The sequence below is a fragment of the Plantactinospora mayteni genome, assembly GCF_016862935.1.
Lineage (GTDB): Bacteria > Actinomycetota > Actinomycetes > Mycobacteriales > Micromonosporaceae > Plantactinospora > Plantactinospora mayteni.
Window position 1 is genome coordinate 1 of sequence record NZ_BONX01000041.1, and the last position, 57,390, is coordinate 57,390.

A 57,390-nucleotide genomic window follows, 5' to 3' on the forward strand; every position below is an offset into this window, starting at 1 on the left:
CCGCAGGTGTCGCACCGGAAGACTCTGATATCCAGCCCGAGGCGGTGCTTGGCTCTCGTTCCGCACTGCGAGCAGGTCATCGTGGTGTAGGCGGGCGGTACCAGCACCACCTTCCGGCCCGCCCGCCGGCCGCGCTCGACCAGTTCCCGCTTCGCCGCACCGATCGCCGCGTCAGCAGCCTTGCGCGCCATCCGAGATTTGGCCAGGAACTTCGGCTTGAAGTCCTCCACGGCGATCGTGGCGTGGTTGTCGACGACCTTCTTCGCCCAGACGCGGGCGTCGTGGGTGTTCTGCCGGGCCGCCTTCTTCGCCTTCTTCGCCGCCTGGCGCTTCGCTCGCAGGTAGCCGTTCGACGGCGGGGCGCCCTTCACCCTGCGGCGGCGGGCCATCCGGCGCTGGAGTTTGGCCAGTTCGGCGGCACACCGTGTGCGGTGGCCGAGGTGCGGCAGGTCGTAGGCGGCGTCCGTCGTGGTCGCGGTCGTCGTGACACCCCAGTCGACGCCGATCGCCCCCTCGACGTCAGGCGCGGACGCGGTCTCCCGGCGGACGACGAAGGAGGCATACCAGTGGCCGAGGCAGTCCTGGTAGACGCGGACGCTGGTCGGGTCGGACGGCAGCTCGCGGGACCAGACGACCGGAACGCTGACGCCGCCGGGCAGCCGCAGCCGACGGTTGCGGATCGAGAACCCACGCGTGGTGTATTCGAGGCTGGGCAGCGTGTCCTTCAGTCGTTTGACCCTCGGCCGGCCCCGTCCCTTCTCCCTGAAGGAGTGCTGGAGGGCCAAAGCGTAGCTACGCAGCGTTTGCTGCTGGGCGACCTGGGATCCGTCACGGAGCCACGACGAGCGGGCCCGTGCCTCGGTCAGCAACTTCGACAGCTTGCAGAAGGTGGGCTTACGCCCGGTCTTGTACTGGTGGACGGCCTCGTTCCACAGCCAACGGCACCGCCCCCACTCGACCAGCAGCGCGGCCCGCGCGGTCGCGCCGGGGCGCAACCGGTAGGTGTACCGCACCATCTCGTCCACACCAGCAAGCATCCCAGCCGCATCCGACAGTTCCGCCCACCCGGAGGAGTCGACGCCATGCCGACAACCAACACCACGCCTGACCGTTCTTTCCTCCCCATGGCTCAAGCCAGCGGTTTCTCGGGCGGTTCTTGATGAGCATCCGCTGCCTGCGGCCCGGTTGCCCAGGCTCCTACCTGCCCGACGGCTACTGCGACGAGTGCGGCCGGCGGGCACCGGCCGGGTCGACGGCGGGGCCCGAGAGCGCCGGCCCGACGGCTACCGGCCAGGCCGGGACGACTACCGGCCAGGTGGGGGCGTCTGCCGGTACCGGCCGGGCCGTGGCGCCGAGCGGGGCGGGGCGGGCGTCGGTGCCGACCGGTACCGGCCGGGCCTCGGTGCCGGCCGCCGCCGCTGGCGCCTCCACGGGTACCGGGGTCGGCCGACCGCCGTCCGGGCACGGTGCGGTGCCGGTGCAGGCCGGGGCGCCGACCGGCCAGGCTGCGGTCTCCACCGGTCACCCGGCGGGGCCGGCGTCGACGGGGCAGGGACCGGTGTCGACGGGCCGGGGCCCGGGGTCGACCGGTACCGGCCGGGGCTCGGCGCCGACCGGGCTCGGCACCATGCCGAGCCGGGCCACCTCGAACTCCGGCTCCCGGGCCTCCAGCCGGTCCCGCAGCGCGTCCCGAGGTGGTCTCGGTGCCGGCCTGGTCGAGATCGCCCGGGTGCCGCTGCGCGACCCGGCGACGGCGGTGATGGCCGAGCCGAAGGTCGCCGAGTCGCGGCGGTTCTGCGTGAGCTGCGAGAAGCCGGTGGGTCGGGGCCGGGACGACCGGCCGGGTCGGGCCGAGGGCTTCTGCCCGCACTGCGGCAGCCAGTTCTCCTTCCTGCCCCGGCTCGGCCCGGGCGACGTGATCAACCGACGGTACGAGATCCTCGGCGCGCTCGCCTACGGCGGACTCGGTTGGATCTATCTCGCCCGGGACCGCAACGTCAGTGACACGGTCAGCGACCGCTGGGTGGTGCTGAAGGGACTGATCAACACCTCGGACGAGGACGCGATGGCCTCGGCCGTCGCGGAGCGCCGCTTCCTGGTCGAGCTGGACCACCCCAACATCGTCAAGATCCACGACTTCGTGGAGCACCCCGACCCGCGCACCGGCACCCCGGTCGGCTACATCGTGATGGAGTACGTCGGCGGCCAGTCGCTCCGGGACATGCTGCTGGCCCGGCGCCGGGACACCGGCCAGCGCGCCCTGCCGCTGCCCGAGGTGATCGCCTACGGGGTCGAGATCCTGCCGGCCCTGGACTACCTGCACGACCGCAACCTGCTCTTCTGCGACTTCAAGCCGGACAACGTCATCCACGCCGAGGAGCAGCTCAAACTCATCGACCTCGGCGCCGTACGGCACATCGACGACACTGCCAGCGCGATCTTCGGTACCCCCGGTTACCAGGCACCCGAGGTCGGCACGCTCGGCCCCTCGGTCGCCTCCGACATCTACACCGTCGGCCGGGCGCTGGCGGTACTCAGCCTCGACTTCCGGGGCTTCTCGACCACGTACGCCAACCGGCTGCCGGAGCCGGCCGCCGCGCCGCTGTTCGGCGCCGAGATGTCGTACCACCGGCTGCTGCGCCGGGCCACCCACCCCGATCCGGACCGGCGCTTCCAGAGCGCCGGGGAGATGAGCGAGCAACTGCTCGGGGTGCTCCGCGAGGTGCTCTCCGCCGCCGACGGGGTGCCCCGGCCGGCGGTGTCCCGGCAGTTCACGCCGGAGCGGCGGGCCTTCGGCACCGAGGCCGGCGAGGTCGGCCGGGCGGTGGCGGGGCGGGCCTGGGGCGCCGGCGGTGGCGTCCCGCCCGGTGCGATCGCCCCGCCGCCGCCGGTGGTCGCCGCCGCGCTGCCGCTGCCACAGGTCGACGTACTCGACCCGGGCGCCGGATTCCTCGCCTCGCTCGGCGCGACCGACCCGGCGGAGCTGGTCCGCCAGCTCACCGCGGCACCGGTCCGCAGTGTGGAGGTGGCGCTGCGGCTGGCCGGGGCCCGGATCGAGGGCGGAGACCTGGCCGGAGCGGCTGCGGACCTCGATCGGCTGGCCGCGGCCGACCCGTTCGACTGGCGGGTGGACTGGTACCGGGGTCTGGCGGCGTTGACCGCGAACCGTCCCGGCGAGGCCCGGGTCGCCTTCGACGCGGTGTACGACGTCCTGCCGGGTGAGCCGGCGGCCCGGTTGGCGCTGGCGGTGAGCGCGGAGTGCACCGGCGACCGGGAGCTGGCGACCCGGCTGTACGACCGGGTGTGGCGGGTCGACCACGGCTACCTGAGCGCCGCGTTCGGGCTGGCCCGGATCCGGTTCCTGGTCGGCGACCGGGCGGGTGCGCTCGCCGTGCTGGACCAGGTACCGGACAGTTCGAGTCAGCACGTGGCCGCACAGGTGGCGGCCGTCCGGGCCAGTCTGCCCGGGCTGGCGGCGGGTACCACCGGACCGGACGACCTGCTGCGGGCCTCCGCCCGGCTGGAGCGGCTCGGCCTGGACGTCGAGCGGCAGACCCGGCTCACCATCGAGGTGCTGGAGGTGGCCCTGGCCTGGGTACGCAGCCGGTCGGCGGCCGGCTCCGGAGCCCGGGTACTGGGGCACGAGCTGTCCGAGCGCGGGCTGCGGCTCGGGCTGGAACGGGCGTACCGGACGCTGGCCCAGCTCTCCCGCGACCCGGAGCTGCGGATCGCGCTGGTCGACCATGCGAACGCGGTCCGACCGAGGACGCTGGTGTGACCGCCGTCGGAGCCGGCGCTGCCGGCAGCATGCCGAAACCCTGTCCCGAGCATGGCGCACCCGACGACCCCGCACACCGGTACTGCGAGGTCTGCGGCCGGGAGTTGGCCCGGGTACCGCTGGGCGAGGCGACCGGGTCGTCCGGCTGGACAGGCCCGGCCGCGCCGGCTGGCCCACCCCGGTCGGCCACCGCACCTCCGACCGGCCGGGCCGAGGTACCCCGCTCGGCCGAGTTGCCGGAGTCGACCGAGCTGCTGCGGCTGGCCGAACTCTCCGGGCCGACCGCGCTGTCCCGGCTGGAGGCGCTGGCCGGTCCGAGCGGATCGTCGCGGCCCACCGGGTCGAGTTCCACCGGATCGTCGAGTCCGACCGGCTCCTCCGCGCCGCCGGGACCGTCCGGTGTGGCCGGCTGGGGTGGGGCGGCGCCGTCGGGCCAGCCGGGGGAGTGGGGCGGGTCCGTACCGCCGGTCGCGCCACCCGGTGCGGCCGGTTGGGCTCCGCCCGCGCAGCCTGGCGCACCGGCCGGGCCCGGAAACTGGGCCGGCTATCCGCCGCCGGCCGCGCCCGCCGGCTGGACGAGTCCGCCCGCACCACCCGCCCCGCCGGGCTGGACCGGCCCGCCCACGTCGCCCGGCCCGGCCGCAGGCTGGCAATCCGCGTCGGCCACCGGCGCCGTCGCGCCGCCCATGCCACCCGCTCCGGCGGCTCCTCCGGGGACCATGCCGCCCGGTCCGGCCGCTCCTCCGGGCACCGGGCCACCCGTCCCGGGCGGCCCGGGCACCCCGCCCATCCAGAACGGTCCGGCCGGCCCCACCACCTCGCCAATCCCGAGCGGTCCGGCCGGCCAAGCAGCGGTCCCGACCGGCCTCACCAGCGCGCCGCCCGGTCCGGTCGCCGCCGGCACGTCGGCGGTTCCGGCCGGGCCGGTCGTCCCGGCCGCGCCCTGGCTCTCGTCGCGGGCGGTCGGTCAACCCTGCCCGGGCTGTGGTAGCCCGCCGTCCGGCAACTCCGGTCACTGTGACCACTGTGGACGGCGTTCGTCGGTGGGCCGGGACCGTGCCGACCTGGATCTCGGAGCCGTCGCCGCCGTCACCGACCGGGCCCGGCGGCGGCGCAACGAGGACGCGGTCACGGTCGGCCGGCTGGGCCAGACCATCGCGGCGGTGGTCTGTGACGGGGTGTCGACCTCGCTCCGCGCCGACCTCGCGGCGCACGCGGCGGCGGAGGCGGCCCTGGCCGCGATCCTCGCCGCCCTCGGCAACGGCGCCGCCGCACCCGACGCCGTGCTGGCCTCCGGTCCGGCCGCGGCCTTGGCGGCCCGGGCAACCGCCGTCGAGGACGACGGGCAGGTCCCGCCGAGCTGCACCTTCGTCGCCGCTGTCGTCACCGCCGGCTCGGTCACGGTCGGTTGGATCGGTGACAGCCGTGCCTACTGGCTCGGCCCGGACGGCGCGGTGCACGAGGCGGTCTGCCTGACCGTGGACGACTCGGTGGTCGGCCAGATCCGGGCCGGCCGGCCGGTGCCGCCCGGCGCCGAGCAGGACCCGACCTCCAAGGCGCTGATCCGGTGGCTCGGCGCGGACTCCAGCGACGCCGAGCCGCAGGTGGTGACGTTCCAGCCCGGTCGGCCGGGCCGGCTGGTGATCTGCTCGGACGGGCTCTCGCACTACCTGCCGAACGCGGGGGCGTTGGCGGCGCGGGTACCGGGACCGTCCGGTGCCACGCCGATCGCGATCGCCCAGGACCTGACCAGGTTCGCGGTGGAGGCCGGTGGACATGACAACATCGCCGTCGCGGTGCTGCCGTTTCCGCCCACCGGAGGATCGGCGGGAGCGGGCGCGTGACCGGAGTACCGCAGTTCGTCGCCGAGGTGGACCACAACGAGTACCTGCCGGCCGGTGGCCAGGTGGTGGACGCGATCCTGACGGTGACCGCGTCCGGGCCGGACCTGCGTGACCCGTGGACCGTTCCGACGGCGGCGCAGGTGATCATGATCGACACCTCGGGTTCGATGGCGATGCCGGCGACGAAGCTCGCCGAGGCGAAACGGGCCACGGCGGTCGCGATCGACACCCTGCGCGACGGTGTGGCCTTCGCGGTGGTCTCCGGTACCGCCGTCGCCCGGATGGTCTACCCGCCACAACCGGGCATGGTGCCGGCGAACCCGCATACCAGGGCGGCGGCGAAGACGGCGGTGGCCGGGCTGCGGGCAGACGGCGGAACCGCCATCGGCCGCTGGCTGGACCTGGCCAACTGGCTCTTCGCGAGCTGTCCCACCGAGGTACGACACGCGATCCTGCTCACCGACGGGCGCAACGAGCACGAGAAACCCGAAGACCTGCGCCGGATGCTGGCCGTCTGCGAGGGACGGTTCGTCTGCGACAGCCGGGGCATCGGCACCGGCTGGGTGGCCAGCGAGTTGCGTACCATCGCATCGGCCCTGCTCGGTACGGCCGACGGGCTGGAGCACCCGGCGCAGTTGCCGGCCGCGTTCCAGGCGATGACGGCGGCGGCGATGGGCAAGCGGGTGGCGGACGTCGCGCTGCGGATCTGGAGTCCGGCCGGCTCGACGGTACGCATGGTCAAGCAGGTCTTTCCGCACGTGGCGGACCTCACCGCACGCCGCTCGGCGGTCAGCGCCCGGATCGGCGACTATCCGGCCGGCGCGTGGGGAGCGGAGACGCGCGAATACCACGTGTCGGTGACCCTCGAACCCGACGCGGTCGGCGAGGAGGTGTTGGCCGCCCGGGTCAGCCTGGTCAGCGCCGGTCAGGTGCTGACCGAGCGGCTGATCCTGGCCCGGTGGACCGACGACACCGCGCTCTCCACCCGGATCAGCCCGCAGGTGGCGCACTACACCGGGCAGGCCGAACTCGCCGCCGCGATCCAGGAGGGGCTGCGGGCCCGGGGGGCCGGCGACGTGGACACCGCGACCGCGCGGCTGGGCCGGGCCGTGCAGTTGGCCGCCGAGTCCGGACACGACGAGACCGCGATACTGCTCGGTCGGGTCGTCGACGTCATCGACGCGCCGACCGGCACGGTGCGGCTCAAACGGCAGGTGGCCGCGCTGGACGCCGAGCTGACCGACGTGCGATCGGTGAAGACGGTGCGGGTGAAGAAGGAGCAGGGGTGAGGCCGTGACGGCAGCCACCTGCTCCCGGGGACACGAGTCGTCCACGGTGGACTACTGCGACGTGTGCGGCGTACCGATGTCGCGTGCCGGCGCCGGTCCGGCTCCCGACGGCGCCGGGGGACCGTACCCGGCACCGGAGGTCGGCGTACCGGCCGGGTCGGCGGGCGGTGCAGCGGGACCCGCGCCGGAGTCCGCTCCCGTCGCGTCGTGCCCGGTCTGCGGTACCCCGAAGGTGGGGCGGTTCTGCGAGGAGGACGGCTACGACTTCCTGCTGGCTCCGCCGGTCAACCCGGCCTCGGGCGGTACCGCCCCGGCGGCCGGCGTCGGCTCGGCAGGTACCGATCCGGACCCGTCCCGCCCGGACCCGTCCGCGGCCGTACCAGCCGAACCAAACGAACCAGCCGAACCAGGCGAGAGCGGGCCGGCCGGGGCCGACCACGGAGCATTCGCCTCCGGGCAGGGCATCACCTGGCAACTCGTGGTGGCCGCCGACCCTGCATACTTCGAGGTCGTCCGATCCTTCGGCGGTACGGACTCCGGCAGCCTGACCTTCCCGCGCTTCGTCGTGCCCCGCCGGTTCACCCTGGAACCCCGGCAGTTGCTGATCGGACGCCGCAGCCGTTCCCGGGGCGTACACCCGGACATCGACCTGGCCGGCCCGCCCGACGATCCCGGGGTCTCCCACCTGCACGCGCTGCTGCTCCCGCAGCCGGACGGCTGGGCCGTGGTGGACCTGGAGTCCGCCAACGGCACCTACCTCAACGATCCGTCGACGCCGCCGATCGTCGCCAACACGCCGATGCCGCTCGGCGACGGCGATCGGGTCTACCTCGGCGCCTGGACCCGGTTGACGATCCGGACCGACCGCTGACCGGCGGTACCGTCCCCCCGGCCGGCCAGCGTCCGGAGCCAGCACGCCGACCGCCGACCCGCTACCGCCCGCCGCCACGGCCGTACGCCGATCAGGCCGTTGCCTCCTCCTGGTGGCGACGCCAGGTGCGGATCCAGCTCTGTGCGGTGTGTCGCGGAACCCCGTAGTGGTCGGCCACGGCGATGACGGTGCCGGCCTGCCCGAACACCTGCGCGAGGTCGTCCGGGGACCGCCGGTAGGAACGGCTCGCCGTCGGATTCGGGGCGGTGGCCGGGCTCGCGCCGCGCCGCCCGCCGGCCGTCCGGGTGGTGGTGTCCGGGGTGCCGCGCTTCGCCGCCCGGCCGTTCGCACGCTTGGCGGCGGTCGTACCGGTAGCCGCCGAAGCCTCTCCTGCGATGGTCGCCTTCCGGGCGGTGGTCGCCTTTCGGGTGGTGGTCGCGGCGGGCCCGGTGACGGCCCGCCTCGCGCTGCCGCCCCGCGCCGTACCCACGGCCCTGCCCTCGGTGGTGCCGGTGCGCTTCGTAGTGCCGGCGGACCTTGCCGTGCCGGCGCGCTTCGCGGCGTCGGTGCTCCTGGCCGTGCCCGGGCGCTTCGCGGTGTTGGCGCTCTTGGTCGGACCGGTGCGCTTCGTGCTGCTGCCGGTCTCGGCGCTGCCGGTGCGCTTCGCGGCGCCAGTGCTCCCGGTACCGCCGGTGCGCTTCCCGGCGCTGGTGGTCTGGGCGGTGCCGGGGCTCTTCTTGGCCGTGCTGGGGCTCTTCTTGGCGGTGCCGGTGCGCTTCGCGGTTGCCGTGGTCCTGCTCGCGCGGCTCCTGGCGGGCGCCTCCTTCGCCGTGGCACCCCGGCTCGACGGGGCCTTGCTGGCGCTGCTCCGGGTTGGTGCGGCCTTCCGAGCGGCGCTCTTCGTGCCCGCCGTGCGGCGAACGGCAGCCGGCTCGGCGTCCGTGTCGGGTGCTGGCGCTGGCGCGGGTGCGCTGACCGGGGTCTCCGGTGCCGCTGCCGGCGTATCCGCCAGCGCCGGCTCGACCACGACCGCTGTGGCCACGGGCTCCACAGTAGACAACTCTGGCTCCGGCTCGGACACCTCGGCCGACGAAGACGCGTCAGGCGACGAAGACGCGTCGGGCGGGGAGGCGGTCGGCGCCGCGTCGATCGGGGTGACCGCCGCACCGGCGCCGGAGTCGGAGGGTGCCAGCGGGGTCGGGGCGACCGGTGCCGTGCCGGCCGGCAGTACGGCGCGGAGCAACTGTTCGACGTCGACCGTGGGCAGTTCGGCGGGAGTGAGTCCGCCACCTTCGCCCGCCCGAACCACCAACTCGGTGATCCTGGTGGCGTTCCCGGTGACCTCGACCCGCAGCGTCGTGGTCGCCCGTGTCCGGTCGTCCGGGGAAATCGTAATTGTGTAGGCACTCACCGGGACCCAGCCTCCAATAACTACGGACTCGCCACCGTCGCGCTCCCGGCCCCGTCAACGGTCACGTCGGTACGACTCATACGATGTCGGCGGTCAAGCTACCTCCCGGTTGGCCGGTTGGCCAAGTCCGGCCGGGGCGGAGTGCTGCCACGATCCGTCCCGGGAAGGTCTCGGCAATCGACGTATCCGGTTGGCCTATCTAGGATAAGCCGTCAACGTTCCCACCATCGGCACTATCTTTCCGTCGTAGTCAGCCGTTCTCGGCGCGGCCCGCCCCGACCATTCCGACAACCCTGGAATGCACCGCATCGTCCGATGCGGACAGTGCTCCGCTCCGACGACCGCGACAACCCGTCCGGTGACCGGCAGCGCGGCGCCGGGCGCCAGCCCCACGAGGACTGGTCGAGAGGAGCAGCTCCATGCCATCAGCAGGTCCCGTGAGAATTCTCGGGGCGTACGCGGTCGGCCTGGCCCTGGTCGCGGCACCGTTACCGGCCCGCGCCGCCCCGGCCGCGCCGCCACCCGGCATCGTCGTACAGGACGGCATGACCCAGCCGGTCTTCTCGCTGGAGGAGGCGATCGAGGAGCGGGTGTGGGTGGAGACCCCGCTCGACACCGATCACGACGGCCGGCGTGACCGGGTGGTGGCGGACATCTCCCGGCCCCGCGAGACCAGCACCGAGGGCCTGCGGGTGCCGGTGATCCTGGAGCACTCGCCATACCGGAAGGGCACCTGGGGGGACGTACCCTATCCGAGCGTCCTCGTCGACGACCTGCCGCAGAACTCGTCGGCCGGGTCGTCCGCGCGGCGGGCGGAGCAACCGGCCATCCTGCGGGCGAAGGCGAACCTGCCCGGCCAGCTCGACGACTACTACGTACCGCGCGGCTACGCGGTGGTGCTGGGGCAGAGCGTCGGCACCGGTGACTCCGACGGCTGCCCGACCAGCGGTGACTCGGCCGAGACGCTGGGCACCAAGGCGATCATCGACTGGCTCAACGGGCGGGCCCGGGCGTACGACGCCAGCGGCGCACCGGTGCGGGCCGGCTGGACCACCGGGGCGGTCGGGATGACCGGTGCCTCCTACAACGGGACCCTGCCGAACATGGTGGCGACCACCGGCGTCGAGGGGCTCAAGACGATCGTCCCGGTCGCCGCGATCAGCAACTGGTACGACTACTACCGGGCGAACGGCCTGGTGGTGGCGCCCGGCGGATACCAGGGCGAGGACGCGGACATCCTCACCATGTACACCGCCGGGCAGGCCCGTTCCGAGGGGACTTGTGCCGACGAGATCGCCGAGATCACCGAGGAACAGGACCGGGTCACCGGCGACTACACCCGGTTCTGGAAGGAGCGCGACTACCTGCCCGGGGCGCGCAAGGTCCGGGCCAGCGTGTTCGTCGTACACGGGCTCAACGACTGGAACGTGAAGACCGGGCAGTTCGCCGACTGGTGGGAGCAGCTCGACCGGTACGGTGTGCCGCGCAAGCTGTGGCTGCACCAGGGTGGCCACGGTGGACCGGGCAACGCCGCCACGGTCACGCTGCCGGACGGGCGGTCGTGGACCTACAAGCAGACCGAGAACCGCTGGTTCGACTACTGGCTGTGGGGCGTCAAGAACGACATCATGGCCGAGCCGAGGGCGGTGTTGCAGCGGGAGGACCGGGTCTACACCACCTACCGGGACTGGCCGGACCCGGCCACCCGGGAGGTGTCGGTGGGGCTCTCGGCGACCGACCCGACCGCGCCAGGCCGGCTGGTCGGGCATGGTGGGCAGGGCCGGGCGGCACAGAGCCTGGTCGACTCGGGACGGACCATCACCCCGGCCGAACTGGTGGCCGGACCGGACACCGCCAACCCGAACCGGCTCGTCTACACCTCCCCGGCGCTGGGCCGGGACGTGCGGATCTCGGGGCGGCCGGAGTTGCGGGTACGGCTCTCCGTCGACAACCGGACGGCCGCGAACCTGACCGGCTACCTCGTCGACTACGGTCCGGTCGGCGCGACCGACGCGCCGGTGGTGGTGACCCGGGGCTGGCTGGACCCGCAGAACCGGACCAGCGAGGCGCACGGCCAGCCGGTACGGCCGGGGCGGCTGGCCGACTACCGCTGGACGATGGAGCCGAAGGACTACGTGTTCCGGGCGGGGCACCGGTTCGGTCTGGTGATCTTCTCCAGTGACCAGGACTACACCCTGCTGCCGCTGCCCGGCACCCGGCTGACGGTGCTGCCGAAGTCGAGCACCCTGACCCTGCCGGTGGTGGGCGGCCGGACCGCGCTCGGCTTCTGAGCGGGTACCGCCCGATCGGGCCACGGGCCCGGACGCCGACGGCGTCCGGGCCCGTGGGTGCCGGGGCGGACGTGTCCCGGCGGGGTCGGAACGGGTCAGAACTTCACGTCGACCAAATCGACCACGAAGACGAGCGTGGCGCCCGGCTTGATCCGGTTGCCGACACCCTGGTTGCCGTAGCCGAGCTGCGGCGGAATCACCAGCTTGCGCCGACCGCCGACACGCATCCCGAGTACGCCCCGGTCCCAACCCTCGATGACCTTGCCGCCACCCACGGGGAAGCTGAACGGCGAGCCGCGGTTCCACGATGAGTCGAACTCGTCGCCGGTGTCGAACGAGACCCCGACGTAGTGCACCACGGCCCATTGGCCCGGCTGGACCTCCTGGCCCGTGCCGATCGTTATGTCCTCGATGACAAGGTCGGCCGGCGGCGGACCGTCGACCAGACCCACGGTGGGCTTTTCCATCCAGGTACCTTAACGCCGGGCCGGGACCGTGATCACTTCCGCCCGGCGGAGTGTCGCGGCAGGTGAGCGCCGCGGCGCCCACATGGCACGGATCCCTCCATCCTGTCCGGACGGGAACGGTGGCGTGCCTCGATGTCCGTGGGCACGCCAACCTGCCTCGGGTCGGTACGCTGTCGGCTCGGAAACCGGTGCGGACACCAGGCTGGCCAGTACGAGTCGCCGGGGCCGGGCCGGGACGGCGAACACGAACTGGCGGAGTGTGACGGTGACACAACCGGACTGGGCGCCCGACGACATCGACATCGATCGACCCAGTGCCTCGCGGATCTACGACGTGTGGCTCGGCGGATCGCACAACTTCGAGGTCGATCGGGAGATCGCCCGGAAGACCGAACTGGCCTGGCCGGACGCGGTCCGGTACGCCCGGGCCAACCGGGCCTTCCTGGGCCGGGCGGTGCGGTTCCTCGCGGCCCAGGGCATCCGGCAGTTCCTGGACATCGGCTCCGGCATCCCGACCGCCAACAACGTGCACGAGGTCGCCAGGCGGGTCGACCCGCAGGCCCGGGTGGTCTATGTGGACATCGATCCGGTCGCGGTGGCGCACAGCCGGGCCATCCTGGCCGGTGACGACCGTACCGCCGTGATCCAGGCGGACCTGCGGCAGCCGCGGGACATCCTCGAACAGGTCCGCGACGGCGGACTGCTCGACCTGACCCAACCGACCGCGTTGCTGCTGGTCGCGTTGCTGCACTTCGTACCCGACTCCGACGACCCGCACGGGGCGATCGCCCGGTTGACCGGGGGGATGCCGTCGGGCAGTTGCCTGGTGGTGACCCAGGGCGCGCACGGGGCCAGCGACGAGTCGGACGAGGAGATCAGGGAACTCTACCGGCGTACCCCGACGCCGTTGACCGCCCGGGACCGGGCCGAGACCGAGCGGTTCTTCACCGGCTTCGAGCTGGTGGATCCGGGGTTGGTGAACCTGCCGGACTGGCGCCCGGATCCGATCGAGACGGTCGACGACCGCTACCGGGGCGCCCTCGTCTACGCCGGAGTGGGACGCAAGCGGTGACCCAGCCGGGCCAGGGGCCTGGGCCGACGTCCGCCGCCCTCGACGAGTTCGCCCAGCACTGGGCCCGGGTGATGGCCCAGATCAGCTACGTACCGGTGCGCCTGGACGAGCTGCGACAGGTACTGCTCGGCTACGCCGAACGGATGGCCGGCTCGCCCGACGGGCTGGCCGCGGCCCGGGAGGTCGGCGCCGCGCTGGTCGCCGACGGCTACACCAACGTGTCGGCGTTGCACGCCACCGTCGCCGCCCTGGCCGCACACTTTCCACCCCGCGACCCCGCGACCGACCCACGCCCGAACGCGCGTCACGACGCCGCGACCGACCCACGCCCGGACGCAGGCTACGACGCCGCGACCGGCGCGCGTGACGACGGCGTGACCGACCCGCGTCATGACGTTGCGACGGATCGGCCCGGCGAGGCACCGGATCGGGGCGGCCGGACCGAGTTGCTGGGCGCGGTCGCCGCCGGGTACGCCCGGGCGCTGCGCGAGCGGACCCAGCGCGAGCTCGAGTCGATCATCAGGGCGGTGCTGACCGCCCGACGTACCGCCGAGCGGGCCTGGGCGGCCAGCGAGGCGCGCTTCGAGGCCCTCTTCGTCTCCTCGGCGAGCGGGATCTGCGTCGTCGACCCGGAGAACCGGATAGCGCAGGCGAATCCGGCGCTGGCCCGGATGCTCGACCGTCCGGTCGCCGAACTGGTCCGGCGGCGACTGACCGGGCTCGCCCAGTCCGGGCACCGGGCGGCGGTCGGCCGGGCACTCGACGAGCTGCACGCCGGCCGCCGGGCCCACGCCGAACTCGACGCCGCCTTCGGCCGCCCGGACGGCGGCACCGTCTGGCTACGGCTCTCGCTGGCCCCGGTGCCGCACGGCGAGGTGACCCACCTGGTCGTCACCGCGCAGGACGACACCGAGCGCTACCACCTGCAATCCGCACTCTCCCACCAGGCGCTGCACGATCCGCTGACCAACCTGCCCAACCGGGCGCTGGTACTGCGCCGGCTCGACGAGCTGATCGACGGGCTCGGCCCGGACGAGCACGTCGGGATCTGCTATCTCGACCTCGACGGGTTCAAGACGATCAACGACTCGTTCGGGCACGCCGCCGGCGACGACGTACTCCGTACCGTCGCCGTCCGGCTCGCCGGGTGCGTGACCGAGCCCGGCTGGCTGGCCGGCCGGCTCGGTGGCGACGAGTTCGTCATCGTCGCCGCCGACTCGGACCCGACCCGGCTGGTCCGGGTCGCCGAGCGGGTGGTGTCGGCGGTCCGGCAGCCGATCCCGGCGGCCGGACACCAACTCTCGGTCTCGGTGAGCATCGGGGTGACCGACGACCGGATCCCGCACGGCCAGCCGAGCGATCTCATGCGGGCCGCCGACATCGCGCTGTACTGGGCGAAGGCGGCCGGCGGCGACCGCTACGAGGTCTACGACGCGAACCGGCACGACGCGCAGGCGCTCCGGTCGACGCTCGCCAAGGGGCTCCGCTCGGCCCTGCACCGGGACGACTTCACGCTGCGGTACCAGCCCATCGTGCGGCTTGCCGACGGCGTGCCGATCGGCGCCGAGGTGCTGCTGCGGTGGACCCATCCCGAGCACGGTCCGGTCGCGCCGGAGATCTCCATCGACCTCGCCGAGGAGATCGGCCTGATCGGGCAGTTGGGGCGCTGGGTGCTGACCCGCGGCTGCCAGCAGGCCGCCCGCTGGTATCGGGACCTCGGCGATCGGGCGCCGTTCGTCAGCGTCAACCTCTCCGCCCGGCAACTGCACGACGTCGGCCTCGCCGACGACCTGCTGCGTACCCTCGACGAGGTCGGGCTGCCGGCCTCCCAGTTGCAGCTCGAACTGACCGAGAGCGCCCTGCTCGGGCCGGCGCAGGGGCCGGCCGACGCACTGGAGGCGCTGGCCGCGCACGGCGTACGGGTCGCGGTCGACGACTTCGGCACCGGCTACTCCAACCTCGCCTACCTGCGTCGACTACCGGTACGGGAGCTGAAGATCGCGGGCGCGTTCATCGATGGCCTCACCCCCGGGCATTCCGGTACGCCCGCCGACCGGCAGATCGTGGCCAGCGTGATCGCGCTCGCCCACGGGCTCAACCTCACCGTCACCGCCGAGGGGGTGGAGACCCGGGAGCAGGCCCGGTTGCTCCGCTCGATGGGCTGCGACCACGCCCAGGGCTGGTGGTTCGCCCGGCCCGGCGAACCGGACGTACTGCCCCGGATGCTTGTCGGCGAGGGCGGAAAACCGGTTGATCCGGTCCCCATGTACTGAGCTAGGGTGGTCGGGTGTCTGGCACCTTCCACGCCCTGATCCGCGGCTCCCTGACCGGGATGTGCACCGCTGGCCGGGCGATCCAGCTCCTGAACCGCCACCGGCTCCGCCGCTCCGCCCTGGCCGGCTGAGCAAGGGAGCACCCAGGTTCGATCACCGGCACCGCTGACGCGGCGCCGGTGGACGCCAGCCCGTCTTCCCGGCGGCGCACCGCGCCGTGGCCTCCAGCCTGTCCGCCCGACGCACCGCGTCGACGGGCCGGTGGACGTCACCCGCGTCGAGAGCCCTGACGCGATCCGCGTCGAGGACCATGATGCGATCCGCGTCGAGGACATAGGACCTGTGGCGCCCATTCGCGTCGAGGACCTGTGACGCGATTCGCGCCAAGGACCCTGTGACGCCGTTCGCGTCGACGACGCGTGAGCGCGAGCCGCCGCCATCTCCGCACGCCCAGGTCATCCGAGTCCTGATCCCATCCGGGACAGGTCGTGGCCGCCGCGTGCCCGCCTGTCCCACCGACCGGCCCGGAGTACCGGGCGGGAGGACACGGCTGTGCCGCATCATCATCCGAATCGAGAGAACCGTCCGCATGCCCGCCGGGCTGACCCGCCGGTCCGCCGGCAACCCGACCGACCGGCCAGGCCGGCGGTGCGTACCGGGCAGGACCGGTCGCGCCGGGTGCTCGGGCAGAACTTCCTGCGCGACGAGCGGACCATCGCGCAGATCGTCACGTCGGCCCGCCCGGACCCGGGCGGGCTGGTCCTGGAGGTCGGCGCGGGGCAGGGGGCGCTGACCAGGGAGCTGGTCCGGCGGTGCCGGCGGGTCGTCGCGTACGAGATCGACCCCGCCCTGGTCGCCCGGCTCGGCGAGGAGTTCCGGTCCGAGCCCGGGATCCGGGTCGTACACGCCGACTTCGTCGCGGCCCAGCCGCCCGGCGAGCCGTTCGCGGTGGTCGGCAACATCCCGTACGCCTCGACCAGCCGGATCGTCGACTGGTGTCTCGACGCCCCACGGCTGACCACCGCCACCCTGGTCACCCAGTTGGAGTACGCCCGGAAGCGCTGCGGCGACTACGGCCGGTGGACGCTGCGGACCGTGCAGACCTGGCCGTGGATGAACTGGCGGCTGGCCGGCCGGATTCCCCGGGAGCGGTTCCGGCCGATGCCCCGGGTCGACTCCGGCATCCTGCGCCTGGAGCGCCGGGCGGTGCACCTGCTGCCGGCGCACCAACTCGCCGACTACGAGCGGTTCGTCGCGCTCGGCTTCGGCGGGGTGGGCGGCTCGCTGCGGGCCTCGTTGCACCGTGGCTATCCGGCACGCCGGGTCGACGCCGCGCTGCGGGCCAACCGGGTGCCCGCCGACATCCTGGTCGGGTACGTCTGGCCGGAGCAGTGGATCTCGTTGTTCCAGGCGGTCCACTCGGCCCGGCGCTGAGCCGACCCCGGCCGGGGGACCGCCCCGGGCCGGTGCTGTCGGTGGGACTGCCCACCGGCGGCACCGGCCGGGGTCCGGTCGCCCGATGGCGGGGCCGGGTGCCGGCCGGCTGGCTTGCGGCCCGGCTCTCCGGTCAGTAGGTGATGAAGCCGTACAGGGCCAGGTGGTTCGACCTGGTGCCAGCCACGGTGTGGTCGACGGCGGACGGTTGCACGCTGCCCTGGACAAAGAGGTAGTCGATCTTGCTGGAGCCGCTGGTCGCCCGCGAACCGTAGCCGGTCATGCCGTAGCCGCTCAGCGTCGACGCCGGGATGCCGGTGCGGTTCGCGTCGATGCCGACCACCCGGATCGTCGAGGCGTTCATCAGGCTGGTGGCGTCGGCGCCGAGGTGGATACCGGTGCCGCCGATCCCGGTGTAGCCGTCCCCGGCACAGGCGTTCTGCCGGTTCTCCTGTGGCAGGTGCATGGTGGCGGCGAAGACCGTGGTGCCGGTCGCCTTGACGGTGAACCGCGCCGCGATGGCGCTGGTCCGCTTCCACTTGTGATAGTCGATGCTGTCCGGGTCGCTGTTCGGTGGCTTGTAGAGCGTGCACCCGGCACCGTTGGCGTACGCCGTCCCGGGCTTCAGCCAGCCGGCGCTCCAATCCGAGCCGTCCGATCAGGATGGACGATGGCGAACTGCGGTGGACCGTGCGGGACCGGATGCGCGAGAATGGCATGAGTTGCCACAGTGCAACCAGCCATGGAGGTGACGAGTTCGTTGGCAGCAGATGACCAGGAGATCGGCCTCGCGGCCGCGCTCGGTGCGATCCGCCGGGAGCTGGCCGAGGCGATGGAGTCGGCCGAGGCCGAGGGCGGGCCGGTACGGCTCGGTGTCTCGTCGCTCGAGCTGGAGTTGCAGACCACGCTCACCCGCGCCGGAGACGTCGAGGGTGGCATCAAGGTCTACGTGATCTCCGCCGGGGCGAGGGCGTCGGAGAGCCGCAGCGACGTGCAGACCCTCCGGATCCAGCTCGACGCCCGGACAGCCAGCGGAGAACCGGTGCAGACCAGCGACAGGCTGCGGCGACCGCCGCGATAGGTCGGAGGTGACGCGGTGGCCCAGGATACCGAGCCTCGCCCGGCCCGGGTGGCGAAGATCCTCGTGTACTGCCCACCGGGGACCAACGAGCCCGGCTTTGGCACCGGATACCAGATCTCCGACCGACTCGTGCTCACTGCCCGACACGTTGTCGACAAGGTGCCGAAGGGTTGCGACCCCGAAGACGCGGCGCTCTTCGTCGAGCTGGGCGAGGACGGCAAGGAACGGCGGGTGACCTGCGTGTGGTGCTCCCGGGAGGGTACCGACCTCGCCCTGTTGCGGCTCGACGAACCGCCGAGGGAGCGGGTCTCGCCGGTCCGGCTGGGCCGGGTGGACGTCACGAGACCGACGACGGTCAGTGCGCTCGCGATCGGATACCCGAAACACGCGGAGGTCAGCATCAGGGCGACCGGCGAGTACTGGCGTGGCCGGACGCAGGTTCCGGGCCACATCCGCACCGCCACCACCGGCCGGCCCGGGACGCTGCACTTCCAGTTCGACGACGCACCGGCGGCGGGGCCGTTCCGCGACAGCCCGTGGAACGGGATGTCCGGCTCGGCGGTCTTCACCGCCGGGTCCCACCTTCTGGTCGGGGTGGTCCAGGAGCACAATGCGAACTCGGGGGTCAGCCAGCAGACGATCGGGGCGCTCGACGCGGCCACCGACCAACAGTGGCGCGACCTGCTCACCGAGGACGACATCTCCCCGGACCCACGTCCGGTCTTTCCCGACGGCTGGAACCAGGACTGTACCGACCTGCTCCCGCACGGCGACTACCTTGACAACCTGGCCGACCAGGAACCGTTCCTCGGTGCCGACAGGCTGCCCTTCGTGGATCCGGGCGACCATCCGAGCGCGCCCCGCCAGGTCCTCGCCGCGCTGACCCGCACGACGGAGAGCGCAGATCCGCGGCTCGGGGTGATGCTGGTCGGCATACCGGGGATCGGCAAGACCCGGCTCTGCCTGGAAACCGCCGCGCTCGCCGAGCGGGCGGGGTGGCTTGTCGTCCACCTTCGGCGACGGGACAACCACACGTCACTGGAGGAAGCCTGGCAGAGCCTCAAGAAGTTCTCCGCGCCGGTGTTGCTCGTCGTCGAGGATCTCGAATGGCTTGCCGGCACCGCACTCCAGACTGTCCGGTCGATCCGGGCCCCCGCCCAGGGCGGCACGCGGCTGGCCGTCCTCGGTCCCGCCCGGACCACCACGTTGCACAGGGCCGACTGGAGGCTGCCGCCGAAGAAGACCTTCGACGTCGTCGAGGTCCGCGCCGACCCGAGCTACCAGGCCGGGATTCTGCGCCAAGCGGTGCGGAATGTGGCCAAGGACGCCGTGCACCATGTGGACGAGGCGCACCTGCTGAGGATCTGCCGGGGCATCCCGGCCATCGCGGTGCTGCTCGCCGACTACTACAACCGCGAGGCCGGCAGGAACGACATCAGCGCGGCGGTACCGCTCGACGACCTGGGCATTGCCGGCTGGCTACGCGACATGCTGAACCGGGAGGAACTGCGGGCGCGGCGGCCGGAATCCGCGTCGGAGCCGAGCCCTACGCCCGACGGACGGCTCACCGCCGCCGTGTGGATCGCCGCAGCGACTCCGCGAGCCGCCGGTGCGCTGACAGCGGCGCTGGAGAGGCGTGGCGAGATCCTCAGCCCGCTCGGTAACCGCTGGTCGCCTCTGGCCCTGCTCGAATCGCTGTGCCGCGCTGGCATCCTGACCAGGCGCGGCGACACCATCCACACGGTGCACGACCTGTACGCCGACCGCCTGCTCGAAGAGGTGCTGGTCGAACGCGATTCCGGCACGGTCTGGGGCGAACGGCTCGGCTCGACCCTCGATCCCGGGCTCGACGACCAGCAGGTGCTGCGAAACGTGGCCGTGGCTTTGCAGCGGCTGCGCGACTCGCTCGACGACCCCACAGGGCGGGCCCTCGACAGCGCCGTCGCGCGGTGGTGCGTCGACCGGGGCAAGGAGCTGACCGCGCTGCTCGACGGGGACCCCGAAGGGCAGACGCTGCACACCCTGCTGCGCCTGCCGACCTGGCGACCGGGCATCCGCCGGCTGGTCGAGCCGATCGCCGAGCTCTGGCTGAAGCGACACTACCGCGACCCGAAGTTCCGGGACGGGATACTCGCCGTCGCCTCGTGCCTGGATCCGCAGGTCGGATATCCGTACGTGATGGGCTGGCTCAGCCACAACCTCGCCAACCCCCGGGCCGCGTTCGCGTTCCACCGGCTCTCTCCGCCGGAGGGCGTCGACGCCGCCTACGACGAGTGGACGGTGGAGCGGGCCTTCCAGTGGCTGACGCAGAACAAGCCGCACCCGAACGCCTCGTTCGTGCTCCAGAACCTGCTGGACCACGGCAGGAAGCTCGGCCTGCCGCCCGGCCATCCGTACGCCGCCCGCGTCGTCGCCTGGGCCCTCGGCTGGCTGGTGCGCAACGGCCCACACCGCAACGCGTCGTACGTCGCCCCGCCGCTCGTGCAGCGCCCGGAGCTGACCGGCGCGGAACTGGAGACGACCGCGTTCTTCCTGCTCGACAAGGTCGCGCCCCGGGAGCCATACAATGCCAGCTTCGCCCTGGAGGCCGTGCTGGCCCGGCACCGCACCCGTCGGGACCTGCCCGACGCGGTCGTCAAGCGGGCGGTGAAGGACTCGCTGGACTGGCTGGAGGACTCCCGGGGCTACGGTCTGCGACCCCAGGCCGCGTACGTGCTGGAGAACCTGATCCCGTCCGACCAGTGCACCGGGGACGCCCTCGTCCGGGTCGTGGACATCGCCATGAAGTGGCTCGCCAGGAACAAGGACGTGCCGGAGACCGGACGGGTCATCGATCCCATGCTGCACCTGGCCCGTCGGGAGACCTATCAGTGGGCCAAACTCCGTGGGGACGAGTCGGCGCGACTTGCCGAGCATGCGGTGAACTGGCTTTCGGGCCCCCGGACGAACCGGAGTACCCGGATCAGCCTGCTCGGCTCGCTGCTGGCGACTCAGCTCATCGACGACGACGCCGACGAGTTGCGCCGGTGTACCGAGCAGGCGTTGGCGCTCTACCAGGAGACGCCGTTCCCGACGGTGGCGCGGGACCTGCTTCCGCCGTTGCTGAGAAAGACGGCACGGTTGGCGAAGCGTCAACCCGACCTGGCGAACTTCCGGGCCGACCTGCTGGACCTCACGTTCGATCATGTCGACCGGTACCCCCGCGACCCGCACACCAGCTACCCGCTGACCTCGCTGGTCTCCGGGTCCGACCTCGGCGCCGAGCGGTACGCGACCGCGCTGGCGGCGACGCTGAACTGGCTCGGCGCGCACCCGACCGACGAGAGCGGGGTCAAGTTGCTGGCCGCCGCGCTGCGCAACCCGCTGGCGAGCCGGGCCGACCAGGGAACGCTGGTGGACCGCGCCGTCGGGATGCTCTCTCCCTCGCTGCTGGGCAGCGCTCGAGGTCGCCATCTGGTCAAAGCCGTGCGGGCACAGCGCGCCGAGACGACGCCCGAGTGGAACAGGTTCGTCGGGCGGGCCTGCGCCCAGGTGACCGACGGCGCCATGCCGGGCCGGGTCGATCTGGTGCTCCAGGATCTGCTGCATGCTACCGACGTGCTGGACGAGCCGGTGCGGCACCAACTGCACGCGACCTGCGTCAGTTGGTGCGCGGCCAGGCCCCAGTCGACCCGGGTGTTCGATCTGCTGCCGTGGGTGCTGCGCGACCGTACCCTGCCACCGGCGCTGCGGCATTCCGCGCTGGCCGTTGCCTGCGCCGGGCTCACGGCGGACGCCGCGCGGGTCGGCACTGCCGGTCGGCTGCTCGCGGCGGTGCTGCAAGACGGGGACCTCGGCGACCCCGCCGAGGCCGACCGGGTGCTCGCCGTCGCGCTCGACTGGCTCGAGAACCAGGTGCACGACGGCACCGCCGTCGAGCTGCTACCGCAGGTGGCACACAGGTTGCGGCGGGACGCCGGTGCGGGTCGGGCGACCCGGGACGCCGTGCGCCGGGCGGTCGGCTGCCTCGACGTGTGGCTGCTGCGGCACCCGGCGGCGCCGGCCGAGAAGCGGGCGGGCATCGAGGCGCACCGGGACGCCCTCGCCCTGCTCGACCCCGGCTGAACCCGCGCCGCCGCCGGTGCGGACGCCCGTCGGCCCGCGCGTGGCGACCGGGTTTACCTGCCGGCCTCGGGTGTGGTGACCGGGTCACCCGCCGGCCCCGGGGGTGGTGACCGGGTCCAGGCCGAGGCCGTCGAGGGCGTGGGCGAGGCGGTCGTTCTCGGCTCGGAGGAAGTCGCCGAACGCCGTCCCGTCGAGATACGCGTCGGTCCAGCCGTACTTGGCCAGCACCGCCTGCCACTGGGCCGAGCCGTGCAACCGGGTGACCATCTCGCGCATCGCCGCTATGTCGGTGTCATGCAGTCCGGGCGGCGCGACGATGCCCCGCCAGTTGGTGAAGACGACGTCGACACCCCGCTCCCGCAGGGTCGGCGCGACGGTGCCGGCCAGGCGGAACTGGCTGGTCACGGCGAGTACCCGGAGCTGGCCGGAGGCGATCTGGTCGGCGTACTCGCTGCGGCCGGAGACGCCGAAGGCGACCTGGTGGTCGAGGATCGCGGCGAGCAGGTCGCCGCCGCCGTCGAACTGCCGGTAGCTCACCTGCCGGGGCGGGATGCCGACCGCGTCCGCGATCAGCATCGGGGGGAGATGGTCCGGGCCGCCGACGGACGAGCCGCCACCCACCGGTACGCCCGCCGGGTCGGCCCGCCAGGCCGCGAGCAGTCCGTCGATGTCCCGGTACGGCGAGTCCCGGGTCACCACCACGATGGCCGGCTCCTCGATCAGCCGGGCGATCGGGGTGGTGTCCTGGAGGGTGAACCGGGCGCCGGAGGCGTACTGGCTGCCCACCACGCCGAGCCCCATCAGCATCATCAGGTCCGGGTTGCCCCGTTCGTAGCCGAGCCGGCGCAGCCCGACCACACCCCCGCCACCGGGCAGGTTGAAGACCTCCACGCCACGGGCGATCCCGGCGTCGGCCAGCGCCTTGGCGGCGGTCCGCGCGGTCACGTCGTAGCCGCTGCCCGGCGCGTTCGGGACGAGCAGCCGTAATCCGGTCGCCCCGTCCGCGAGGCGGTCGGCGCAGCCCGACACGGCGACCAGTACGAGAGCGAGTGCGCCGGCCAGCCACCTCGGCGTCGGGTACCTCGTGCGGGTCATCCGCCGATCCTGGCTGGCCGGCGCCCGGTTGTCACCACCTGTGACCGGACCAATCTGCCGGTTGACGTCGGGGCTGGTCAGGTGAGAGCTTCCCGGTTGTCCGGGCGGCGCGTGCCGCGACCTGCCGGGCCGCGCCGGGAACCGGAACCGGAGCGCGACGGGGAACGAACCGGACGAGGAGGAGCGATGCGGCAGCGGATGTCCCTGGCCGGTCAGTTCCTGCTGCTGCAACTCGGCATCGTCCTGCTGGTCGTCTGCACCGTGGCGGCCGTCTCGATCGCCGAGTCCGATGCGGCGTTCCGCCGGGACGAGGGCTCCCGGCTGCGCTCGGTCGGGGAGAACGCGGCGATCAACCGGACCGTACGGATGGGCATCGGCGACCCGCACGGCCAGGAGGCACTGGCGGCGGTGGCGGAGAGCGCGCGGGCGGTCTCCGGCGCGACGTACGTGCTGATCGCCGACGCCACCGGCAAGCTGGTCACCGGTCCCGACGCCGGATCGCCGATGGTGCTCGGCAGCAGCGACGGCCTCGCCGGCCGGTCCTGGGTCGGTGTGGTCGACGACGGCTCCAAGGTGCTGGTCGCGCACGTGCCGGTACTCGACGAGCGGGACGGCCGGTTCCTCGGCCTGATCGTGGTCGGCCAGACCTATCCGACGCTGCCCGAGCAGCTCGCCGCCGGCCTCACCAACCTGCTCACCTACCTGCTGCTCGGCGGGGTACTCGGGGTCGCCGGCTCACTGCTGCTGGCCCGGCGGGTGAAGCGGCAGACGCTGGGGCTGGAGCCACGCGAGATCACCGGCCTGGTCGAGCACCGCGAGGCGATGCTGCACGGCATCAAGGAGGGCGTACTCGGCACCGACACCGCCGACCGGGTGACCCTGGTCAACGACGAGGCGGTCCGGCTGCTCGGGCTGGCGGCCCTGCCGGTGGGCCGGTCCCTGCACGCCGAGCCGATGGAACCCCGACTGCGGGACGTACTCACCGGCAAGGTCACCGGGGTCGACCAGATCGTCCTGAGCGACGACCGGGTCCTGGTGCTCAACCGCCGGCCGGTGCTGGTCCGGGGTCGCCGGGTCGGCTCGGTGACCACCCTGCGGGACCGGACCGAGTTGACCGCGCTCCGCCGCGAGCTGGACGCCAGCCGGAACACCACCGAGGCGCTGCGGGCGCAGGCGCACGAGTTCTCCAACCGGCTGCACACCATCGCCGGGCTGATCGAACTCGGCGAGCACGACGAGGTGATCCGGTACGTCACCCGCGCCAGCCAGGTGCACGAGAAGCTGAACCGGGACGTCACCGAGCTGGTCCGCGATCCGGCGCTGGCCGCGCTGCTGATCGCCAAGGCCAGTCTCGCCGCCGAGCAGGGTGTCCGGCTCGCGGTCTCCCCGGAGTCGGACCTGCCCCCGGTCGACGACCAGCTCGCCGCCGACCTGGTGACGGTGGTCGGCAACCTGGTCGACAACGGGCTGGACGCGGCCGGCTCCGGTGGCCGGGTGGAGGTCGCGCTCGCCCGGGTCGACGCGGAGGTCGTGGTCCGGGTCGGCGACTCCGGCCCGGGGGTCCCGCCGGAGTTGGTCGAGGAGGTGTTCCGGCAGGGGTACAGCAGCAAGGATCCGGCCCGGGGCCACCACGGGCTCGGTCTGGCGCTGGTCCGGCTGATCTGCCAGCGCCGGGGCGGCAGCGTCGAGGTCGACGGGGCGTCGTTCCGGGCCCGGCTGCCGCTGTCCGGCCCGGAGCGGGCCGGGGACGCCGCGCTGTCCGCCGGTACCCCGGGCCGGGGGGCTCCGCTGCCCGGGACGGCGCCGGCATGATCCGGGTACTGGTCGTCGACGACGACTTCATGGTGGCCCGGGTGCAGCGCGGCTTCGTCGAGCGGACGCCCGGCTTCACCGTCGTCGGGGTGGCGCACACCGGCGCGGAGGCGCTCGACGCGGTGCACCGGCTCCGCCCCGATCTGGTACTGCTCGACATCTACCTGCCGGACCTCTCCGGGCTGGAGGTGCTGCGCCGGCTGCGCGAGAGTGAGGTGGTGGTGGACGTCCTCGCGGTGACGGCGGCCCGGGACGTCGACACGATCCGGACCGCCCTGCGCGGCGGGGTGGTGCACTACCTGATCAAGCCGTTCAGCTCGGACGCGCTGCGCGACCGGCTTGAGCGGTACGCCGCCGCGCAGCAGCGGCTGGCCGGGTCGGGGGAGGTGGCCCAGGAGGATGTCGACCGGCTCTTCGTCGCGCTCCGGTCAACCCCGGTCGAGCTGCCGAAGGGCCTCACCCAGCCGACCGCCGAGCTGGTCGCCACGGCACTGCGGTCGGCCGACGGGGACCTCTCGGCGACCGAGTGTGCCGACCGGGTCGGGCTGTCCCGGGTCAGCACCCGGCGCTATCTGGAGCACTTCGTCGGGGCCGGCAAGGCCGGGGTGAGCCTCCGGTACGGCTCCGCCGGTCGACCGGAGCGACGCTACCGGTGGACCGGCGGAGCGTGACCTGGCGTGCCTGACAGACCGCCCGGTGCCCGGCCGTCAGTCGTCCTCGCCGAAGGCGAGCCGCTGGGCGGTGGCGGGCCGGCCCCGCAACCGGGCGACGATCCGGGGCAGGAACGGCACCAGCAGCGCCACCACGACCAGCCCGAGCAGTACGGCGGTGAGCGGTCGGGTGACGAAGACGCTCAGGTCCCCGTTGGAGAGCACCAGTGTGCGGCGGAACTGGAGTTCCATCATCGGGCCGAGGATGGCGCCGAGGATCACCGGCGCGATCGGGAACTCGAAGTGCCGCATGAAGAACCCGAGCACCCCGATCCCGTACGCGATCAGCACCTGGATCACGCTGTTGGTGGCCGCGTAGACGCCGAGGGTGGCGAAGACCAGGATGCCGGCGAAGAGGATCGGCCGGGGGATCTGGAGCACCTTCACCCAGAGCCGGATCAGCGGCAGGTTCAGCAGGAGCAGCAGTACGTTGCCGACGTAGAGCGAGGCGATCAGCGCCCAGACCAGTTCCGGGGACTTGTCGAAGAGCTGCGGTCCCGGCTGCACGTTGAAGATCTGGAACGCCGCCAGCATCACCGCCGCGGTCGCCGAGGTCGGGATGCCGAGGGTGAGCAGCGGCACGAGTACCCCGGAGAAGGCCGCGTTGTTCGCCGCCTCCGGCCCGGCGACCCCCTCGATCGCCCCCTTGCCGAACTCGGCCTTGTTCTTCGCCCGGTGCCGTTCGTAGGTGTAGGAGAGGAAGGTCGGGATGTCGGCGCCGCCGGAGGGCAGCGCGCCGAACGGGAAGCCGACGGCGGTGCCGCGCAGCCACGGCCGCCAGGACCGCGCCCAGTCCTGCCGGCTCAGCCAGCCGAAGCCACCCTTGACCGGTTCGAGCGGGGTGACCCGGTCGGGTAGCTGTCCCAGCCGGCTCGCCACGTAGAGCGTCTCGCCGATGGCGAAGAGCCCGACGATGATCACCACCACGTCGATGCCGTCGAGCAGTTCCAGGGTGCCGAAGCTGAACCGGGCCTGCCCGGTCAGCTCGTCGAGCCCGACCAGGCCGAGGAAGAGGCCGAGGACGAGCGAGATCAGGCCCCGGACCAGGGAGCGGCCGACTAGGGCGGTGACCGCGACCATCGCCAGCAGGGCCAGTGCGAAGTAGTCCGCCGCGCGGAACTCGACCGCGAGCGCCGCCACCGGCTTGGCGAAGAGGGTCAGCAGCAGCGTCGAGATGGTCCCGGCGACGAACGAGCCGATCGCCGCCGTCGCCAGCGCGGCTCTGGCCCGACCGCGCCGGGCCATCTGGTACCCCTCGATCGCGGTCGCCACCGAGGCGGACTCGCCCGGGGTGTTCAGCAGGATCGAGGTGGTGGAGCCGCCGTACATGGCGCCGTAGTAGATGCCGGCGAACATGATGAACGTGCCGATCGGGTCGTCCAGGCTGAAGGTGACCGGCAGCAGCAGCGCGATGGTCAGCGCCGGCCCGATCCCGGGCAGCACCCCGACGAAGGTGCCCAAGGTGACACCGATCGCCGCGTAGAGCAGGTACTGCGGTTCGAGGACGGTACCGAAGCCGCCGAGCAGGTCGCCGAAGATGTTCACAGCGGCAACACCCCGGCCGGCAGCGTGATGTCGAGTCCCTGGGTGAAGCCGTAGTAGATGGCGAACGCGAGCGGCACCGCGACCGCGACGTCCCGGATCCACTGCCGGCTGCCGAGGATCCGGGCGCAGGCCACGAAGAAGACCGCCGAGGCGAGCACGAAGCCGGCCGGGTCGAGCAGCAGCACGTAGCCGAGCAGCGCCGCGCTGAGCAGGGCCGGCGGCAGCCAGCGTACGGCCGCCACGGGCTCGTCGTCCGGCTCGGTCGTGGCGTTCGGCTCAGCCGCTGCGTCCGGCTCGGTCGTGGCGTCCGGCTCGGTCAGGGCGGCAGACTCGGTTGTGGCAGCCGGCTCGGTTGTGGCAGCAGACTCGGTTGCGACGGCAGGCTCGGGCCGGGGCGGCGTACGGAACTGGGTGACCAGGTACCAGGCGGCCAGCACCACCCAGCCGGTCGTCACCACCAGCGGGGCCAGCCACGGCCCGGAGATCGAGTAGTCGCCGTCGGCGGCCCGGTACGCCGTCCAGAGCAGGAACAGCCCGCCCGCCAGCAGTACGGTCCCGAGGATCCGGGCTCCCCGGGGCGCCGGAACGGGGGCGGCCGGCTCGACCGCCCCCGTCCGGGTCTGTGACTCAGTCGGCATCAGCCGGCCAGTCCGATCTCGGTCAGGACCTGGGTGATCCGGGTGCTCTCCTGCTCGAAGAACGTCTTCGCCTCGTCACCGCTGCGGTAGAAGTCGTCCCACTTCTGCGTGGCCAGCGTCTGCTTCCACTGCTCCGAGGAGTGCACCTTGTCGATCATCTCGATGATGGCGGCCCGCTCGCCGTCGGAGATGTCCGGTGCGGCGACGAGTCCGCGCCAGTTCATCAGCTCGACGTCGTACCCGGATTCCTTGATGGTGGGGGCGGGCTTGCCGGCGCCGACGTCGATGCCGGTGGCGCCGGAGACCGCGAGGGCACGCACCTGGCCACCGGCGACCAGGTCGGCGTACTCGCTGGCGCCGGAGACCGCCGCGGTCAGGTCGCCGGAGAGCAGCGCGGCCTTCGACTCGCCGCCGCCGGAGTAGGCGACGTACTTCATCGCCTTCGGGTCCGCACCGGCCGCCTTGGCGAGCAGTCCGACGAGGATCTGGTCGGTGCCACCGGCGGAGCCGCCACCCCAGTTGATCGACGCCGGGTTGGCCTTGGCGTCGGCCATCAACTCCTGCAACGTCTGGTACTTGGAGTTCGCCGGTACGACGATGACCTCCTGCTCGGCGGTGAGCGTGGCGATCGGCGTGGTCTGCCCGAGGTTGACCGGGGACTTGTTGGTCACCACCCCGCCGATCATGACCAGGCCGGTCACCATCAGGTGGTGCGCGTCGCCCTTGTTCTTCGTCACCAGTTGGGACAGGCCGAGCGTGCCGCCCGCACCGGTCACGTTGGTCACCTCGATCGACTCGGTGACCAGCTTGCCGTCGGTCAGCGTCTTCTGTAGCGCCCGGGCGGTGCTGTCCCAGCCTCCGCCGGGTGCGGCGGGCGCCATCAACTGGATCGTCCGGGTCGGGTACTTCACGGCCTCGGCGTCGCCGCCCCCGTCCCCGTTCTGGCCACAGCCGGCCGCGGCGAGCGCGATCAGGGGTACGCAGGCGAGCGCCGCGACCCGCCGGCCACCCGTGACCCGGCCAGGGGTGCCGGGCGGGCGGGAGCCGCCCCGGAGCCGGCCCGGCGCGTTCCGAAGGTCTCTCATCGGTCTCTCCTCGACATGTGCGGCTGTTGCCACAGCGTTACCGCTGGGTTGCGTAGATGCTTCCGGCAGAGGTGACGGCCGTCACCGTTACGGTCATGGAGTTCGTTGTGGTCTTTGTGGTCACGGGCCTGCCAAGGCTGTCGGAGCGGCCGGAGCCGCGGGCGCTGCCGCCTAGCGGTCGGCGTCGATATCTGGTAGGAATTTTCCAAACATTGCGGCTGCGGGTAAGGATTTCTCCAGGAGGCTCGGATGAAGAGAACCATGGCGGGCCTGACCGGCCTCGCCGCCGTGGTCGCCGGCTCGACGATGGCGGTCCTGCCGGCCCGGGGCGGTCTCGCCGCCGAACCGGTCCCGCCGGAGGGCAGCCGGACGGTGAGCTACCAGGGCTACCGGGTCGCCGCCCCGGCCGCCCCGCTGGCGGCGGCCGGTCCGCAACCCGGCACCTTCGTCGGCAGGGGCTTCGACACCTGCGCCGCCCCGTCCCAGTCCACCATGAACACCTGGCGAGCCAGTTCGCCGTACCGGGCCGTCGGGATCTACATCAGCGGGGCCAGCCGCTCGTGCTCCCAACCCAACCTGACCGCGAGCTGGGTGACCAACCAGACCAACAACGGTTGGCGCCTGATCCCCATCGAACTCGACCGCCAGGCCCCCTGCGGCACCCGGACGCCGAAGATGTCCGGCGACCCGGCCACGGCGCGATCCCAGGGCGCCAGCCGGGCGACCAGCGCGGTGAGCGCCGCACAGGCCCTCGGCATCATGGCCGGCAGCACGATCTACAACGACATCGAGCACTACCCGTCGAACGCGTCATGCAGGGCCGCCGTGCTGTCGTACCTGTCCGGCTGGACGGAACGGCTGCACGCGCTCGGCTACCTCTCGGGGATGTACTCCAGCGGCTCGTCCGGGGTCGCGGACCTGTGCGGCGCGTACAACGACCCGGCCTACACCCGAGTGGACCAGCTCTGGTTCGCCTGGTGGAACGACGCGGCGAACCTCGACGCCGGCCCGTACTGCCCGGCGGAGTACTACGCCAACCACCAACGGCTGCACCAGTACGCCGGTGATGTCTACGAGACCTGGGGCGGGGTGCAGATGCGGATCGACCGCAACTATCTCGACGTCTCGGCCAACGGGGGCGGTGAGCCGCCACCGGTCTGGAGCAGCATCGTCGACAACAGCACCGCCGGCCGGTTCACCGCGAGCGCGAACTGGGGCACGTCCAGCTACTCCAGCCAGCGGTACGGCGCCGACTACCGGTTCGCCGACCCGGTCTCGTCCAGCGACGTCGCCTGGTACAGGGTGAACATCCCGGCGACCGCCAGCTACGAGGTCTCGGTCTGGTACGCCTCCGACGCCGGATACAACGACTCCACCCCGTTCGTCGTCGCCACCACCAGCGGCAACCAGACAGTACGGGTGAACCAGCGCCTCACCGGTGGTCAGTGGGTGTCGCTCGGCGTCTTCGCGCTGGCCGCAGGCGACGCCGACCGGGTGGGGGTGAGCCGCTGGACCAGCGGCACCGGCTATGTCATCGCCGACGCGGTCCGGGTCACCCGGGTCTGAGTCGCGGTTCAGGCCACGAGGAGACGGAGGCCGAGCTCTGCCGCGTCGAGAGCGTCCAGCTCGCGGTTGCGCTCGGCCCACCGGCCTGAGGAAAGGTCGTCGCGGAGTGTGCGTACCGCCCGCTGCTCGGCCTCCGGCCCGACTCTGGTCCACACCGATATCGCCCGGCGTACCTGTTCCTCCAGGTACGCCTCGGGTCGGCGCCAGTACGCCTCGAAGAAGCCGTCAGCGCAGTCCCACGGGATGAGCACCGGCTCCAGGCGGGCCCCGATCGCGCGGGCCAGTTGGTCCACCGAGGGCCGGCCGGCGACCAGGCCGGCGACCTCGGGCAGGTAGTCGCGGGTGAGCCAGAACCGGTGACGCCAGCCGGTGTCACTGGCGTCGTGTGTGAACACCACCACGCGGCGGGCCACGCGCCGCAGCTCGCGCAGCCCGGCGATCGGGTCGTGCCAGTGATGAACGGTGCTGAAGGCCAGCGCGGCGTCGAACGACTGGTCCTCGAACGGCAGGCTCTCCGCAGCGGCGGCCACGCACGGCGCCGCGCCCGCGGGGCGCAGTGCGCGCATGACCGCCGACGGTTCCACCGCCGTGACATCGCGGTCGGGAGGCTCGTAGGAGCCGGTACCGGCCCCGACGTTCAGTACCGTCCGTGCGTCGCCCAGCGCATCCCAGATCCGCGCGGCGATCCGCGGCTCGGTGCGCCGCGTCGCTGGGTACGCGGACCCGATGGCTTCGTACAACTGCGCGCCGAACACCTTCAGTTGTTCCTCCGGCGTCGTCCTGATCCCCATTGCCCGTGCCTCCAGTTCCCTGTCTATGGCCGTCACCATGGCGGCAGCGCGGTCGCGCTGTTCCAGCAGCAGGCCGCGCAGCCGGTGCAGATGTGCGACCGCGTCGGTGGTCGGGTCGTCCACCAGATCCACGATCTCGCGCAATCCGAAACCCAGCCGCCGGTAGGCGAGCACCTCCCGCAGTCGCTCCACGTCACCTGCGGAGTAGGCCCGGTACCCGGCCGCGGTCCGCGCGGACGGCTGCACGAGGCCGATCTCGTCATAGTGATGCAGCGTGCGGACGCTCACGCCGGCCAACCCGGCCACGCGTCCCACAGTCAGGTGCACTTCCACGCCACCGACAATGCGGTATGACGCCACGTGAGGGTCAAGCGCGTCGTTCCTGGCAGAGAGTGCCGATGGTTTGGGTGTGCCAATTCCAGAACCGGTAGTAGCCGTCGTACTGATCGGTGTTGTCTGCCCACATCTGCAGCGCGACGTCGGGGTCCAGCCGTCTTCTCGTAGCGGCGGGCCGGCGGTTCTTCTCGAAGACGCGCAGCCGGGCAGCCAGCGGCCGGCGGAATCGGGCGAGCGGGATATTTCGTTGCGCGGGCGCGGTGCCGAGGCTTGGCTGTACGCCATGTCTGCCCCCTCACCGATCTTCGTAGCGGGTACGGGTCGTTCGGGAACGTCGCAGCTCGCGAACATTCTCGGCGAACACCCGCAGATCCACAGGATTCCGATCGAGACCCGGTTCATCGTCGATCCGGGTGGCCTGCGAGACCTGGCGGATGCGCTCACGATCCGATACGACCCGTACGTCGGGGACGACGCCCTCCGCAGGCTGAGCGACATCCTGACGGTGCGACTGGTCGGCGGGCGCGACAGGGATCGTGGTCATACCGTTCCCACGGCCATCGGCGAGCGGCACTACTGGGACGCGGTGGGACGGCTGTGGTCGGAGCTCGTCGCGTGTACGTTCGACGAGCCTGTGCCCGCCGGAGGCTTCGGGCATGCCGACTGGCCCGCCGGTCCGTTCGAGCCTCAGAAGTACCGGCGGGCGGTCCCGAGATACTTCGGCGATCGGCGCGAACTGCTCGGGATCCTTCGTCGCGCAGTCGACACGATGTTCGGCGGAGCGGCCGCCGACGCGGGAAAGCCGACCTGGTGCGAGAAGACACCGTTCAACCTTCTGTGCATGGACTTCCTCTGGGAGCTGGTCCCCGAGGCGACCATCGTCCACATCAAGCGCCACCCGGTCGCGGTGGTCGCGTCACACGTCGACCAGCCATGGGCACCGCCCACGGTCGACGGCGCGCTCGCCTGGCTCAAGCCGCTCTATGACCGATGGCTCGGCTGGAAGACCACGGTCGATCTGACGGACCGGCGATATGTGGAGGTGAGGGCCGAGGATCTCGCCGCCGACTGGCCCGAGCAGCGCCGCGCTCTGTTCGAACGGCTCGGCGTCGACGACTTCGCGACCAGGTCGACGTTCCAGCCACACAGGCTGGAGAATCGCAACGACCAATTCGACCCTGGAACCCGCGAACTCGTCGAACGAGCACTCGACGGTGTCGTCCCAGCCATGGGATACGCGTAGCGGCGGCGAGATCCTGACCAGATTCGCGGGGTCCGGCGGGGTGTCTGGTCAGGGGCGCTGGCCGATGCCGGTTCCGGCTTCGGCGAGCCGGCCGCCGCTCAGCCGGGGCGTCAACGGCGCGGTCGGCATCCCGCTGGTGCTGCGCAGTCCGTGCAGGAACTCCTCGATCGCCTCCCGGGCGCTGTGCCGGGGTGTCCAGCCGAGTTCGGTCCTGGCCCGGGTGGTGTCCATGACCGGCAGCCGGAGTACCGCGTCGAGCAGGTGCGGGGAGGCCGGCACCAGGTGCAGGTGCCAGGCCAGCGCGAGTGCGGCGCGGACCGGGCCGGCCGGCAGCCGTACCGGCCGGGTTCGCAGGATGTCGGCGAGCAGGCGTCCGTCGACGACCGGCTCGGCGGCCACGTTGAACGCGCCGCGCACGTCGCGCAGCACCGCCAGCCGGTACGCCTCGGCGGCGTCGGCCGTGTGCAGGGCCTGGAACCGCAGTCCGGGCAGGTCGGGGAGCACCGGTACGATCCCCGGCCGCACCAGCCGACCCGGCAACAGTGGGCCCGTGAAGAGTCGACGTTGCTGGCTGGCGGCCTCCCGCTTGAAGGTGAACCCGGGCCGTAGCCGTACCACCCGCATCTCCGGATGCTGTTGCTCGAAGGCGTCGAGGGCGCGCTCCAGGTACGCCTTCTCCCTGGTGTACCCGGCGGTGGGCCAGCCGTCGGTCGGCCAACTCTCGTCCACGGGCCGGTCCTTCGGCCCGGGCGAGTACGCGCCGATCGAGGAGGCGTGCACCAGCGCCGGTACGCCGGCCCGGGCCGCCGCGGCGAAGACCCGCCGCCCGCCGACGGCGTTGACCCGCCAGGTGGTCAGCGGCCGGTGCGTGGGCTGGAAGAGCCAGGCGAGGTGCACCACGACGTCGGCCCCGTCGAAGATCTCGACGAGGTCGGCGGCGACGATGTCCGCCTCGGCCCACTCGGTCTTCGGGGCCGGCCACCGGGGCGGCCGGCGGGCCACCCCGACGATCGTGCCGATCGCCGGGTCCCGGCCGAGCGTCTCGACCAGACTCGTTCCGACGTTGCCGGTCGCGCCGACCACCACCACCCGCAGCCCCGAGCCGGTGCCGCCCCGGGCCGGCGTCACCGGTCGGCCTCGCCGTCCCGGTCGGTTCGGCCGTCGGCCCCTCGAACACCCATTGCGGCCCCCGGAACACTCATGGCGCGGCCCCCCGAACACTCATGGCGTAGCCGTTCCCGCCGATCGGGCCGGTAAACGCGATCGGGCCGGTAAACGCGCTCAGGCCGGTAGACGCCGCTCAGGCCGGGTAGGCGCCGCCCAGGTCATTCATCCATCCATGTCGATCTAATTCTGGCCGGACCAGCCGATACGCGTTGACAGCCCCGACCTGGCCAGTAACATAGATGGAAATCAATCGATGGTGATACGCCGGCACCCCGCCGGGGTCCCGCCCGGCCGCTCCGGTGATCCGATGCGGCTCGCGCCCGCCACCGGGCGGACAGCCCCGGTCCCCGCCGTCCAGCACACCTGTCGGGAGCCACGTTCCCGTCGATTCACCCACCATCGTTCGGAGGACCAGCAATGCGCCTACATCGTCCCCGGTCCCGGTTGTGGTCAGCCGTGACCGTGGCAGCCGTGGTCGCCGCCGGCGGAGCGGCGATCACCCTCGCCGGGCCCGCGGCGGCAGCCGCCGGCTGCGGCGTCACCTACACGGTCGGCTCGCAATGGCAGGGCGGCTTCACCGCGACGGTCACCGTCACCAACGTCGGCGACCCGATCAGCTCCTGGACGCTGACCTGGAGCTACGACGCCGGCCAGCGGGTCACCCAGGCATGGAACTCCACCGTGTCGCAGAGCGGTAGCCAGGTCACCGCCCGCAACGCCAGCTACAACGGCAGCATTGCCACCGGAGCCAGCGTCTCGTTCGGCTTCAACGGCTCCTGGAACGGCAGCAACCCCGCGCCGACCAGCTTCGCCGTGAACGGCACCGCCTGCACCGGAGCCCCCGGCCCCAACCCCACCACCGGACCGACGCAGCCGACGTCGCCACCCACCCCGCCGCCGACCTCGGCGCCGCCCGGCAACCCGACCTGGGGTACCGCGCTGCCGCCGACCGGTGCGCAGACCAGCCGGGCGTACGACCTGATCGCCACCGCCAACGAGAAGGGGTACCTGCCGAGGGCCGGCGAGTGCTCGGTCGAGATCCACGCCCGCTACTGGACGTACGGGCCGGACGGCAAGGTCTACCCGACCTGGCACCCGAACCGGGATCCCAGTGGCTGCAACTTCGGCCACGAACACGGTGACGACCCGAGGCAGTCGGACCTGTACGGCACCGCCGGCTGGCCCGCCTTCGGCTACACCAGCGAAGTGATGATGGACAGCATGCCCGAGCACAGCCACCGGCACGAGGACCACGTCGGGCACAAGGTGCTGTCGGTCAACAACGTCAACGTGATCCAGGGCGACAACGGCAGCAGCTTCTTCCCGCCGCAGGGCACCACGATCGCGACCTGCGACGTACTGCTCAAGTTCCACCAGGGCACCCACTCGCCCGACGCGTTCACCAACAACATCCACGAGCTGCTGTTCAACCAGCGCTGCGCCGCGAGCAACGGCGGCCAGGTCACCGAGGCCCGGTTCAGCGCGCTGATCCCGCTCGGGCGGGCCGGGGGATTCAGCCCCAGCGAGTGCCCGGGCTTCGGCGGCGCGTTCATCAACGTCGGGCCCCCGGTGCCGGCGGACTCGCCGTCGGAGACCCGGTCGCTGGGTCGGCTGATCACCGAGCCGGGCTGCGTGCAGGCGATCCGGGAGGGGCGTACCCACTACGACCCGCTCTACCCCAACCCGGTGCCGTTCACCGTGTCCGACATGGACGACTTCTGGTTCTCCGACTTCCAGATAACGGGTTCCGGGCTGAACTTCCGCGTCGCGCCGCTGTTCTACGTGGTCAACCCGTCGCGCTACTACGACCCGGGCAAGCCGAACAACCTGGGCCGGATCGTGGACCTGTGCTACACGAACCTTGCCGGTGGTGACTACTGCAACCAGGCCCGCCAGGCCGGGCAGAACCTCGCCTGGGACGACCCGCGCTCGCCGTTCAAGGGCACCCTGCGGGAGTTCCGGCCGGGCACCTTCGCGGTGCGGAACACCGGCCCGACCACGGTCTACACCGACGTGTACGGCCGCAACGCCTCGACCACGCCGTTCGCCGGCTCCGTCCGGCAGTACCTCTCCGGCAGCCAGTCGTCGGCCGAGCTGTACGTCCGTGGTGCTACCAGGGACTATGCCGCCAACGGGGTGCACGCCCCGAACTGACGGCAGCAGCACCACCCGGCCCGGGCCCGCGGCGGATCCGTCCGTCACGGGCCCGGACCCGCACCGGCCGACAACTCGCTCCGGAACTCACGGTGCCGCGACGATCGGAGAGGGTCGCGGGGTGAGAAAGACTCACGACCGCCCTCGCGGGTACGATTCGATCTCGTTGTCGGCCCGGCGGATCCGCTCAGCCAGGCCCGCGCGATCGATCTTCGCACCCGACGGTCCCCTCACATTGGAGCTGGCCATGGCCGACCTGGATCCCGAGCTCGCTGCCAGGTTGCAGTTCGAGGTGCCGCACGCGGCGCGGATCTGGAACTACTGGATGGGCGGCAAGGACAACTTCCAGGCCGACCGGGCCGCCGGTGCCGCCGTCGCGGAGGTCTACCCGGAGATCGTCGTCATGGCCCGGCAGTCCCGGCGGTTCCTCATCCGAGCCGTGCGCCACCTGGCCGCCGAGGCGGGCATCCGGCAGTTCCTCGACGTCGGTACCGGCCTGCCCACCATGCAGAACACCCACGAGGTCGCCCAGCGGGTCGCGCCCGAGTCCCGGATCGTCTACGTCGACAACGATCCGATGGTGCTGGTACACGCCCGCGCCCTGCTGGCCAGCACCACACTGGAGGGGCTGACCAACTACGTGCACGCCGACTACCACGACCCGGAGAAGATCCTCGCCAAGGCGGCGGAGGCGCTCGACTTCCGGGAGCCGGTCGCGGTGATGTTCATGGGGGTGCTGGGCTACGAGCCCGACCTGGACGTCGTACGCTCCATCGTGGGCCGGATGCTGGAGCCCCTCGCCTCCGGCAGCCACCTGGTGCTCTGGGACGGCAGCGACACCAGCCCGGCAGTGGTCGACGGCGCCGACAAGCTGGTGGAGAGCGGCGGAGCCCCCTATATCCTGCGCAGCCCAGAGCAGCTCGCGAGCTGCTTCGAGGGGCTGACCATGGTGGAACCCGGGCTGGTGCCGATCACCCGGTGGCGCCCGGACGACTCCGACGCCGAGCACATCGATGCCTACGGCGCCGTGGCCCGCAAACCCTGATGCGTCTCCCGAGGCTCCGGACGGGCGAACAACCAGCCCAATCCTCCGGTCAACGCCGACAGATCCGCACCCCAGACATCGATGTCCTCGACCGTGACCACCACATCCACGCATGCTGGACCGAACGAACGATCATGCCTCGACGGCACCGTGTGGAGCATCCGTTTTTTCCCGTCGGGTAGCCGCACGTTCACGGGACTGTAGTCGTCCTCTCTACACTTTGCGGCAGGGCGCTCGGCAGCGGCGGGGAGGCGACCTGTGTTCGCATCACCAGGCGACATCGTCTACGCGTGCATCGGCAACAAGCCCGAGCGCCGGTTCCTCGGCTTCCGGTTCCGCGTCACCGCAGAGCACCTCGTCCTGGTGCTGCCCTGGGCCATCAACGACGATCAGGGTAATGAGCGGTACGGCGTACTGCCGCTGCACCAGGACATCACCGGGACCCGGATAGACCCGAACAACCTGCGGTGGGTGCCCCGCGCAGACGTCGGACAACGGCGGGACGCGATGGACCGCCAGATGTTCCAGGTGGTGTGCGGGGTACTCGAGGGGGACGACCCCAGGCACCCGGAGATCCGCCTACCCGACGCTGTGGCCAGTTTCCTCCAAGGGGAAAGCGTGACGTTCCCGTGGCTGGTGCCCGGGCCGGACCAGGATGACGAGCAGCGGTACCCGACCATCGCCCAGGCCATGGTCGACCCGCCGGAGCTGGACTACTGACCTGCGGCTCACCCCACCAGTTCCCTCCAACGTTCGAACCGCCGGGTTCGGCCTTCGCGTACTCGAACACCAACCACGCCCTGCTCGCAGGCTGCCGGGTCACCGCATCCCTTCGGCGCGCCGGGACGATGCTGTGGCCCCGTCCCGGCGGGCCGGTCCGGGTTCAGCTCCGGGTGATCCGTACGTCGTCCACGGCCGCCTCGACCAGGCTGGCCCCGCCGGCGTCGGCCGCGTCGACCACGATCCGGACGCTCTGCCCGGCGAACGCCGAGATGTTCGCGCTCGCGGTCTGCCAGGCGGCGGCCCGGTTGCTGGCGGCCCCGGCGACGTTCAGCACCGTGCCGGTACTGCCGCCGACGACCCGGACCCGCAGGTAGTCGGCGCTGCTCGCATTGGTCAGGTGTGCCAGATACCAGGAGAACTCCAGCGTCAACGTGCCGCTGGCCGGCAGGCTGATCGACGGTGACTGGACGCTGGTCACCCCACCGTCCACGTCGTGGTCTCCGGCGGCGCTGCCGGCGAGCGGGCCGGTCACCAGGTCGAAGCTGCCGCTGACGGTCGTGCCGAGCTGGGTCGCCACCCCCGAACTGGTGGCCGCCGGATCGGCCCGGGCCCACTGGCCGGCGGTCGCCGTGTCGGTGCCGGCGGGGTTGACGGTCCAGCCGGTCGCCGTCTCGAAGGTGTCGCTGTAGACGGTGGTTCCCGGTGGTGCCGGCGTACCGGCCAGCGTCCACACGGTGTACGCGACCGCGTCGGCGTTCCGGTCCAGTGCGGTGTCGTTGATGTTGCTCGTGGTGTCGCAGGCCCGGTGGTAGCACGGGTCGAACGCGCTGCCCGCCGTACCGCCCCAGAGCGTGGCCTGGCTGCTCGACTTGATGCCCTCGGCGCCGGTGAAGGTACCGCCGGCCGGGATGCCCACCCGGATGAACGGCCCGTAGTCGCTGCGGCCGTCGAAGTCGGTACCCCGGGTCGGCACCCCGATCGAGCCGAAGTACGCCTGGATCGTCTGCTCGATCTGCGCCGAGCCGGCCGGGCCGGGGCCGGAGCCGACGCCGTCGGAGTTGTCCCCGTCGTAGACGAAGTAGCCGGCGTTCGGCGAGCCGACCATGTCGAAGTTCAGGTACCCGCCGATCCTCGCCCGTTCGGCGGCCGGCAGGTTGTCGACGTAGTACTGCGAGCCGCGCAGCCCCAACTCCTCCGCGCCCCACCAGGCGAACCGCAGGTGCTTCTCGGGCGCCAGGCCGGTACGGGCGACCGCCAGCGCGACCTCCAGGATCGCGGCAGAGCCGGAGCCGTTGTCGTTGATGCCCGGCCCGGCCGTCACGCTGTCCAGATGCGCCCCGGTCATCAGTACGTCGTCCGGGTCGCCGCCCGGCCAGTCCGCGACGAGGTTGTAGCCGGTGGCGCCGTTGTAGCTGAACGACTGCACCGCCGTGCTGTAGCCGACGGCGTCGAGTTGGGCCCTGACGTAGTTGACCGAGGCGAGGTAGCCGGGGCGGCCGTGTGCCCGGTTGCCGCCGTTGGCCGTGGCGATGGACTGGAACTGGGCCAGGTGTGCCCGCACGTTGGCCAGCGCGATGTCCGGCGCGGCGAGCAGCCCGACGGAGTCGTCGACGGCGGTGCCGGGTGGCCCGGCTCCGGCCGGGCCGGCCCCGGCGGGTACGACCACGCTGGCGGCGGCCAGGACGGCGCCGGTGAGGCAGCGGAGCAGACGGCGGTTCACATGCCCTCCCAGGGTCAGGGATCTGGTCCACCCGGGCGCCGCCGATCGGCGGTACGCGGGGCGCGGACGTCGTCACCGCCGCCCCGGTCGGGCGGGCCGTCGCATCGACGACTTTCATCCGCGATCAGCAGCGTGGCGATCCGGCGGCGCGGCGGCAATAGCCCCGGGTCGAAATCCCCGCCTGCCCCGAATTGGGGCGAACTCCCCCGAGATCGCCACTCGACGATGCCGGGACGGCCGCGATTCGTGCGGCCCAGCGGGTTTTCCGACACTGCCGTTCAGGCGACAGAACAATATGAACGTCCCTCGATAGCTTCGGTGCGGCACTCGAGAGCCGGTCCTGATTTGCCTCGCATCAGATGGGACATCCATGCGACTACGACCATCTCCCCGGACCACCATCGCGACGATCGTCATCCTGGCCGCCACCGCACTGTCGTCGACGCTGACGACGGCGGGCGCCGCGGCCGCGCCAGTGAACCCGGCCGGGGTCATCTCGACCTCGGTCCGGCTCAGCCCGGAGGCCGCCGCGCTGGGCAGCACTCCGGAGACCGCCCTGGCCCGGTTCTGGACGAAGGAGCGCATCGCCGCGGCCAGGCCGGCCGACAACGGCGTCTCGCTCGCCGAACTCCGCAAGACCGCGCAGAGTTCCGTACTCGGGGAGACCGCCGTGGCCGGTCTGCCGCCGCGGGCCGCCGCGTCCAACCTCGACGGACAGTCCGCTGCCGGGCCGGCCAAGGCCGCCCGGGGCGACGCGTCCGTGATGGCGGGCGCGACCGGTACCTCCTGGCCGTGGCGGCACGACTTCGTGTCGCTGACCAACGGCAAGGTGCTCTACCAGCACAACGGAGGGCTCTGGCACTGCTCGGGCGTGGTCGTCACCACCGAGGCCCGGAACACCGTCTTCACCGCGGGGCACTGCGTGCACGGCGGACCGGGCGGCGGCTGGCAGAACACCAACTGGACCTTCATCCCGGACTACTACTACGGTGACCGGCCGCTCGGCACCTGGACCGCCCGGGAACTCTGGTCGCTGAACGGCTGGATCAACAACGGTGACCGGGCGTACGACGTCGGGGTCGCGGTGATGCACCTGAACGCCGGACGCCGGCTCGCCGACGTCACGGGCAGCCAGGGCATCCGGATCAACGGACCGGCCACCCCGTCGGTGTGGCACTTCGGATTCCCGCTGAACTCCCCGTTCGACGGCGAGGACCTGATCACCTGCGACGGCGCGACGTCGCGCCGGTTCATCATCACCGGCGACCTGAAGCTGGCCTGCACCATCCAGGGCGGTGGCAGTGGTGGCGCCTGGTTGTCCGACTTCAACGGCAACTCGGGCTACACGATCAGCGTCAACAGCTATCACGTCGGCAACGACCTGACGCAGATCTACGGGCCGTACTTCGGTGACGGGGTGTCGAATCTCTACGCTGCGGTGCGTAACCTGAGCTGATGCGTTCAGTACGCCGCCGGGTTGCCGCCATGGTCGTGTTCTCGACCGTGGCGGCAACGCCGGCGGCGTGTGCGGGTGCGGACCCGGACCCGGGCGCGGCCTCGTCCCGGGTGGTTCCGGCGCTGAGCCTCACCCTCGAACGCGGTCCGGAGCCCGCCGATCGCGAACTGCGGATCCGGGTGGGGATGTCGGCGCTGGCCGACGGCATCGACCGGGTCGACCAGAGCCGCGACGGTGACCAGTTGGGCCTGCTGGTCTGGGTCCGGGAACGGGCCCCGGGTCCGGCCGAGGAGGTGCCGAACTCGGCGCGGGTCGAGAGCACCGTCGTACCGCTCGGCACGCCATTCGGCACCGCCCGGGTGGTCGACCTCTCCACCCGGCCACCGCGACCGGTCCCGGTGGTCCCCGCCTCCTGACCCTCGCCCGGGTACGCCGGAGCCCGGGCACCTCGCCGCGCCGCGACTGACATTCGTCACGGGTACGACCGGGTGCCCCGCACGGAAAGTGGTGATCGGTGGCACTGCCGCCGGTGGTCGGTGGCCCGAAGAATCGATCCATGAACCAGACGATGACGGCCACCGACCCGGGGCTCGCACCACCCGACCCCACCGTCGTCCAGGTCACCGACCTGCGACGGCGGTACGGCGGAAGCGGCGGCTTCGAGGCGGTGCGCGGGGTCTCCTTCTCGGTCGGCCGGGGCGAACTCTTCGCGCTGCTCGGCACGAACGGCGCGGGCAAGACCTCCACGCTGGAACTGGTCGAGGGGCTGGACCGGCCCAGCGGCGGCACGGTCCGGGTCTTCGGGCGGGACCCGTACCGGGACCGGGCGGCGGTGCGGTCCCGGACCGGGGTGATGCTCCAGGAGGGCGGCTTCCCCGCCGACCTGACCGTGGCGGAGACCGCCCGGATGTGGGCCGGTACGCTGCCCGACCCGCAACCGGTCGACCGGGTACTCGAACTGGTGGACCTGCGCCACCGGACGCGTACCCAGGTCAAGCAGCTCTCCGGCGGCGAGCGGCGCCGGCTCGACCTGGCGATGGCCATCCTCGGCCGCCCGGACGTGCTCTTCCTCGACGAGCCGACCACCGGGCTGGACCCGGAGAGCCGGCACAACACCTGGCAGTTGGTCCGGGCGCTGCTCGTCGACGGCATCACGGTGCTGCTGACCACGCACTATCTCGCGGAGGCGGCGGAGCTCGCCGACCGGCTGGCGATCATGCACCGGGGTCGGATCGTCACCGCCGGTACCGTCGACGAGGTGGTGGCGACGCACCCGGCGCGGATCGGCTTCGCACTGCCGGACGGGCTCGACCCGGCGGAGTTGCCGGCGCTGCCCGGAGCCCAGCCGCCGCCGGTCGGTGCGCCGGCGGCGACCGGTGGCCGGCTGACGCTCTACACCGACGCGCTGCAACCCGCGCTGACCGCGCTGCTCGGCTGGGCCAACGGGCGCGGCCTCGAACTGGCCGGGCTGGACGCCCGGGCCGCGTCCCTGGAGGAGGCGTTCCTCGCGGTGGCGCAGTCCGGCGGATCCGTCGAGGAGGAGGTCCGATGACGGCACCGGCGACGACGACCAGCGGCGGCGGCCTGGTCCGGCGGCTCGGGCTCGGCCCGGTGAGCCTGCGCCGGATCGGCGCGCTCGGCCGGGCCGAGATGGCCCTGCTGCTGCGTAACCGGACCGCCGCGGCCACAGCGCTGCTGCTGCCGCTGGCCACGGTGGCGCTCTTCGCGACCTTCGTCACCGCCGACGGGCACGTCTCCACCGGCGCGCTGCTGGCCACCACCATGTTCGGCTTTCTCCTGCTCTACGTCGTCTACTACAACCTGGTGACCACCTACGTGGCGCGGCGCGAGGAGCGGGTGCTCAAGCGGCTGCGTACCGGGGTGGTCACCGACGTCGAGATCCTGGTCGGCACGGCGGTGCCGGCCCTGGCGCTGGCCCTGGCGCAGGTGCTGCTCACCGTCGTCGCGGCAACGGTCTTCTTCGGCCTACCGGTGCCGGTCAACCTCCCGCTGCTGCTCGTCGCGATGCTGGCCGGCTGCGCCGTCTTCGTCCTGCTCGCGGTCGCGTCGTCGGGCGTCACCAGGACGGTGGAGACCGCACAGATCACCACGATGCCGGTGCTGATCCTGTCGATGATCGGTTCTGGTGTCACCGGATCGGTGGACTCGCTGCCGGACGGCCTCGCCAGGGTGTTCCAGATGCTGCCGCTGACTCCGGTGCTCGAACTGGTCCGGCTCGGCTGGGTCGGCACCACCGGCGCCGACGCGCCGCGCGACTTCGTCGGCGTACTGGCCGAGGCCGGGCGACCGGCGCTGATCGTACTGTTGTGGCTGGCCGTCGGCGTCTCGGCGACCCGCCGCTGGTTCCGCTGGGACACGCGACGCTAGTCCAGACGGACGGAGGGGGCCCGGGATGCGTGAGCTGATCGGCTGGTGGGGCGGACGCGGTCAGCCCGAGCGGTTCGACCTGCTCACCCGGGCCACCCTCTATCTGGTGCTGGTGACCGAGCCGATCGCGCTGTTCAACGCGACCGCCGCCGGCTGGCCGACGGCCGGCCGGATCGCGGTACTCGGGTTCGGCAGCGTGCACATGGTGCTCTGCCTGCTCGCCGTACGGGCCGGGGTCGGGCACTTCCTCGGTCGCCGGGACCGCCCGACCCGGCTGGTCGTGAGCGCGGGGTCGCTGACCCTGGTCACCATCGTCGCCGCCGAGGTCACCGACGCGCTGACGCCTCCGCTGGCCGGCTCCGCCGGGTGGACGTTGCCGGTGACGGTGCTGGTCTCGTGTTACTTCCTCGGCGCGCTCTGCACCGTGACCCCACCCCGGTACGCCTTCGCCGGGGCCGTCGGGCTGGCCGGCGTCGTACTGCTGGTCGGGCTGCTCGACGGGGCGCCGGCCGGGCTGCTGCTGTCGTCGGTCTGGATGCTGTTCTTCGGCTTCCTCGTACTGCTCGTCGCCTTCCGGTGCTCGCTGTGGATGCTCGGGGTGCTCTGGGAACTGGAACGGTCCCGGGGCAACCAGGTCCGGCTGGCGGTGGCCGAGGAGCGGCTGCGGTTCGCCCGGGACCTGCACGACGTACTCGGCCGGAACCTGGCGGTGGTGGCCCTGAAGAGCGAACTGGCCGCGCAGTTGGCGAAGCGGGACCGGCCCCGGGCCGTGCAGGAGATGCTGGAGGTACGCCGGATCGCGCAGGACTCGCTGACCGAGGTACGCGAGGTGGTCCGGGGCTACCGCTCCGCCGACCTGGACGCGGAGCTGGCCGGCGCCCGTGCCGTGCTCACCTCGGCGGGGGTGCGGTGCCGGGTACTGGGGGAGGGGCACGACCTGAGCCCGCAGGCGCAGAGCGCGCTCGGCTGGGTGGTCCGGGAGGGCACCACCAACGTGTTGCGGCACAGCGAGGCGCTGACCTGCACCGTCTCGTTGCGCCGGGGTCGACCGACAGCAGACCCGGACGGCGCCGGCCCACCCGACGACGACCCCTCCTGGAATGCCCCCGACCCGCCCGACGGGGACCTGGTGACCCTGGTCATGGAGAACGACGGAGTACGCCCAGGCGGCCCGCCCGCGTTCGGCAACGGCCTGCTCGGGCTCAGTGAGCGGCTGGCGCCGCTCGGCGGCCGGGTGACGGCCACCCGACCGGGCCGGGACCGGTTCCGGCTGACCGCACGGTTGCCGCTCACCGAGGCGCCACCGTCGACCGTCTCTCCCTCGGCCGCCTCCCTGCCGGCTGCCTCCCCGTCGATCGTCTCTCCGTCGGCCGCCGCGGCGCCGTCCGGTGCGACGCCCGATCCCGCCCCGGCGCAGCGGGGCCGATCGTGACCGGCCGGCCGGGACAGCCGGAGCCGGAGTCCGCCGTGCTGCCCGGCGAACGGGCCGGGACCGGCGCGCCGGAGCCGATCCGGATCCTGCTCGCCGAGGACGAGCACCTGATCCGTGGCGCGCTGACCGCGCTGCTCGGGCTGCACGACGACCTGGTGGTGATCGGCGAGGCCGCGACCGGCACCCAGGCGCTGTCGCTGGCCCGGGCGTTGCGGCCCGACGTGGCCATGCTCGACCTCCAGATGCCGGAGTTGGACGGCATCGCGGTCGCCGAGGCGATCCGGGCGGAGGTGCCGGGCTGTCGGACGATGATCGTCACCAGCCACGGCCGGCCCGGGCACCTCAAGCGGGCGCTCTCGGTCGGGGTACGGGGCTTCCTGCCGAAGACGGTCTCCGCCGAGGTACTCGCCGACGTGGTCCGCAGCGTCCACCGCGGCGGCCGGTACGTCGATCCCCAGTTGGCGGCCGAGGCGATCAGCGCCGGGGACAGCCCGTTCACGCCCCGCGAGGCCGATGTGCTGGAGTTGGCGGCCGACGGCGCGCCGATCGAGGAGATCGCCCAGCGGATCTCGCTCTCTCCGGGGACCGTGCGCAACTACCTCTCGTCGGCGGCCGGCAAGGTCGGTGCCGCCAACCGGCACGAGGCGGTGGCCATCGCCCGCCGGTACGGCTGGCTCTGACCGCCGCCCTCAGCCAAGCCGAACGCCGACGACCCGCCGACGACCTCTGACGACTCGCCGCCGAACGCCGACGACCCCGCCGCCGGCAGTAGCCACGCCCCGACACGCCGCTGATGTTCGTCCGGCGGCGGTGCGGCCCGGCCGTCGCTCAGCGGGCCCAGGGCAGTTCCCGGGGCTCGGGGCTGTCCGGGACGGTGGCGGTGCCGCCGACCGGCATGCAGACCAGTGCCTCGGCGGGCTCGGCACCGGACCGGATCTGCCGGACCACCCCGGCGGGCAGGATCGCCGCCTGGCCCGCGCCGACCACCCGGGTCCGGCCGTCCACGGTGACGGCGAACGATCCGGCCAGCGGCATCCAGACCTGTTCCCGGTCGATCGCATGCACCGGTCCGGCGGCGTCGGGGGCCATCCGGACCCGCCAGGTGGCCAGCTCGGCGCTGCCCTGACTGGGTGCGGCGAGCCCGGACACCGCCCCGCTCGGGGTACGGGTCGTCCGGCTCTCGCTCTCGGTCACCACGATCATGTCGTTCTCCTCCTGAGTCAAGTGACTTTACTTGTGCGGCGAGTAAAGCAACTTGACTCAGGCGTGTCAAGATGGGCTGTGACCACAGACGACCCGCTGGCGCGTACCGAGCTGACCTTCCTGCTCGGGATGGGTTTCCAACTGGTACTCGCCGAGTTCGTCCGGCGGGTGGCCGAGGCCGGCTACCCGGACCTGCGGCCGGTGCACGGGCTGGCGTTCCAGGTGCTGCGCGGCGGCGGCACCACCGGTACCGAGTTGGCGGAGCGGCTCGGCGTGACCAAGCAGGCCGCCGGGCAACTCGTCGACGACCTGGAGCGGCGCGGCTACGTACGCCGGGCGCCGCATCCGAGTGGCGGGCGGCGCCGGCTGGTCGTGCTGACCGAGCGGGCCATCGAACACCTCGCGGTCGCCGGCCGGGTGCTGCACGCCCTGGAGGCCGAACTGGCCGCCGGGATCGGCGCCGACGACCTGGCCGCGCTGCGTACCGAGCTGAGTCGGCTGGTCCGGCACCTGGCCGGCGACTCACCGCCGCCGCTGCGTCCCCTCTGGTAGGCGAGCGTGGGCCCTGTTACGGGGCAACTTATTGCACTAACACCATAGATAATTAAGATGTACGGCGTGCTGGAGTTCTATCTGGACCGTCACGCCGGAATTCCGACATACCTGCAACTGGTGCGACAGGTCGCCCACGCCCTCCGGGTCGGTACCCTGCATCCCGGTGACCGGCTGCCCACCGTGAAGGAGGCGTCGGCCCACCTCGCCATCAACCCGAACACGGTGCTCAAGGCGTACCGGGAGTTGGAGCGCGGTGGGTTGGTCGAGGCGTACCCCGGACGAGGCACCTTCGTCCGCACCGGGGTCGCCGTGGCCGCGCTGCCCGACCACCCGGTGCTGCGCGACCAGCTCACCGCCTGGGTCGACCGGGCCCGCGCGGCCGGGCTGACCGCCGACGACGTGCTGGCCCTGGTCAACACGGAGGTACGCCGCGGCTATCCGGAACGGGCCGAGGGAGCGGCCTGATCGTCCGAGCCACCCGCCGTGCCGCTGACCGGCACCGGATACCGACACCGCCGCGCATCCGCCCTGCCCGACTGCCCGCTGTCGGTGCCCCCGGTCGTCCGCCGGCCGGGGCGGGTCAGTGCACCCGGACCGGGCTGGCGGCGTCGATCCGGGCGGTCACCTCCAGCCGGCGCGGCACCAGCCCGGAGGTGGTCCGGAACCGCTCGACCGCCGCCGCCACGTGATCCCGGACGGCGGTCAGCCCGGCCCGGGAGTTGAGCTGCAACTCGATCCAGAGTTCCGGCCGGGGCGCCGTGCCGGCCAGCGTGACCGAGGCCCGGCGGACCTGCGGATCCCGGGCGAGGTCGCGTTCGAGGCCGCGGACCAGCCGGGCACCCCGGATCCGGGTGGCGCCGGGCAGCGCCGGGCCGGCGGCAGCGGCCAGACCGGTGACGGACCGCAGGTCGAGGTCGCCCAGCACCGGGTACCGGCGGGCCCGGAGCACCCGGCCGAGCAGGTTCGATCCCAGCCAGGCGAAGAAGAACCCGAGTAGGCCGAGGATCACCAGGCCCCACGGGTCGAGGTCGCGCCAGGTGCGGAGCAGACCCGACCAGAGCAGTGGTGCCTTGTTGTCCACCCCGGCCAGGTGTCCGAGACTGGCGATCAGCCCGACCACGCCGATGGCGGTGAGCACGAGGCCGACCACCGTCCAGAGCAGCCGGATGGCCCTGTTCGTCATGCCGGCTCCCCAGGTTGCCGCATCAGCCCTCCACCCGGGGTACGTCGGCCCGTGGCCGGCTGCCCGACCGGACCATCTGCACGCCGACGTGGTCGTGTGGCGAGGCGCCGAGGCGTTCCAGTTCGCGCCGGATCGTGGACTCCACCGCTTGGCCGACCGTGGCGTCGCCGACCGCCCGGATCCGGGTCCGCCAGCCGAGGCCCTCGCGTCGAACCCGGGCGCTCGCCGAATCGACTCCGGGTACCGCGTTCGCGGCCGTCGCCAGTTGCCGTTCCACCGACCGGCGTTGCAGGTGCCAGCCGTCGGCCAGCCGGGTGGGTAGCCGGTTGGGCTTCCAACGGACCAACTGTCCCCACAGGATCAGCAGCCCGAGTACGCCGACCGCGACGATCCCGGCCCGCACCCAGGGATCCTCCAGCCGGGTACCGGTCAGCGTGCGGTACCAGGCCGCCCGGTCGACGACCACCGACTCACGGCCCAGCGCCACCGCGAAGACCTCCACGATCAGCAGCAGCCCGCCACCCAGCAGGGCGCAGCCGAGCAGCAGTGCGGCGAGCCGGTTGACCAGGCGCATCTCAGCTCCCGTCCACCGCGCCGACGGTGATCAGGCGCATCTCAGCTCCTGTCCGCCGGACCGATCGGGAGCGGCAGGTCGATGTCGTCGACGACCACCTCCACCGAGGGTCGCTGACCGAAGCCGGCCAGTACGCCACGGACGGCCAGCTGGATCTGCTCGGCCAGCGGGGCGATCGGTACCGGGCCGACCGCGACGTGCACCTCGACCGGCTCCCCGAGCCGGATGCCGACGACCTTGCCGCCGGGAAACAGGGTGGCCACCTCCACGCCGGTGCCGGCGGTCAGCCCGACCACGCCGGGAACCGCGAGTACGGCGTCCCGGATCTCCCCGGCGACGGTGGCCCGATCGGCGGCCGGGGCCTGCTCGACGACCGTGTCCGGGGCCTTCTCGGTGACCGTGACCGGAGCGGTCTCCGGAGCCTTCTCGCCAACTGTGTCCGGGGCCGGGTCGGCGGTGGTCGGGCGGCTCTCCGGAGCGGCTGTCCCGGTGTGTGAACTGCCGTCCGCCGTCGCCGGGTTGGTCCGCGGCGAGGTGCGGCGGTTCCGGGTGTCCCGGCTGTTCGGCGCGCGGCCGGGCTCCGCGGTGATCCGGCCGCCCTTCGCCGCCCGGCTGCTCATCGCGCCCGCTGCTGACGGTCGTCGCCGTCCTGGTCGCCCTCGACGAACACGTCGTCGACGTTGATGTTCACCTCGACGACCTTGAGGCCGGTCATCGCCTGTACCCGGTCGACGACGTTGCGGCGTACCGCTTCGGAGACGTCGACGATGCTCTGGCCGTAGAAGGTGACGATGTCCAGGTCGATCGCTGCCTCGTGCTCGCCGACCTCGACCGAGACGCCCTGCCGGATGGTCTCGGTGCCGCCGGGGACGAGACCGCGGAGCTGTCCGACCCGCCGGGCCAGACCGGCACCCATCGAGTGCACACCCGGGATCTCCCGGGCCGCGAATCCGGAGATCTTGGCGACCACGCCCTCCGCGATGCGGGTCTTGCCGGACTTGGTGGTCAACTCGGCCCGGGCCGGTCCGCCGCCGTCCGGCGTGGTCATCGGGCCCGGCGTACCCGTCTGCTGCCGGGTGTCGTTCCTGGTGGCGGTACCGCTGTCAGCCATCGCCTGTCCTCATCTCCTGCCGATGCTCGGTGGATCCGGTGCCGGTCGCCCGGTGCCCGGTGACCGGTACCGCTCAGCGCCGTCGGGACGCGGTCGCCCGGTCGGCCAGGCCGGCGACGTTGAGATCACCGTCGATCACCCGTACGGCGAGCCACCCGACCAGGCCGGCGAGCACGGCACCCGCCGCCGCTCCGAAGCCGGCGACGGCCCAGACCGCCGCGATGAGGAAACCGGCGACAAAACCGAACTGTTGGCGTGACACGGGTTCCTCCCCGACTGGGCGCGGCAGATCGGCAGTGGCTTACACCCTGGGGGAGAAGTCGAACCCTCACCGAGCGGGCAAGATGTGTGATCTGAGTCACTCTCCGGCTCGTGATCATGGCCGCTCGGCTCGACCGGTAACGTGGCCGGGTGCGGCTCACCAAGTACACCCACGCCTGCGTACGGCTCGAACACGAGGGCAGCGTCCTGGTCGTCGACCCCGGTGTCTGGAGCGAGCCGGCCGCGCTGCGCGGTGCCGACGCGGTCCTGGTCACGCACGAGCACATCGACCACGTCGACGTACTGCGGCTGGCCGGCCTCGGCGTCCCGGTCTACGCCCCGGCCGGGGCGGACATCCCCGACCTCGACGTGCACCCCGTCGCGCCGGGGGAGGAGTTCACCGCCGCCGGCCTCCGGGTACGCGCCCTCGGCGGCCGGCACGCCACCATCTATGGCGGCCAGCCGGACTGCCCGAACCTCGGGTACCTCGTCGAGGGGCGGGTCTACCATCCCGGCGACTCGGTGTACCGGCCGGACGTGCCGGTGCAGACGCTGCTGGTGCCGGTACAGGGGTCGTGGCTGAAGACCGCCGAGGCGATCGACTTCGTCCGGGCCGTCGCACCCGAGCGGGCGTACGGGATCCACGACGCGCAGGTCAACGACCGCGGGCTGCGGAGCGTGCACGGGTGGCTCGCCGAGGAGAGCGGCGGCTGCTACCGCTGGCTCACCCCGGGCGAGACGGCCTGACCGACCACCACGCCAGAGAGACGCTCGTCAACCGGTGCGGCCGGAGCCGGCCGGAGTACCGGGCCGCTCGGTCCGGCTGTCCACGATCGCCGCGACCAGCGCGACCAGTACGAACCCGATGGTGGCCAGCAGGGCGTCCCGGAACGCCCGGGACCAGCCGTCGTGCGTGGCGGCCAGGGTACTGAAGAAGATCGCGCCGACTCCGGCGATGCCGGCGGCGGCGCCGATCCGCTGGCCGGTCTGCAACATCCCGGCCGCGCTACCGGCCTGGGCGACCGGCACCTCGGAGAGCGTGAGGTTCTGGTTGGGGGTGATCACCAGCCCGCTGCCGAGCCCGGCGACCAGCAGCGGCAGGGCGGTGGCGAACGGCGCGCCGTGCCCGGGCACGAAGTGCAGGGCCACGATCACCCCGCCGAGCCCGACCGCGACGGCGGCCAGGCCGATCGCGACCAGTGGCCGGCCGAACCGGTTGACGATCCGGCCGCCGATCGCCGCGGTGACCGCCGAGCCGAGCGCGAACGGCGTGATCGCCACGCCGGCCTCCAGGGCGGTGTAGCGCAGGCCGGCCTGGAGATAGAGGGTGAAGAGGAAGAAGACCGCGACGAAGCCGCCGAAGTAGAGCAGCCCGATCAGGGTGCCGAGCGAGTACGACCGGAGCCGGAACAGGGCCAGGTCGAACAGTGGCTCCCGGCGGCGCCGGTAGCGCAGTTCCCAGCCCACGAAGCCGAGCAGCACCAGCAGCCCGGCCGGGATCAGCAGCCACTTCAGCGGCCCGTGCCACTGCTGTTGTTGCACCAGCGGCAGCAGCAGCAGAACGACACCGAGCCCCAGCAGCAGTACGCCGACCGGGTCGAGACCGTCCCGTCCGGCCCGCCGTCCGGCAGCGGTCGGCAGCAACCGCCAGGCGAAGAGGATCGTCACGATGCCGACCGGTACGTTGACGAAGAAGACCAACCGCCAGCCGAGGTGCTGTCCGCCGAGTTCGATCAGGGCGCCGCCGAGCAGCGGGCCGACCCCGGTGGAGATGCCGATGGTGGCGCCGAGCAGCCCGAACGGGCGTCCCCGGGCCGGCCCTCGGTAGAGCTGCTGGATCAGCCCGATCACCTGCGGGTTCACCAGTCCGGCCGCCGCGCCCTGCAACAGTCGGGCGCCGATCAGCCAGGCCGGCGACTCGGCCAGCCCGGCCGCCGCACTGGTCAGGGTGAACAGGGCGAGACCGAGGATGAAGACGTTACGGCGGCCCCGCGCGTCGCCGAACCGGCCGGCGGGTACCAGCATCAGGCCGAAGGTCAGCGCGTAGCCGGAGAGGATCCACTGGAGATCGCTCGGGGTGGCGTGGATGGCCTGGTCGATCGAGGGGATCGCGACGTTCACGATGCTCACGTCCAGCAGCGTCATGAACGCGGCGACCAGCCCGATGGTGAGCGCCTGCCTGCGCCGCCGGGCGGCGGTCCGCTCGTCCAGCCCGGCCAGTGGATCCGGTTCCGGTTCCGCCGGCCCGCCCCGGTCACCCGGTCTGCCCTGACCACCTGGTCTGCCCTGACCGCCCGACCCGCCCCGGTCACCCGGTCCGGGCTGGGCGCCGCGATCCGGTGGATTGCGTTCTGCCGCGCTCAATCGGGCCTCACTGACTGAACCTCTCCACCTGGACCGCGACCGCGCGCACGCACCGCGTCCGGCCCTGCGGGCGTTGGACGGCAAGGGGAGGTTGAAAGGTTCACTGTGCCGCGTCCGAGTCGTGGGCCGCGAACGGTGACCGCCGGGGACAGACTATCGCAAATAGCCCGGAGGCCCGGTCAGCGACGTGCCGGGCGGCTCGTCCCCGGCCGGTCGGCGCGGCCGGTCGGCGGCGGAATCAGGCGAGCTGCTGGGAGCACCAGCGCGGACCGAAGTCCAGACCCTCCATCGGGGAGTCCTCACGGTGCAGCAGGTTCTTCTCGCCGAGCACGTGCAGCGGCGTCGTCAACTGGTCCGGCGGCAGGCCGACCTCCTCCGCGATGGCCTCCGGAAACGGCACCTGCCCCCGGGCCTCGAGGGTGGTGACCGCCTGGTACACCCGCTGTTCGATGTCGGTGAGATGTAGCTGTTGCATGGTGACCTCCTCGCCCACGCACAGTGCGCGGGCAGTTCGCGAGGCCGCGATTACCCACGGAGACGGCGTTGATGCACCGGGTACCGGATCCGGTGCCGATCGTCGGCCGGCGCCCGTTCCCGGAGCCGGCCGGCCGGTAACCTAGGCTGCTACCCGTGATCTGGGACGTGGCCGTGATCGGGGCCGGACCGGCCGGGCTCTCCGCCGCGTTCGCCGCCGCCCGGGCCGGAGCGCGGACGGTGGTGCTGGAGAAGTCCGCGCATCCGCGCTACAAGACCTGCGGCGGTGGGCTGATCGGCACCTCGCTGGCGGTCGCCGCCGCGCGGATCGACGTCCCCGCCGACGACCAGGTGGACCGGGTGACGTTCACCGCCGATGGCCGGCGGGAGTTCACCCGCCGGCACCGGTCGGGGCACCTGCTCACGATGGTGCGGCGGGAGGAGTTCGACGACCGGCTCCGGGTCGCCGCGGTCGGCGCGGGCGCCGAACTCCGGCAGCGGGTCGCGGTGCGCGGGGTCGAGCAGGACCCGGACGGGGTACGCGTCCGGCTCGCCGACGGCACCGAACTGCGCGCCCGGGTGGCGGTCGGTGCCGACGGCTCGGCCGGGGTGACGGCCCGTCAGGTGGGGGTGGAATACGCACAGGTCGACCTCGGGCTGGAACTGGAGATCCCGATCCCGGCCCCGCTCCAGCAGCGCTGGCGCGGCCGGTTGCTGCTGGACTGGGGTCCGCTGCCCGGGTCGTACGCCTGGGTCTTCCCAAAGGGTGACCGGCTCACCGTCGGGGTGATCGCCGCGCGGGGCGAGGGGGAGCGGACCCGGCGTTACCTGCGGCGGTTCCTCGAGCGGCTGGGCCTGTCCGGCCTGGAACCGGCGCACGACTCGGGGCATCTGACCCGGTGCCGCGCCGACGACTCCCCGCTGCGCCGGGGCCGGGTACTCGTCGCCGGGGACGCGGCCGGCCTGCTGGAGCCGTGGACCCGGGAGGGGATCAGCTTCGCGCTGCGCTCCGGCACGCTCGCCGGCGCGGCGGCGGCCGACGGCGACCTCGACGGCTACGTCCGGGCGGTGCACGACCAGCTCGTCCCACCGATGCGCGCCGGGCAGCACATTCTCGCCGCCTTCTCCCGACACCCCGGCATCTTCCACACCGCCCTGGCCACACCGCCCGGCTGGCGCATGTTCACCGCCTTCTGCCGGGGCGAGACCACCTTCGACCGCACCCTGGAGCGCCGCCGGGTACGCGCGGCGCTGGCTGTGCTCCGCTGACCGCCCCGGCGGCGCCCCAGGTCCGTGGCGCTACCCGCCGGCGGCACCCGCTCGATCGGGCCGGTACGCCGTGAAGCGGCGCAGCCGCAGCGAGTTGCCGACGACGAAGACCGAGGAGAAGGCCATCGCCGCACCCGCGATCATCGGGTTGAGCATCCCGATCGCGGCCAGCGGCAGCGCGGCGACGTTGTAGGCGAACGCCCAGAACAGGTTGCCCCGGATCACCCGTAGCGTCGCCCGGGACAGCCGGATCGCGTCGACGGCGGCGGTCAGGTCGCCGCGTACCAATGTCAGGTCGGCGGCCTCGATCGCGACGTCCGTACCCGTGCCCATGGCCAGCCCGAGATCCGCCTGGGCGAGCGCGGCGGCGTCGTTGACCCCGTCGCCGACCATCGCCACCACCCGGCCCTCGGCCTGAAGCCGCTTGACCACGTCGAGCTTGTCGGCCGGCAGCACCTCGGCGATCACCTCGTCGATGCCGACCTCGGCCGCGACCGACCGGGCGACCGCGCCGTTGTCGCCGGTGAGCAGGACCGGGGTGAGGCCGAGCCGCCGCAGTCCGGCCACCGCCTCGCGGCTGGTCGGCTTGATCGCGTCGGCCACCACCAGCGCTCCCCGGACCTGGCCGTCCCAGCCGGCCAGCACCACGGTCCGACCGGCGGCCTCGGCCTCGGCGACCGCCGGGCCGAGCGCGGCGGGCAGGTCGAGGCCCCGGTCGGCCAGCAGGCGGGCCCGGCCCACTGTGACCGCCCGGCCGTCGACGGTCCCGGTCACGCCCAGCCCCTCGACGTTGGCGAACCCGTCGACCGCGGGATGTGGCCCGGTGCGCTCGGCGGCGGCGGTGGCGACCGCACGGGCGATCGGATGCTCGGAGGCGTTCTCCAGGGCACCGGCCAGCCGCAGCAGCTCGTCGGTGTCCTGGCCGTCGGCCGGGAGGATCTCGGTCAGCGTCATCCGCCCGGTGGTGACGGTACCGGTCTTGTCCAGCACCACGGTCTCCACCCGCCGGGTCGACTCCAGTACCTCCGGACCCTTGATCAGGATGCCGAGCTGGGCACCCCGGCCCGTACCCACCAGCAGCGCCGTCGGGGTGGCCAGCCCGAGGGCGCAGGGGCAGGCGATGATCAGTACCGCGACGGCGGCGGTGAACGCCGCCGTGACGCCGTCCCCGGAGCCGAGCCAGAAGCCGAGGGTGGCCACGGCGAGGGCGATCACGATCGGTACGAACACTCCGGAGATCCGGTCCGCCAGGCGCTGTACCTGGGCCTTGCCGGTCTGGGCCCGCTCGACCAGGGTCGCCATCTGGGCGAGTTGGGTCTCCGCCCCCACCCGGGTGGCCCGGACGACGAGCCGTCCCCCCGCGTTGACCGTCGCCCCGACCACCTGTTCGCCGGGACCGACCTCCACCGGCACCGACTCCCCGGTGAGCATGCTGGCGTCGACGGCGGAGGAGCCGTCCTCGACCACGCCGTCCGTGGCGATCTTCTCCCCGGGGCGGACCACGAACCGGTCACCGACGGCGAGCTGGTCGACCGGGATCCGCGCCTCGGCACCGTCGCGGAGGATCGTCACCTCCTTGGCGCCGAGTTCGAGCAGGGCCCGCAGCGCGGCACCGGCCCGACGCTTCGACCGGACCTCGAAGTAGCGACCGGCGAGGATGAAGAGCGTGACCCCGGCCGCCGTCTCCAGGTAGATGTTGCCGGCCCCGTCGCTCGGCCCGATGTCGAGGCTGAACGGGTGGGTCATGCCGGGCACACCTGCGGTGCCGAGGAAGAGCGCCCAGACCGACCAGCCGAACGCGGCGAGGGTACCGAGCGAGATCAGGGTGTCCATGGTGGCGGCACCGTGCCGCAGGTTGATCCAGGCGGCCCGGTGGAACGGCAGCCCGCCGTACGCCACGACCGGCGCGGCGAGGGTGAGCGAGAGCCACTGCCAGTAGTCGAACTGCCAGGCCGGTACCATCGCCAGCACGATCACCGGCACGGTCAGCACCAGCGACACCAGCAGCCGGGTACGCAGCGTCCGCAGCTCGTCGACCGGTGCCCCCGACTCCGACCCGGACTCGCCGGCCGGTCGTGGCGGCGGTGGCAGCGCTGCCGTGTAGCCGGTCTTCTCCACGGTGGCGATGAGTTCGTCCGGGGTACGGGTGTCGTCGAAGGTGACGGTCGCCTTCTCGGTGGCGTAGTTGACCGTGGCGGTCACCCCGTCCAGCCGGTTGAGTTTCTTCTCGATCCGGCTGGCGCAGGAGGCGCAGGTCATCCCGCCGATCTTCAGTTCGATCCGGTTGGGCGCCATGGGTAGTCGTCCGGCGGCCGGTGCCATTGTTGCCTCCTGGGCTGTTCGTGTCCGTGGCACTAGTTGTGTCCGTGGCGCTAGTTGTGCCCGTGGCCGGGCTCGCCGTGCCCCGGCTCGGCACCACCGGGGGCACCGGTCGTCGGCGCGGGCCGGTCGGGTGTCGCGCCGCCGTCCGGTGTCCCGGTGGGCGGTGGACTGCCGTCCGGCGTGCCGGCGGGCGGCTGTTGGGCCGGCGAGCCGGCGGTCAGGGTGAACTCGGCGGTCCGGACGGTGCCGCCGTGCTGGAAGTCGAGATACAGCCGATAGGCGCCGGCCGAGGGGACGTCGGCGAAGAAGGTGATCTCGGGACCGGCGGGTGTCCGTCCGTCGCCGGGCTCGCCGTCCGGGTGCACGTGCAGGTACGCCAGGTCGCCCTCGCGAAGCGCGACCAGGTGGCCGTACGCGCCGAGGTAGGGCTGCAAATCGGTGACCGGTCGTCCGTCACGGCTGACGGTCAGGGTCAGTTCACTGGTCTGGCCCGGCGCCAGGGCGCCGTCGAGGCGTACCTGGTATCCGTCGACCTCGGCGGTCGGGGCCGGTGCCGGCAGCGGCCGGGGTTGGAAGTCGCCGGCCACCGCGACGTCGAGCCCGAGGGTCAGTGCCTCCGCGCCGCTGGGCTTGAAGTCGGCGAACGCCCGCCAGCTCCCGGGACCGGCCACCGGCGAGGCGACCCGCCAGGTGCCGTCGGCGGCCATCTCGGGGTGTACGTGCCGGAAGCCGGACAGGTCCCGACGGGCGACGATCAGGTGCATCCGCTTGTCGTGTTCCACGTCGTAACCGGTCACCGGCCGCCCGTCCGGCCCGATGATCCGGAACGCGAACTCCCCGTCCGGGGCCGGTACGCCGGTCAGTGTGTAGCCCCGGTCGGAGACGAGCAGCCCACCCGGTAGCCGTGGTGCGCTGGGAGCCTCGGTGCCGGTGCCGTGTCCGGCGGAGTGGGCGGAGTCGGTCGAGTCGGTGGAGTCGGCGGTACGTACGGGGCCGGTCAGCTCACCGGCCCCGTACGCCGCGCCGAACACTGTCGCGAGCCCGAGCGCGAAGGCGCTCAACTTCGTCGCGGTGTTCATCGCGTTACCTGGTTTCTGCTGGGTCGAGCGTGGTCAGGAAGCGACGAGTTCGTAGCCGGCCTCGTCGACGGCGGCCCGGAGCTGCTCCGGGTCCACCGGGTCGTTGCTGGTGACCGTGACCGCGCCGGAGGCCAGGTCGACGGTCACCTCGGTCACGCCCGGGAGCGCGCCGAC

50 protein-coding genes (1 of these 50 only partly in view) are annotated in these 57,390 nt (G+C 72.5%); 28 read left to right on the top strand and 22 right to left on the bottom strand.

Features of this window, described 5'->3' with window-relative positions:
* Together Pma05_RS28230 and Pma05_RS28235 are read right to left on the bottom strand one after the other, a co-directional pair.
* Nucleotides 1-1,016, bottom strand: a 1,016-nt coding sequence (locus tag Pma05_RS28230) for an RNA-guided endonuclease InsQ/TnpB family protein (RefSeq protein ID WP_239313287.1), incomplete at its 3' end; no start/stop codon positions are given.
* Between the two features lie 196 nt (nt 1,017-1,212).
* Nucleotides 1,213-1,518: a hypothetical protein gene (locus Pma05_RS28235; protein WP_203860532.1), complete on the bottom strand. Its 306-nt coding sequence runs from the start codon at nt 1,516-1,518 to the stop codon at nt 1,213-1,215.
* A gap of 40 nt (nt 1,519-1,558) precedes the next feature.
* On the opposite strand from Pma05_RS28235, the gene Pma05_RS28240 reads away from it, so the two are divergent.
* From Pma05_RS28240 to Pma05_RS28265, 6 genes are all read left to right on the top strand, one after another.
* On the top strand, nt 1,559-3,778 hold the full coding sequence (locus tag Pma05_RS28240; RefSeq protein ID WP_239313276.1) for a serine/threonine-protein kinase: 2,220 nt from the start codon (nt 1,559-1,561) through the stop codon (nt 3,776-3,778).
* Nucleotides 3,775-5,622, top strand: a complete 1,848-nt coding sequence (locus tag Pma05_RS28245; protein WP_203860533.1) for a protein phosphatase 2C domain-containing protein — start codon at nt 3,775-3,777, stop codon at nt 5,620-5,622. The genes Pma05_RS28240 and Pma05_RS28245 overlap by 4 nt, the downstream gene beginning before the upstream one ends.
* Nucleotides 5,619-6,911: a VWA domain-containing protein gene (locus Pma05_RS28250; RefSeq protein ID WP_203860534.1), complete on the top strand. Its 1,293-nt coding sequence runs from the start codon at nt 5,619-5,621 to the stop codon at nt 6,909-6,911. The genes Pma05_RS28245 and Pma05_RS28250 overlap by 4 nt, the downstream gene beginning before the upstream one ends.
* A gap of 4 nt (nt 6,912-6,915) precedes the next feature.
* Nucleotides 6,916-7,782: an FHA domain-containing protein gene (locus tag Pma05_RS28255; RefSeq protein ID WP_203860535.1), complete on the top strand. Its 867-nt coding sequence runs from the start codon at nt 6,916-6,918 to the stop codon at nt 7,780-7,782.
* 266 nt (nt 7,783-8,048) lie between these two features.
* Nucleotides 8,049-9,185 (top strand): hypothetical protein, encoded by a 1,137-nt coding sequence (locus tag Pma05_RS28260; protein WP_203860536.1) that lies wholly within the window; start codon nt 8,049-8,051, stop codon nt 9,183-9,185.
* A 445-nt stretch (nt 9,186-9,630) separates the two neighbouring features.
* The gene (locus tag Pma05_RS28265) at nt 9,631-11,484 is read left to right on the top strand and encodes a Xaa-Pro dipeptidyl-peptidase (RefSeq protein ID WP_239313277.1); all 1,854 of its coding nucleotides are present in this window, start codon (nt 9,631-9,633) and stop codon (nt 11,482-11,484) included.
* 95 nt (nt 11,485-11,579) lie between these two features.
* Here the strand turns inward: Pma05_RS28265 and Pma05_RS28270 are convergent, their stop codons facing one another.
* Complete coding sequence (locus Pma05_RS28270) at nt 11,580-11,951, bottom strand: FKBP-type peptidyl-prolyl cis-trans isomerase (RefSeq protein WP_130462889.1); 372 nt, start codon at nt 11,949-11,951, stop codon at nt 11,580-11,582.
* A gap of 265 nt (nt 11,952-12,216) precedes the next feature.
* Here Pma05_RS28270 and Pma05_RS28275 point away from each other — a divergent pair, with 265 nt between their 5' ends.
* The 3 genes from Pma05_RS28275 (at nt 12,217) to erm (ending at nt 16,730) form a co-directional block, all read left to right on the top strand.
* Nucleotides 12,217-13,023 carry an SAM-dependent methyltransferase gene (locus Pma05_RS28275; RefSeq protein WP_203860538.1) on the top strand — a complete coding sequence of 269 codons (807 nt, stop codon included), beginning with the start codon at nt 12,217-12,219 and terminating at the stop codon, nt 13,021-13,023.
* Nucleotides 13,020-15,296, top strand: coding sequence for a putative bifunctional diguanylate cyclase/phosphodiesterase (locus Pma05_RS28280; protein WP_203860539.1), 2,277 nt, complete (start codon nt 13,020-13,022; stop codon nt 15,294-15,296). Before Pma05_RS28275 ends, Pma05_RS28280 begins: the two co-directional genes overlap by 4 nt.
* 648 nt (nt 15,297-15,944) lie before the next feature.
* A complete protein-coding gene (erm, locus tag Pma05_RS28285) occupies nt 15,945-16,730 on the top strand; it encodes an ErmE/ErmH/ErmO/ErmR family 23S rRNA (adenine(2058)-N(6))-methyltransferase (RefSeq protein ID WP_203860540.1) in 786 nt (261 codons plus the stop codon).
* 133 nt (nt 16,731-16,863) lie between these two features.
* Here erm and Pma05_RS28290 read toward each other — a convergent pair whose 3' ends face one another.
* Nucleotides 16,864-17,196: a hypothetical protein gene (locus tag Pma05_RS28290; protein ID WP_203860541.1), complete on the bottom strand. Its 333-nt coding sequence runs from the start codon at nt 17,194-17,196 to the stop codon at nt 16,864-16,866.
* Between the two features lie 294 nt (nt 17,197-17,490).
* Between Pma05_RS28290 and Pma05_RS28295 the strand changes: the two genes are divergently transcribed.
* Nucleotides 17,491-17,811 carry a trypco2 family protein gene (locus Pma05_RS28295; protein WP_203860542.1) on the top strand — a complete coding sequence of 107 codons (321 nt, stop codon included), beginning with the start codon at nt 17,491-17,493 and terminating at the stop codon, nt 17,809-17,811.
* A gap of 15 nt (nt 17,812-17,826) precedes the next feature.
* Complete coding sequence (locus Pma05_RS28300; RefSeq protein ID WP_203860543.1) at nt 17,827-21,915, top strand: S1 family peptidase; 4,089 nt, start codon at nt 17,827-17,829, stop codon at nt 21,913-21,915.
* A gap of 84 nt (nt 21,916-21,999) precedes the next feature.
* On the opposite strand, the gene Pma05_RS28305 is transcribed toward Pma05_RS28300, so the two are convergent.
* Nucleotides 22,000-23,010, bottom strand: a complete 1,011-nt coding sequence (locus tag Pma05_RS28305; protein WP_203860544.1) for a Bug family tripartite tricarboxylate transporter substrate binding protein — start codon at nt 23,008-23,010, stop codon at nt 22,000-22,002.
* Nucleotides 23,011-23,196: 186 nt separating this feature from the next.
* Here Pma05_RS28305 and Pma05_RS28310 point away from each other — a divergent pair, with 186 nt between their 5' ends.
* Both Pma05_RS28310 and Pma05_RS28315 read left to right on the top strand, forming a co-directional pair.
* Complete coding sequence (locus tag Pma05_RS28310) at nt 23,197-24,822, top strand: sensor histidine kinase (RefSeq protein WP_203860545.1); 1,626 nt, start codon at nt 23,197-23,199, stop codon at nt 24,820-24,822.
* Complete coding sequence (locus Pma05_RS28315) at nt 24,819-25,493, top strand: response regulator (RefSeq protein ID WP_203860546.1); 675 nt, start codon at nt 24,819-24,821, stop codon at nt 25,491-25,493. Before Pma05_RS28310 ends, Pma05_RS28315 begins: the two co-directional genes overlap by 4 nt.
* A 36-nt stretch (nt 25,494-25,529) precedes the next feature.
* On the opposite strand, the gene Pma05_RS28320 is transcribed toward Pma05_RS28315, so the two are convergent.
* The 3 genes from Pma05_RS28320 to Pma05_RS28330 are packed head-to-tail and all read right to left on the bottom strand — an operon-like array spanning nt 25,530 to nt 28,800.
* A complete protein-coding gene (locus tag Pma05_RS28320; RefSeq protein ID WP_203860547.1) occupies nt 25,530-27,077 on the bottom strand; it encodes a tripartite tricarboxylate transporter permease in 1,548 nt (515 codons plus the stop codon).
* Entirely contained in the window at nt 27,074-27,715 is a 642-nt protein-coding gene (locus tag Pma05_RS28325; RefSeq protein WP_203860548.1) for a tripartite tricarboxylate transporter TctB family protein, read from the bottom strand. Before Pma05_RS28325 ends, Pma05_RS28320 begins: the two co-directional genes overlap by 4 nt.
* Nucleotides 27,715-28,800 (bottom strand): Bug family tripartite tricarboxylate transporter substrate binding protein, encoded by a 1,086-nt coding sequence (locus Pma05_RS28330; protein ID WP_203860549.1) that lies wholly within the window; start codon nt 28,798-28,800, stop codon nt 27,715-27,717. The genes Pma05_RS28325 and Pma05_RS28330 overlap by 1 nt, the downstream gene beginning before the upstream one ends.
* A gap of 249 nt (nt 28,801-29,049) precedes the next feature.
* On the opposite strand from Pma05_RS28330, the gene Pma05_RS28335 reads away from it, so the two are divergent.
* Complete coding sequence (locus Pma05_RS28335; protein WP_203860550.1) at nt 29,050-30,366, top strand: glycoside hydrolase domain-containing protein; 1,317 nt, start codon at nt 29,050-29,052, stop codon at nt 30,364-30,366.
* Between the two features lie 8 nt (nt 30,367-30,374).
* On the opposite strand, the gene Pma05_RS28340 is transcribed toward Pma05_RS28335, so the two are convergent.
* Nucleotides 30,375-31,490, bottom strand: coding sequence for a MerR family transcriptional regulator (locus tag Pma05_RS28340; RefSeq protein WP_203860551.1), 1,116 nt, complete (start codon nt 31,488-31,490; stop codon nt 30,375-30,377).
* A gap of 76 nt (nt 31,491-31,566) precedes the next feature.
* On the opposite strand from Pma05_RS28340, the gene Pma05_RS28345 reads away from it, so the two are divergent.
* Nucleotides 31,567-32,736 (top strand): sulfotransferase family protein, encoded by a 1,170-nt coding sequence (locus tag Pma05_RS28345; protein ID WP_239313279.1) that lies wholly within the window; start codon nt 31,567-31,569, stop codon nt 32,734-32,736.
* A 48-nt stretch (nt 32,737-32,784) separates the two neighbouring features.
* Here Pma05_RS28345 and Pma05_RS28350 read toward each other — a convergent pair whose 3' ends face one another.
* Nucleotides 32,785-33,864 (bottom strand): NAD-dependent epimerase/dehydratase family protein, encoded by a 1,080-nt coding sequence (locus tag Pma05_RS28350; RefSeq protein WP_239313281.1) that lies wholly within the window; start codon nt 33,862-33,864, stop codon nt 32,785-32,787.
* 495 nt (nt 33,865-34,359) lie between these two features.
* Here Pma05_RS28350 and Pma05_RS28355 point away from each other — a divergent pair, with 495 nt between their 5' ends.
* The 3 genes from Pma05_RS28355 to Pma05_RS28365 all read left to right on the top strand — a co-directional run bounded on the left by Pma05_RS28355 (nt 34,360) and on the right by Pma05_RS28365 (nt 37,822).
* Complete coding sequence (locus Pma05_RS28355; protein ID WP_372441569.1) at nt 34,360-36,057, top strand: cellulose-binding domain-containing protein; 1,698 nt, start codon at nt 34,360-34,362, stop codon at nt 36,055-36,057.
* 247 nt (nt 36,058-36,304) lie between these two features.
* Nucleotides 36,305-37,102: an SAM-dependent methyltransferase gene (locus tag Pma05_RS28360; RefSeq protein ID WP_203860553.1), complete on the top strand. Its 798-nt coding sequence runs from the start codon at nt 36,305-36,307 to the stop codon at nt 37,100-37,102.
* A gap of 258 nt (nt 37,103-37,360) precedes the next feature.
* Nucleotides 37,361-37,822, top strand: a complete 462-nt coding sequence (locus Pma05_RS28365) for a hypothetical protein (RefSeq protein WP_203860554.1) — start codon at nt 37,361-37,363, stop codon at nt 37,820-37,822.
* Between the two features lie 163 nt (nt 37,823-37,985).
* Here Pma05_RS28365 and Pma05_RS28370 read toward each other — a convergent pair whose 3' ends face one another.
* The gene (locus tag Pma05_RS28370) at nt 37,986-39,545 is read right to left on the bottom strand and encodes a M28 family metallopeptidase (RefSeq protein ID WP_307836917.1); all 1,560 of its coding nucleotides are present in this window, start codon (nt 39,543-39,545) and stop codon (nt 37,986-37,988) included.
* Nucleotides 39,546-39,915: 370 nt separating this feature from the next.
* Between Pma05_RS28370 and Pma05_RS28375 the strand changes: the two genes are divergently transcribed.
* The 6 genes from Pma05_RS28375 (at nt 39,916) to Pma05_RS28400 (ending at nt 45,501) form a co-directional block, all read left to right on the top strand.
* Nucleotides 39,916-41,001, top strand: coding sequence for a trypsin-like serine peptidase (locus Pma05_RS28375; protein ID WP_203860555.1), 1,086 nt, complete (start codon nt 39,916-39,918; stop codon nt 40,999-41,001).
* A complete protein-coding gene (locus tag Pma05_RS28380; RefSeq protein ID WP_203860556.1) occupies nt 41,001-41,417 on the top strand; it encodes a hypothetical protein in 417 nt (138 codons plus the stop codon). The genes Pma05_RS28375 and Pma05_RS28380 overlap by 1 nt, the downstream gene beginning before the upstream one ends.
* Nucleotides 41,418-41,557: 140 nt before the next feature.
* Nucleotides 41,558-42,553, top strand: coding sequence for an ABC transporter ATP-binding protein (locus Pma05_RS28385; protein ID WP_239313283.1), 996 nt, complete (start codon nt 41,558-41,560; stop codon nt 42,551-42,553).
* On the top strand, nt 42,550-43,389 hold the full coding sequence (locus Pma05_RS28390) for an ABC transporter permease (protein WP_203860557.1): 840 nt from the start codon (nt 42,550-42,552) through the stop codon (nt 43,387-43,389). Before Pma05_RS28385 ends, Pma05_RS28390 begins: the two co-directional genes overlap by 4 nt.
* 25 nt (nt 43,390-43,414) lie before the next feature.
* On the top strand, nt 43,415-44,821 hold the full coding sequence (locus Pma05_RS43590) for a histidine kinase (RefSeq protein WP_203860558.1): 1,407 nt from the start codon (nt 43,415-43,417) through the stop codon (nt 44,819-44,821).
* Entirely contained in the window at nt 44,818-45,501 is a 684-nt protein-coding gene (locus Pma05_RS28400; protein WP_486357909.1) for a response regulator transcription factor, read from the top strand. Before Pma05_RS43590 ends, Pma05_RS28400 begins: the two co-directional genes overlap by 4 nt.
* A gap of 148 nt (nt 45,502-45,649) precedes the next feature.
* On the opposite strand, the gene Pma05_RS28405 is transcribed toward Pma05_RS28400, so the two are convergent.
* On the bottom strand, nt 45,650-46,024 hold the full coding sequence (locus Pma05_RS28405) for a cupin domain-containing protein (RefSeq protein WP_203860559.1): 375 nt from the start codon (nt 46,022-46,024) through the stop codon (nt 45,650-45,652).
* A 78-nt stretch (nt 46,025-46,102) separates the two neighbouring features.
* Here Pma05_RS28405 and Pma05_RS28410 point away from each other — a divergent pair, with 78 nt between their 5' ends.
* Together Pma05_RS28410 and Pma05_RS28415 are read left to right on the top strand one after the other, a co-directional pair.
* Entirely contained in the window at nt 46,103-46,576 is a 474-nt protein-coding gene (locus Pma05_RS28410) for a MarR family winged helix-turn-helix transcriptional regulator (RefSeq protein WP_239313285.1), read from the top strand.
* 66 nt (nt 46,577-46,642) lie between these two features.
* Nucleotides 46,643-47,044 (top strand): GntR family transcriptional regulator, encoded by a 402-nt coding sequence (locus Pma05_RS28415; RefSeq protein ID WP_203860580.1) that lies wholly within the window; start codon nt 46,643-46,645, stop codon nt 47,042-47,044.
* Nucleotides 47,045-47,159: 115 nt separating this feature from the next.
* On the opposite strand, the gene Pma05_RS28420 is transcribed toward Pma05_RS28415, so the two are convergent.
* The 5 genes from Pma05_RS28420 to Pma05_RS28440 all read right to left on the bottom strand — a co-directional run bounded on the left by Pma05_RS28420 (nt 47,160) and on the right by Pma05_RS28440 (nt 49,709).
* Entirely contained in the window at nt 47,160-47,762 is a 603-nt protein-coding gene (locus Pma05_RS28420; RefSeq protein ID WP_203860560.1) for a hypothetical protein, read from the bottom strand.
* A 22-nt stretch (nt 47,763-47,784) separates the two neighbouring features.
* Entirely contained in the window at nt 47,785-48,336 is a 552-nt protein-coding gene (locus Pma05_RS28425) for a DUF6286 domain-containing protein (protein ID WP_203860561.1), read from the bottom strand.
* A 41-nt stretch (nt 48,337-48,377) separates the two neighbouring features.
* Entirely contained in the window at nt 48,378-48,956 is a 579-nt protein-coding gene (locus tag Pma05_RS28430) for a hypothetical protein (RefSeq protein ID WP_203860562.1), read from the bottom strand.
* Nucleotides 48,953-49,447, bottom strand: a complete 495-nt coding sequence (locus Pma05_RS28435; RefSeq protein WP_203860563.1) for an Asp23/Gls24 family envelope stress response protein — start codon at nt 49,445-49,447, stop codon at nt 48,953-48,955. Before Pma05_RS28435 ends, Pma05_RS28430 begins: the two co-directional genes overlap by 4 nt.
* 73 nt (nt 49,448-49,520) lie before the next feature.
* Nucleotides 49,521-49,709 carry a hypothetical protein gene (locus tag Pma05_RS28440; RefSeq protein WP_107259333.1) on the bottom strand — a complete coding sequence of 63 codons (189 nt, stop codon included), beginning with the start codon at nt 49,707-49,709 and terminating at the stop codon, nt 49,521-49,523.
* Nucleotides 49,710-49,858: 149 nt separating this feature from the next.
* Between Pma05_RS28440 and Pma05_RS28445 the strand changes: the two genes are divergently transcribed.
* Nucleotides 49,859-50,455: an MBL fold metallo-hydrolase gene (locus Pma05_RS28445; RefSeq protein WP_203860564.1), complete on the top strand. Its 597-nt coding sequence runs from the start codon at nt 49,859-49,861 to the stop codon at nt 50,453-50,455.
* A 27-nt stretch (nt 50,456-50,482) separates the two neighbouring features.
* Here Pma05_RS28445 and Pma05_RS28450 read toward each other — a convergent pair whose 3' ends face one another.
* Together Pma05_RS28450 and Pma05_RS28455 are read right to left on the bottom strand one after the other, a co-directional pair.
* The gene (locus Pma05_RS28450; protein ID WP_275414764.1) at nt 50,483-51,928 is read right to left on the bottom strand and encodes an MFS transporter; all 1,446 of its coding nucleotides are present in this window, start codon (nt 51,926-51,928) and stop codon (nt 50,483-50,485) included.
* A 382-nt stretch (nt 51,929-52,310) separates the two neighbouring features.
* On the bottom strand, nt 52,311-52,547 hold the full coding sequence (locus tag Pma05_RS28455) for a hypothetical protein (RefSeq protein ID WP_203860565.1): 237 nt from the start codon (nt 52,545-52,547) through the stop codon (nt 52,311-52,313).
* A 155-nt stretch (nt 52,548-52,702) separates the two neighbouring features.
* Between Pma05_RS28455 and Pma05_RS28460 the strand changes: the two genes are divergently transcribed.
* Entirely contained in the window at nt 52,703-53,815 is a 1,113-nt protein-coding gene (locus Pma05_RS28460; protein ID WP_203860566.1) for a geranylgeranyl reductase family protein, read from the top strand.
* A gap of 30 nt (nt 53,816-53,845) precedes the next feature.
* On the opposite strand, the gene Pma05_RS28465 is transcribed toward Pma05_RS28460, so the two are convergent.
* The 3 genes in view from Pma05_RS28465 to Pma05_RS28475 are tightly spaced (at most 50 nt apart) and all read right to left on the bottom strand, a layout consistent with a single transcriptional unit that may run on beyond the window.
* Nucleotides 53,846-56,137: a heavy metal translocating P-type ATPase gene (locus Pma05_RS28465; protein ID WP_203860567.1), complete on the bottom strand. Its 2,292-nt coding sequence runs from the start codon at nt 56,135-56,137 to the stop codon at nt 53,846-53,848.
* 50 nt (nt 56,138-56,187) lie between these two features.
* Nucleotides 56,188-57,216 carry a DUF8832 domain-containing protein gene (locus tag Pma05_RS28470; protein WP_203860568.1) on the bottom strand — a complete coding sequence of 343 codons (1,029 nt, stop codon included), beginning with the start codon at nt 57,214-57,216 and terminating at the stop codon, nt 56,188-56,190.
* A gap of 33 nt (nt 57,217-57,249) precedes the next feature.
* Nucleotides 57,250-57,390 carry the 3' portion of a heavy-metal-associated domain-containing protein gene (locus Pma05_RS28475; RefSeq protein ID WP_203860569.1) on the bottom strand. 69 nt of this gene lie beyond the right edge of the window, so 141 of the gene's 210 nt are visible here — the last part of the coding sequence; the start codon falls outside the window, past its right edge; the stop codon is at nt 57,250-57,252.

What these genes read in the sequence shown, in the direction of transcription:
- Pma05_RS28270 (WP_130462889.1), bottom strand. Translation starts at nt 11,951, where the DNA reads ATGGAAAAGCCCACCGTGGGTCTGGTCGACGGTCCGCCGCCGGCCGAC.
- Pma05_RS28290 (WP_203860541.1), bottom strand. Translation starts at nt 17,196, where the DNA reads ATGCACCTGCCACAGGAGAACCGGCAGAACGCCTGTGCCGGGGACGGC.
- Pma05_RS28305 (WP_203860544.1), bottom strand. Translation starts at nt 23,010, where the DNA reads ATGACCCGCACGAGGTACCCGACGCCGAGGTGGCTGGCCGGCGCACTC.
- Pma05_RS28310 (WP_203860545.1), top strand. Translation starts at nt 23,197, where the DNA reads ATGCGGCAGCGGATGTCCCTGGCCGGTCAGTTCCTGCTGCTGCAACTC.
- Pma05_RS28315 (WP_203860546.1), top strand. Translation starts at nt 24,819, where the DNA reads ATGATCCGGGTACTGGTCGTCGACGACGACTTCATGGTGGCCCGGGTG.
- Pma05_RS28325 (WP_203860548.1), bottom strand. Translation starts at nt 27,715, where the DNA reads ATGCCGACTGAGTCACAGACCCGGACGGGGGCGGTCGAGCCGGCCGCC.
- Pma05_RS28330 (WP_203860549.1), bottom strand. Translation starts at nt 28,800, where the DNA reads ATGAGAGACCTTCGGAACGCGCCGGGCCGGCTCCGGGGCGGCTCCCGC.
- Pma05_RS28335 (WP_203860550.1), top strand. Translation starts at nt 29,050, where the DNA reads ATGAAGAGAACCATGGCGGGCCTGACCGGCCTCGCCGCCGTGGTCGCC.
- Pma05_RS28360 (WP_203860553.1), top strand. Translation starts at nt 36,305, where the DNA reads ATGGCCGACCTGGATCCCGAGCTCGCTGCCAGGTTGCAGTTCGAGGTG.
- Pma05_RS28375 (WP_203860555.1), top strand. Translation starts at nt 39,916, where the DNA reads ATGCGACTACGACCATCTCCCCGGACCACCATCGCGACGATCGTCATC.
- Pma05_RS28380 (WP_203860556.1), top strand. Translation starts at nt 41,001, where the DNA reads ATGCGTTCAGTACGCCGCCGGGTTGCCGCCATGGTCGTGTTCTCGACC.
- Pma05_RS28385 (WP_239313283.1), top strand. Translation starts at nt 41,558, where the DNA reads ATGAACCAGACGATGACGGCCACCGACCCGGGGCTCGCACCACCCGAC.
- Pma05_RS28390 (WP_203860557.1), top strand. Translation starts at nt 42,550, where the DNA reads ATGACGGCACCGGCGACGACGACCAGCGGCGGCGGCCTGGTCCGGCGG.
- Pma05_RS43590 (WP_203860558.1), top strand. Translation starts at nt 43,415, where the DNA reads ATGCGTGAGCTGATCGGCTGGTGGGGCGGACGCGGTCAGCCCGAGCGG.
- Pma05_RS28405 (WP_203860559.1), bottom strand. Translation starts at nt 46,024, where the DNA reads ATGATCGTGGTGACCGAGAGCGAGAGCCGGACGACCCGTACCCCGAGC.
- Pma05_RS28420 (WP_203860560.1), bottom strand. Translation starts at nt 47,762, where the DNA reads ATGACGAACAGGGCCATCCGGCTGCTCTGGACGGTGGTCGGCCTCGTG.
- Pma05_RS28425 (WP_203860561.1), bottom strand. Translation starts at nt 48,336, where the DNA reads ATGCGCCTGGTCAACCGGCTCGCCGCACTGCTGCTCGGCTGCGCCCTG.
- Pma05_RS28430 (WP_203860562.1), bottom strand. Translation starts at nt 48,956, where the DNA reads ATGAGCAGCCGGGCGGCGAAGGGCGGCCGGATCACCGCGGAGCCCGGC.
- Pma05_RS28435 (WP_203860563.1), bottom strand. Translation starts at nt 49,447, where the DNA reads ATGGCTGACAGCGGTACCGCCACCAGGAACGACACCCGGCAGCAGACG.
- Pma05_RS28455 (WP_203860565.1), bottom strand. Translation starts at nt 52,547, where the DNA reads ATGCAACAGCTACATCTCACCGACATCGAACAGCGGGTGTACCAGGCG.
- Pma05_RS28465 (WP_203860567.1), bottom strand. Translation starts at nt 56,137, where the DNA reads ATGGCACCGGCCGCCGGACGACTACCCATGGCGCCCAACCGGATCGAA.
- Pma05_RS28470 (WP_203860568.1), bottom strand. Translation starts at nt 57,216, where the DNA reads ATGAACACCGCGACGAAGTTGAGCGCCTTCGCGCTCGGGCTCGCGACA.